Here is a 57,671-nt window from a genome sequence, read left to right as displayed (position 1 = left end):
ATCGCGCCCGTTGCCGGCCCGATTCTCGGCGGCTGGATCTCGGACAACTACTCGTGGCCGTGGATCTTCTACGTCAACATCCCGGTCGGCATCGCCGCCGCCGCCGCGACGTGGGCGATCTACCGCAACCGGGAGTCGGCCGTGCGCCGCGCGCCGATCGACGGCGTAGGCCTCGCGCTGCTGGTCGTCTGGGTCGGGTCGCTGCAGATCATGCTCGACAAGGGCAAGGATCTCGACTGGTTCGCGTCGACGACCATCATCGTGCTCGCGCTGACCGCCGTCATTGCGTTCGCGTTCTTCGTCATCTGGGAGCTGACCGCAGAGCACCCGGTTGTCGACCTGTCGCTGTTCCGCATGCGGAACTTCACCGGTGGCACGGTTGCGCTGTCGATCGGCTACGGCCTGTACTTCGGCAACCTCGTGCTGTTGCCGCTGTGGCTGCAGACGCAGATCGGCTACACCGCGACCGACGCCGGTCTCGTGATGGCGCCGGTCGGCCTGTTCGCGATCCTGCTGTCTCCGCTCACCGGGAAGTATCTGCCGCGCACCGATCCGCGCTTCATCTCGACGGCGTCGTTCCTGACGTTTGCGCTGTGCTTCTGGATGCGGTCGCGCTACACGACGGGCGTCGACGAATGGTCGCTGACGCTGCCGACGCTCGTGCAGGGCATCGCGATGGCCGGCTTCTTCATCCCGCTGGTGTCGATCACGCTGTCCGGCCTGCCCGGCCACCGCATCCCTGCGGCATCGGGCCTGTCGAACTTCGTGCGGATCATGTGCGGCGGTATCGGCACGTCGATCTTCCAGACGGCCTGGGACCATCGCAACAACTTCCATCACGCGCAACTGGTCGAGCAGGCGAACGTCTACAACCCGACGTTCAACCAGGCCGTCATGCAGATGGGCAACCTCGGGCTGACGCAGGACCAGGCGCACGGGCTGATCAACAACATGGCTACACAGCAGGCCGCGCAGCTCGGCGTGAACGACCTGTTCTACATCTCGGCGGCGATTTTCGTGCTGCTGATCGGGCTGATCTGGATCACGAAGCCCGAGCGCTCGGGTGGCGGCGATGCAGGTGCTGCGGCATCGGCTGCACACTGAACACGCAGCCTGAACGCAAACAAAAAGCCCGCCTTTCGGCGGGCTTAATAGGATGGTCAGCCCGATCCTCACTCAGTGGACTACGCTGAGTGAGGATTTTGTCCTTCTGGAGGGCCATCATGGACACGGTATCGCTGATCGGAATCGATCTCGGCAAGCACTGCTTCCACCTGCATGGACAGGATGCGTCAGGCAGGATGGTGTTCCGTAAAAAGCTCACGCGTAGCCAGATGTTCACGCTGCTGGGCAATTTTCCGCGTTGCATTGTGGTCATGGAGGCCTGCGCCGGTGCTCACTGGATCGCACGTCGACTTCAAGCGCTGGGCCATGAGGCCAAGCTGATTTCTCCGCAATTCGTCAAACCGTTCCGGCAAGGCAACAAGAACGATTTCGCGGACGCCCAGGCGATCTGCGAAGCAGCCGCTCGTTCGAGCATGCGTTTCGTGAGCCCGCACAACGAAGCCCAGCAAATCGTTTCAGCCTTGCACCGTGTGCGCGAGCGGCTGGTGCGTGACCGCACCGGCACGATCAATCAGATTCATGCGTTTCTGTTGGAGTTCGGTATCAGCTTGCCGCGCGGCATGGCAGTGATCCGGCGACTGCCTGCCGTGCTCGAGGCAGAATCGTTGCCGCCGAGGCTGGTGGTCGTGCTCGAACGTTTGCAGGCGCACTTCAAGTATCTGGACGAGCAGATCCACCAGCTCGAACGTGAGTTGCTTACCCAGCTACACGAGGATGAACGCAGTGAACGACTGCTCGAGATTCCTGGCATTGGCCCGATGACCGCCAGCGTGTTGATGTCTGAGTTGGGCGATGCCCAGCAATATGGCTCAGCAAGGCAGTTTGCAGCTTCGGTTGGTCTGGTGCCGCGGCAGTACAGCACCGGCGGCAAACCAACGCTACTGGGCATCAGCAAGCGTGGCGACAAGGAACTGCGACGATTGCTGGTGCAATGTGCGCGGGCCATCATGCAGCGCATCGAGCACCGCACGGATGCATTGGGCGTCTGGATTCGCAGCCTGTTGGCGCGGCGACACTCGAACGTGGTGGCCTGTGCCCTGGCCAACAAACTGGCGAGGATCGCCTGGGCCATCCTCGCCAAAGGGACACACTACCGGAGCATCGAGGCTGTTCCCTCAGTCTGACGCTTCCTATCGCTTACGGCTTCAGTTTCAGTAGTCACCTCTGGTTTTGCGACGCGAGATACGTGAAGGCATAAACGACTCAACGGCCGGGCAAGTAACCTGACACAAAAAACAGCACCTCAATGCTGTGGGCTTTTTGAGGTTTGCCCGGCGCGGCTCCCATCATGGGGCGGGATCTTTCCCATCCGCGACCCCGGATAGATTCGAGCAAGTCCACTTTAGGTCAACACTGCCTCGCTTGCAAAAATCGGGCTGACCATAGATTTTTATTCGAACGGGGCGTTCGCGCGGCTGCGTCAGGCCGCCGTGACGACGAGCCGATCCGGCGCGAGTACGCCGTTCGCCTTGCGCGCCACACCGAGCAGCCGGGTAGCGTCATAGACGCGCACACGCTCGCCTTCGGCCGCATCGATCGGATCGAGCGCCGACAGCGGCAGACGCTGGCCGTGCAGGAACCGCTTCGCGCTGGTTTCATCGAGACGAACCAGCGGAAACGTCGACAGCAACGCGTCGACCGGCTGGAGCCACGCATCGCGCGACGCTTCGTCCGCATCGGACAGCGCATCGAGCGTCACCGCATGCTCGAGCGTCAGCGCACCGACGCCCGTGCGGCGCAGCATCGTCAGATGCGCACCGCACCCGAGTGCCTCGCCGATATCCTCCGCCAGCGTACGCACGTACGTGCCCTTGCTGCAGGTCACGCGAAACGTCACGTCGGGCAGGTCGCACGCGAGCAGCTCGAGTGCGAGAATCGTCACGTTGCGACCCTCGCGCTCGACGGTTTGCCCCGCGCGCGCATATTCGTACAGCGGCTTGCCGTCGCGCTTGAGCGCCGAATACATCGGCGGCACCTGCACGATCTCGCCGGTGAAGCGCACGAGCGCGGCCTCCACCGCCGCGCGATCGCATTCGACCGGCCGCGTGTCGATCACTTCGCCTTCCGCGTCGCCGGTAGCCGTACGCTGGCCGAGACGCATCGTTGCTTCGTAGGTCTTGTCCGCTTCGAGCAGATCCTGCGAGAACTTCGTCGCCTCGCCGAAGCACAGCGGCAGCAGGCCCGAAGCCAGCGGATCGAGCGTGCCGGTGTGACCGGCTTTCTTCGCGAGCAGCAGGCGCTTCGCGCGAATCAGCGCGTCGTTGCTCGACAGGCCGACGGGCTTGTCGAGCAGGAGGACGCCATCCAGCACGCGCCGGGGCACGCGCGGACGTTGGGATGCAGTCGTCATAGGTCGAGCTCAGTCGTCCTTGGCGGCCGCGTCGGCCTCGTCGTCATCCTTCGCGCGCGTCGAGTTCGCCTCCTTGATCAGGCGCGACATTTCCACGGCCTTCTCGATCGTCTGGTCGTAGTGGAAATGCAGCGTCGGCACCGTATGGATGTGCAGGCGCTTGAACAACAGGTTGTGCAAGTGACCCGACGCATGGTTCAGCGCTTCCTGCGTCTTGTCCGGATCGCCGGTCAACGCGGTGAAGTAGACCTTCGCATGTGCGTAATCCGGCGTGAGCTCCACGCTCTGGATGGTCACGATGCCGATGCGCGGGTCTTTGACCTCGCGCATGATGAGTTCGGACAGATCGCGCTGAATCTGGTCAGCGATCTGCACGTTGCGATTGGGGGAAGTACGTTTCCTGGACATGATCGATCCGTGATCCGTTTATCAGGATAAAGCGGCGGCCAGTGTTGGCACGCCACCATGAAAATGGGCGGGACAGGCCCAAGCCTGCCCCGCCCATGAGCCGATGCGCGAGGGTTACAGCGTACGCGCGACTTCGGTCACTTCGAAGACTTCGAACTGGTCGCCTTCGACGATATCGTTGAAATTCTTCACCGACATACCGCACTCGAAGCCTTGCTTCACTTCCTTCACGTCGTCCTTGAAGCGCTTCAGCGATTCGAGTTCGCCCGTGAAGATCACGACGTTGTTGCGCAGCACGCGCACCGACGACGAGCGCTTGACGACACCGTCCGTCACCATACAGCCGGCGACTGCACCGATCTTCGGTACCTTGAAGACCTGGCGCACCTCGACCATGCCGGTGATGACTTCGCGCTTCTCCGGCGCCAGCATGCCCGACATCGCCGCCTTCACCTCATCCACTGCGTCATAGATGATGTTGTAGTAACGGATGTCGATGCCATTCGATTCGGCCAGCTTGCGCGCCTGTGCATCCGCACGCGTGTTGAAGCCGATGATGACAGCCTTCGATGCCGTTGCGAGGTTGACGTCGTTTTCGCTGATGCCGCCCACCGCGCTGTGCACGATCTGCACGCGCACTTCGTCGGTCGACAGCTTGAGCAGCGATTGAACGAGTGCTTCCTGCGAGCCCTGCACGTCCGCCTTGATGATGAGCGGCAGGTTCTGCACTTCGCCTTCGCCCATCTGCTCGAGCATGCTTTCCAGCTTCGCGGCCTGCTGCTTCGCAAGCTTGACGTCGCGGAACTTGCCCTGGCGGAACAGTGCGATTTCTCGCGCCTTGCGCTCGTCCGGCAGCACGATCACTTCTTCGCCCGCGCCCGGCACTTCCGACAGACCCTGGATTTCGACCGGGATCGACGGGCCAGCTTCCTTCGTCGGCTTGCCGTTCTCGTCGAGCATCGCGCGCACGCGGCCGTAGGCCGTACCCGCCAGCACGACGTCGCCTCGGTTCAGCGTACCGGACTGCACCAGGATCGTCGCGACCGGGCCCTTGCCCTTGTCGAGCTTCGCTTCGATCACGATGCCCTTGGCCGGCGCCTCGACCGGTGCCTTCAGTTCCAGCACTTCGGCTTGCAGCAGCACGTTCTCGAGCAGATCGTCGATACCCGCGCCCGTCTTCGCCGAAACCGGCACGAACGGCGAATCGCCGCCGTACTCTTCCGGCACGACGCCTTCCGCGACCAGTTCCTGCTTGACGCGATCGAGATTCGCGTCCGGCTTGTCGATCTTGTTGATCGCGACGACGATCGGCACGCCGCCTGCCTTCGCGTGCGCGATGGCTTCCTTCGTCTGCGGCATCACACCGTCGTCGGCTGCCACCACCAGCACCACGATGTCGGTCGCCTTCGCGCCGCGTGCACGCATTGCCGTGAACGCTTCGTGACCCGGCGTATCGAGGAACGTGATGACGCCGCGCGGCGTTTCGACATGGTATGCGCCGATGTGCTGCGTAATGCCGCCCGCTTCGCCAGCGGCAACCTTCGCGCGGCGGATGTGGTCGAGCAGCGAGGTCTTGCCGTGGTCGACGTGACCCATGACCGTGACGACCGGCGGACGCGGCAGTTGCTCCGCATCGGTACCCGTTTCGCCTTCGACGAGCAGCGCTTCCGGATCGTCCAGCTTCGCGGCAACCGCGCGGTGGCCCAGTTCCTCGACGATGATCATCGCCGTTTCCTGGTCCAGCACCTGGTTGATCGTGACCATCTGGCCCATCTTCATCATCACCTTGATGACTTCGGAGGCCTTCACCGACATCTTGTGCGCGAGATCGGCAACCGACACGGTTTCCGGCACGTGCACTTCACGGACGATCGGCTCGGTCGGCGCCTGGAACGTGGAGCTGTCCTGGTGACGGCCGCGACCCTTCGGGCCGCCGCGCCAGCCGCGGTCGACGCCGCCGCTCGAATCGCCGCGCGTCTTGATGCCGCGACGCTTCGATGCGTCGTCCTGCCAGCCGCCCTTGCCTGCGCCCGGCTTCTTGTTGCGGTCGCCCGCGCCTGCCGGCGCAGTCGTAGCCGGCGCTGCAGCACCGGCCGGCTTCTTCACGGCCGGACGCGCCTGCGCACCTTCCGGCTTCGCCGGCTTGTGCAGCGTACCCTTCGCTTCGGCCGGCTTCGGCGGCTCGACCGGCTTCGGCGGCTCGACTGCCTTGACCACGGCCTTGCGCGGCGTGTTCATCATTTCGCGAATCGCACGCGCTTCGGCTTCTGCCGCCGCGCGACGCTTGCTGATCTCTTCCTGCTCGGCGCGCGCCTTGTCCGCCGCCTCGCGGGCAGCATCTTCAGCCTTCTTCGCCGCTTCACGCTGAGCCGCACGTTCGGCGGCTGCGCGTGCTTCGTCCTGCGCGGACTGCGTGCTCGCTGCCTCCTGCTGCTCGGCTGCGGCAGCCTGCTGTGCGGCTGCCTGCTGCTGTGCCGCCGCAGCTTCGGCCGCAGCACGCTTCGCCGCTGCCTCTTCCTCGGCGCGACGACGCTCGGCTTCGGCCGCTTCCTCGCGGGCGCGGCGCTCTGCTTCCTCGCGCTCGAGACGTTCCTGACGCTCGCGAAGCTCCTGCGCCTGCTTCTCGAGCAGCTCGGCCTCGCGGCGCGCTTCTTCTTCGCGACGCTTCAGATCCGCATCGTCGTCCGCTTCGGCGACCTGCGCCTGACCCTGTTCCGCACCCTCGCTCACGTCGTCGCGCTTGACGAACGTACGCTTCTTGCGGACCTCGACCTGAATGGTGCGAGCCTTGCCCGTCGCGTCAGATTGCTTGATCTCCGACGTATGCTTGCGGGTCAGCGTGATCTTGCGCTTGTCGCCGTCGGTTGCGCCGTGCGACTTGCGCAAATGATCGAGCAGACGCGCCTTGTTCGTTTCGGACAGCGCATCGTCTTCACTCGCTTTCTGGACGCCCGCCGCCTGCAGCTGTTCGAGCAGCACACCAGCAGGCATTTTCAGTTCCGCGGCAAATTGGGCTACGTTGTTACTCGCCATTCATTCCTCTTAGTGCAAGGACCGATTCCTTGCGGTTAGCATCGGGTCAGGCCATACGGCCGCCATCAAATCAGTGCGCCATGGTCATTTCTCACTGGAACCAGTGTTCACGTGCTTTCATGATCAACGCCTTAGCGGCATCCTCTTCCATCCCGGTCATGTCGACCAGTTCATCTACAGCCAGCTCGGCGAGATCGTCGCGCGTCTGCACGCCGTGTTCGGCCAGCTTCGCGAGCAGCTCCGGCGTGATGCCGTCGAGGCTCTTGAGATCCAGCGCTGCGTTCTCGACCTTTTCTTCGTTCGCGATGGCCATCGTCAACAGCGCGTCGCGTGCGCGGTTGCGCAGTTCGTGCACGGTGTCCTCGTCGAACGCCTCGATTTCGAGCATTTCGTTGAGCGGCACGTACGCGATCTCTTCCAGGCTCGTGAAGCCTTCGTCGATCAGGATGTCGGCAACTTCTTCGTCGACGTCGAGACGCGCCATGAACAGTGCACGCAGCCGGTCGCGCTCTTCACCCTGCTTCAGGGCGGATTCGTCCGGCGTCATGATGTTGATCTGCCAGCCGGTCAGTTCGCCTGCAAGACGAACGTTCTGACCGCTGCGGCCAATCGCGACAGCCAGCTCGTTCTCGTCGACGACGACGTCCATCGAGTGCTTTTCTTCATCGACGACAATCGACTGGACAGCTGCCGGCGCGAGCGCGCCGATCACGAACTGGGCGGGATCCTCCGACCATAGCACGATGTCGATGTTTTCGCCACCGAGCTCGTTGCGTACGGCCTGCACGCGGGAACCGCGGATGCCGACGCAGGTGCCGATCGGATCGATCCGCTTGTCGTATGCGATGACGCCGATCTTCGCGCGCACGCCCGGGTCGCGGGCAGCCGCCTTGATCTCGAGCAGGCCCTGCTCGATTTCCGGCACTTCCATCTCGAACAGCTTCATCAGGAATTCGGGCGCCGTACGCGACAGCTCGATCTGCGGGCCGCGCGCGGTGCGGTCGACCTTAGCGATGTAGGCGCGCACGCGGTCGCCCACGCGCAGGTTTTCCTTCGGGATCAGCTGATCGCGGCGCAGCAGCGCCTCGACACGGCCCGATTCGACGATGAAGTTGCCCTTGTCGAGGCGCTTCACCGTACCCGTCATGATCTTTTCACCACGCTCGAGGTAGTCGTTCAGGATCTGTTCGCGCTCGGCGTCGCGCACCTTCTGCAGGATCACCTGCTTGGCGGCCTGCGCGCCGATGCGACCGAACTCGATCGACGGAACGGGTTCCTCGACATACTCGCCGACTTCGACGTCGGGCTTCTGCTCACGTGCTTCGAACAGCAGGATCTCGCGATCCGGCTCCTGCAGGCCTGCCTCGTCGGGCACGACGAGCCAGCGACGGAAGGTTTCGTGCTCGCCGCTTTCGCGATCGATATGGACGCGGATTTCGGCGCCTTCGTCGAACAGCTTCTTGGAAGCGGACGCGAGCGCAGCCTCGAGGGCGCCCAGCACCACATCCTTGTCGACGTTTTTCTCGCGCGCCAGCGCATCCACCAGCATCAACACTTCGCGACTCATTATTTGCGGCTCCTAAAGTCAACTTGCGGAATCAGGCGGGCTTTGTCGATATCGGCCAGCGTGAAATCCAGCATGGCTGCCTCGCCCTTCTTCCCCTCAAATTCCAAACCGATCGTTTCGCCATTCGGCGCGTGCAGAATGCCCCGGTACGTCTTGCGCCCGTCCAGCGGCTTTTTCAAGGTCACGGAAACTTCGCTGCCGGCGAAGCGCTCGAAGTCGGCCAGCTTCTTCAACGGGCGGTCGAGCCCCGGGGACGAGACTTCGAGCCGTTCGTAATCGATATTTTCGACCGTCAAGACGTGCTGGAGCTGACGCGTAACCTTTTCGCAGTCTTCGAGCGAGATGCCGGCAGGCTGATCGATGTAGATGCAAAGCATGCCGCGCCCGGTGCGCTCGAGTTCCACCAGCTCGTAGCCGAGCCCGGTGACCGTGGTTTCTATCAGTTCCGTCAGTTGCACAGTGTCCTCTCAGGTGTTCGCGCCCGCCGCTCGCGATTACACCCGCGGGCGCGCGCCTTAGCCGGCGCAGGAAGCGCTACCCGAGATGCCTAACCGTTTCAGCAAAAAAAAATGGGCGGAACGCCCATCTTCTTACTGGTGGTCGCACCTGAGCCGCACATTGAATCCGTACGCCCAGCGACTCCGCGATTATAGCGATTTTTGGCGCAAACGCCAAGCCAGCCGGTAAAAGCAGCGCGTCGGCTGCCTTTACGGGCCCAAAAATGCGAAATCGGGCTGCATGATCAACCGGCGCCATCATGGCATGCCGGTGATCCGTTATGCCGGCGGCCATCCCGCACCGCGTGACATATATACAGTCAAAGGCACCAAACGCAATGCCTCGCGCCGACAAGACCGGCCGGATGCCGATCCGGCCGGCACACCGGCGGCCTTGCGCCGCATGCCCGAATGCTCAGCGGCTGCGCGTGCGGCTGCGCTGCGGACGCTGACCGCCACGCGGGCCGCCGCCGTTGCCGGCACCCTCGGCGCGATTGCCGTTCGGGTTGCGGTTACCGCCCTTGCTGCCGCCACGCTTGGGGCCCGCGCCGTCGCGCTTGGGGCCCGCGCCATACGACGCGCGGTTGCCGTCGACATCGCGACCACCACCGGCGCGGTTGCCGTCACGGCCGCCACCCGCTCGGTTGCCATCGCGGCCACCGCCCGTGCGGTTGCCGTAGCCCGACGGCGCAACCGGCAGGCTGCCGTAGCCGCTCAGGCCCGGCAGACCCGGCCCGCCGCGCCGACCACCGCCGCGACGCGGCTGGTCGAGTTGCCCGTGCGTCGTCAACACGGGCTCGCGATTGATGAAGCCCATCGACGTCTGCATCGGATCGGGCTGGCGACGCTCGGCCGGAGCGGCACTGCCGCGCTTGCCCTTCTCCTCGGACGGCGCCTTCAGGCCGACAGTCGCCATCAGCTTGCGCACCTGCGCGTCGTCGAGCTCTTCCCAACGGCCGCGCTTCAGGCCGCGCGGCAGCGGAATCGGGCCGTGACGCGTACGGATCAGCCGGCTCACCATCAGGCCGACCGCCTCGAACATCCGGCGCACTTCGCGGTTGCGGCCTTCGGCCAGCGCGACGTGATACCAGTGGTTCGTGCCTTCACCGCCGCCATCACGGATGCGCAGGAAATTCGCCGGACCGTCGTCGAGCTCGACGCCGTGCAGCAGCTTCTGCCGCATGCCTTCAGCCAGTTCGCCGACGACGCGCACCGCATACTCGCGCTCGACGCTGTAACGCGGATGCATGAAGCGGTTTGCGAGGTCGCCGGAGGTCGTCAGCATCAGCAGACCTTCGGTATTGAAGTCGAGGCGGCCCACCGCGAGCCATTTCGCCGTCTTCATCGGCGGCAGGCGGTCGAACACCGACGGCCGGCCTTCCGGATCCGCGTGGCTGACGATCTCGCCCGTCGGCTTGTGGTACAGCAGCACGCGCGGCGGCTTGTTCGGCAGCTTGCGCTTGACCGGCTTGCCATTGATCCGCACCTGGTCGGTCGGCATGATGCGCTGGCCAATGTGCGCGGGCTCGCCGTTCACCGACACGCGGCCGGCGACGATCAGCTCTTCCATTTCGCGGCGCGAGCCCATGCCCGCTTCCGCCAGCACCTTGTGAAGCTTCGGTGCGTCGTCGTCCGGCGACAGCACGCGCTTGTTCGCCGGCTGGCTACGGCCGCGACGCAGCATCGGCGCACGCACGCCGCTACCGCCCGCGGAGTTGTCCGCGTCGAATGCCGGCGACGTCACGTAGGCGAACAGCTCATCCTGGGACGCATCGCCCTCCACCTTTGCCGTGCCGCCTTCAGCCTTCGGTGCGCTGCCGCGACGACCCTGGCCGCCCTGAGCCTTGGCTGCGCCTTCGCGCTTGGCCGCCGGCTTGCGAGCACCCTTGGCCGCACCTTCCTTGCGCGGCGCACGCGTCGGCTGCTGCACTTCGGCGGCCTCGGCCGGCTGCGCGTCGGCGCCTTCGCCGCCCTGCGGCTCGCCTTCGCCGCCCTGCGGCTCGCCTTCGGCGCCCTTCGACTTGGCTGCCGCGCGACGCCGCGCGATCAGGCTGCGCGGGCCTCGCCGCAGACCGCGGCGGGGACGCTCGTCGCCGCCCTCGGCCGAAGCGCCCTGCTCCGGTGCATCGTCGGCACGCGCTGCCTGCACGGCAGGCGCGGACGATTCAATATCGTGGATATCTGTCAAAACAACCTCAAAATGTCAGGTCTCGCGCCCGGCGCGGGCGCGGCAAGAAGTTGGCCGCGATCAGGCGCGACGCTGTTCAGGTTCTGCTTCGTCGTCCGGCAGCGCATCGGCACCGATGGGTGCACTGGCGCTTCGTACGGCATCGGCGAGACTGTCGGACGTGTCGTCCAGCATCTCGTCGTCCGCAGGACGGGAACGGGGGGCGCCGGCCTGGCCAGCCTCGCCGGGCATGTCGCCGGCCGCTTCCGCTCCGTCTCCGGCAACCGCATCGGCAGCCGGCTTGCGATCTTCCTCGTTCCAATCCGCATGCAGCGGCTCGGGCTGCACACCGGCTGGCACTGCTTCGGCGCCAGCCTGTTCCATTTGTTCCGTTTGCCCGCGAACAACATCGAGCGTATCGCGACTCGCGATTTCGTGCGTCGACGCGACATCCGCCGCGGGATCATCCGGCAATCCGGCCGATTGACCGGCGGACGCCTCATCCGTTTGCGGGAGGTCGCCCATTGCGCCATCGGCAAGCGGCGTACCCTCGTCGAAATCCATCGCCTGCTGCGCCAGCAGCGCGGCCTCGATGTTCGCAGCCGGCTCTTCGAGCGCGGGCAGATCATCGAGCGCTTTCAGGCCGAGATCGTCAAGGAACTGCTTGGTTGTCGCATACAGCGCCGGGCGCCCCGGCACGTCGCGATGACCGATCACTTCGATCCAGCCGCGATCCTCGAGTTGCTTCACGACCTGCGTATTGACCGTCACGCCGCGAATCTCTTCGATGTCGCCGCGTGTGACAGGTTGCCGGTACGCGATGATCGCGAGCGTTTCGAGCACCGCACGCGAATATTTCGGCGGCTTCTCGGGATGCAGGCGATCCAGATAGTGACGCATCGCCGGCTTGCTCTGAAAGCGCCATCCGGTTGCCAGCGCCACCAGTTCGACGCCGCGGCCGGACCAATCCTGTTTCAGATCTTCGAGCAACGTGCGGACCGTGTCAGCCGACACGCCGTCGGCAAAGAGCTTGCGCAAATCGCCGAGTTTCAGCGGTTCCTGCGCGCAGATCAAAGCAGTCTCGAGGACGATCTTCGCCTCTTGGGTATTCATGCAGCTAGGCCAGACCCTGTGGTCAAACGAACCGGATCAACAAACAGACGAAAGGAACGGAAGACGCGCTCGCCCGATTCTGATCGGTCATATTGATGGGAGCACGAACCGGGGGCGGCGAACCAACTTCAGGCCAGGCCCAAACCGGACGGAACAGCACGGCTCAACGACGGAACCGCGTGACTGAACGCCATATTACGCAAAATTGCCCGGTGCGTAAAGATGAGCCGAACGGGATGGCGCCAGCACGCCGTGCCCGCTCCGGCCCCGCTTCAACGGCCGGCCGCAAAGCGCGCGAGGAACCGCCGCAACCGCTCGACACCCGCATCGAGGCGCGCCGGATCGCACGCGTAGCACCAGCGCACGAAACCTTCCCCCTCCGGGCCGAATGCACTCCCGGGCGCGAGTCCGAGCCCCGCTTCGCGCACCAGCGTCTTGCAGAACGCAAGGCTGTCTGACGCGCCCGGCAGGCGCAGAAACAGGTACATCGCGCCCGGCGGAGGCGGCACCTCGACACCCGGCAGGGTGCGCAGCGCGGCGACCAGGTGATCGCGCGCATCGCGCAGCGCCGCGACGAACGACCGCACGAACGGCTCGCCATCGCGCAGCGCGACCTCACCCGCGGCCTGCACGAAGCCCGGCGCGCACGACGTGTTGTATTCGACGAGCTTCGACAGGTCAGCCATTACCGCTGCCGGCGCGACAAGCCACCCCAGACGCCAGCCCGTCATCGCCCATGCCTTGGAAAACGAATTCACGACGACGACCCGCTCGTCGCGCGATGCGATGTCGAGGAACGATGGCGCGCCGTGCGCGTCGTCGGCGTCGAACGCGAGCCGCTCGTACACCTCGTCGGCAACCAGCCAGATGCCGTGGCGGCGGCAATGGGCGAGCACGGCTTGCTGGTCGTCGCGCGACATCGTCCAGCCGGTCGGATTGTTCGGCGAGTTGATGAGCAGCATCCGCGTACCGCGCGTCAGCGCCGCAAGCAGCCGCCCGACATCGAGCTGCCAGCCCGCATCGCCGTAGCCGAGCGGGACGCATTCGACCTGCGCCCCAAGGATCTTCGGAATCTCGACGAGATTCGGCCACAGCGGCGTGACCGCGACGACGCGCTCGCCCGGACCGACCAGCATCTGCGCGACCAGCATCAGCGCGCTCACGCCCGAACTCGTCACGGCCACGGTGTCGGCCGCCGTCGCACCGTGCCGGGCGCTGACGTAGGACGCGATCGCGTCGCGCAGCGGCGCGGTGCCGAGGTTGTGCGTGTAGAAGGTTGCGCCATCGCGCAGTGCCGCCGCCGCGGCGTCGCGGATGAAATCCGGCGTCACGCGATCGGATTCGCCGAACCAGAACGGCAACATGTCCGGCACGCCAAAGCCGGCGTTTGCCACTTCGCGGATCAGCGACGGACGCAACGCGTGCACTGCATCGCGGGCCGCCGGCGAGCCCGCCACCGGGAGAGAATCTGCGGGATGCACCATCGAGAGCCACCTTCGAGGAACACGATCCGCGTAGTGTACCGGCCCGCAAGCAGGGCCGGCGCAGGTCGATCCGCGTCAGTCGAGGTCCTCTGCCCTCGCCGGCATCTGCCGCACGAGTTCCCAGATCGCCTGCGCAGCGGGCGACAACGACCGGTCGCGGCGGCGCACGAGTTCGACCGTGCGCTCGGTGCGCGGCATGAGAGGCCGCGCGACGAGCGTCGAGCCGGCAGGTAGCGGCAGCGACAGCCACGGCTGCACACTCACACCGACACCGGCCTCGACGAGCCCGAACACGGTTGCCGAGTGCCCGAGCTCCTGCATGACCGTCGCATTGACACGATGGGCGGCCAGCGCGGCATCGATCAGCGGCCGGCTTCCCGATGCATGATCGAGGAGGACGAGGCGCTCGCCGTCCAGCGCCGTCCAGGGCACCTCGGCACGCGCCGCAAGCGGATGGTCGGCGCGCGCGACCAGGCAGAACGAATCGGTCATCAAGGATTCGCAGACGAGGTCGGCCACCGTGAGCGGACCGATCACGACGCCGAAATCGACCTCGCTCGACTTCACCTTGCGCAACACGTCGCTCTGCACGTCATCGCGCAAACCCAGCGTCACGAACGGAAACTGGCGCTCGCACGACGCAACCACGCGCGGCATCAGCCGGCACGCGATCGTCGGACTGGCCGCAACGATCACGCGCCCACGGCGCTGCTCGCCGATCTCGCGAATCTCGCGCAGCGTGTCGTCGAGATCGTCGAGCAGACGGGACACGCTCGCGATCAGGTTTGCACCGACATCGGTCAGCTGCACGTCGCGCGTCGTGCGGTCGATCAGCTTCAATCCGAGCTCGGCCTCGAGTTCGCGCACGCAGCGACTGACCGCGGACTGCGTGAGCCCGATCTCGTCGCCCGCGCGACTGAAGCTCTTGAGCCGCGCTACCTCGATGAAGACGCGAAGCTGGCGCAGCGTAACGTTCATTTCCTGACCTCATCAATCGTCGATATCGATGCACGATTTTAATGCGCGAATCCGGCTCCGATGTGCGAATCAGGCACCTCCTCCACATGTTTCGCTGCGGTGCAATACATCCGCGAACGCACGTGGTGCGGGCGAACTGCACAAGATTGGTGATTGTCCCGATTTGCTGGCGGGTTATTTTGGCGTCTTATACGCCCCTAGCTGACTTAGCCGTTAGCTCGCTGCCAAGCGGCTCTCAAGGGGATTACCTCCGACATGGCACGCTTCGTGCATTACCTGACGCACAGGGCGCAGGTTTCGTCGGACGGAAGAGCAGAAACGCCGCTGCCGGCCAACCGGACGCCCCCACCCGGCACTCGACGATCGAGTGCTTGAAGAGTGCGCGGCGCAGGGCAGCGCACCGGAGTTAGCTTCGCTGAGGTGAGGACATGATGCTGTTCGACGATTTGAGAGATAACGAGTGGGCGCTGGTCGAGGGTCTGTTTTGCTCGGAACCCGCACGGAGTGAGCGGCGCGGCCGCCCCCGCGTGGAAGCCCGCTCGGTAGTGAACGCCGTGCTGTGGGTGCTGTCGACGGGTGAGGGCTGGTCGAAGCTGCCGGGCCGCTATCCGTCCCCGCCGACTTGCCGCCGTCGCTTCGACGAATGGCAGGCGGACGGCACGCTCGCCGAAATCGTGAAGCGACTCGGCACGAGCGGCCGGCAGATCTCCTTGCGCGGGCGCATCGGCGCAAGCGCTGCGAAGCCGCCCGCACCGCCGAGCCGCGACCGGCTGCGCGGCGCCTTCTGGACCAATCCGGAATCCTGGCGCGCACCTGTCAAGATGGCGTAATGAATGCTCGATCGGGCGGCTTCGGCCGCCCGGTTTCTTTCAGCGGCGCGACCTGATCGCGACGCCCGCGTTGCCGTCGATTACCGCTGTCGTGCCGCGATACATCTATTTACCAATATTTACAGCAAGCCTGCACTCCCACGCTTACCTTAGCGAATTATCAACAGGCCGCATCGACGGCTTGAAGGGAGCCCCCGCCATGAAACCAATGTCACTGCTCGTTGCATGCGGCATTGTCATTTCCGTGGCGCTGTCCGCTCCAGCCCACGCCGACGATCGCGTGAAGCCGCCTCATCGCCAGCAGGATCATCGGAACACCCTCCGCCAGCCGCCGTCCGCCAACCCGCCCAGCCGGCAAACCGTGCCGCGTGGCGACCTGCGTGGCGACATCGCCAGCAACGCGCGAGCGCGCATCGGCTCGCAGCCGACCGACGTACCGCGTCATCCGTAGTCCTGCCAATTTCGGGAGTTCGCCAAAGAAAATGCCCGCGGTCGGGAACTGCGCCGCACGCGACGAGTCACAACGTTGCCATGAGCACAGCGTGGCAACAGCAAAAGTATCCGGTACGCCCGTATCCTCGCGATACGGGCTTTTTTTTGGGCATCGCCAGCCGCACGGCGATGCGCATGACGGATGAGCAGCCGCTACAGGCGGCTTTCGAGAATCGCCACGGCACTCGCTTCGCTCAATGCGTAGTCGGCCATGCGGCGGTCGGTCCAGGAAAGTAATTTTTCGTCGCGCTCGAGGCGCGAGAATTCGGCTCGGCCGCTTTCGGTCAGCACGGCAATGTCGACCGGCGCATGGAAGCCTGGTGCGGGGGCAACGGTTTTCTGCCTGACCGTGTCCATCAGCCCGAGCGAACGGAGATACTCGAACACGCCCGGGCGGCGCGCCCACGGTACCTGGCGGTACTGCACTCGTCTCAATGCGTCGAGCACCGCTTCGTTGGAATACGTGGCCATCTCGATTCTTTCTTAAAGTGCAGCGACAATGCGAAGCAGCGTGTCGGGCGGCGTCACCGCCCGCCTGTACCGCCACCGATTCTGGACGCCGACGTTCGGCGTCGCGTCAGGGCCGGATCGTCAGCCGTCCATAAAAAGACACCATACCCCAATCAAATTGATTCTGTTCGATTCATTTGTACTTCTCTTCATCTGTTTCATGCTCTTCCGCAAGCGGCGACGAATCATCTCGATCGCCGCCGTTGCGCTGTTCTGGCTGCTCGCGACAGGCTGGCTCGCCGCGCCGCTGATCGCCTGGACCGAGGCGGGCGTCACACCCGTCGAGCACCCGGACATGCATGGACGGACCACACTGATTCTCATCGGCGCCGGTACGAAGCGCACCGATTCCGGGCTGCGGCCGCCACCTGACGGAACCGCTCGCATCCACAAGGTCGCAGCGCTCTACCGCACCTGCCGGCAGCAAGCCGAGCACTGCACCGTGGTGATGTCGGGCGGCGACCCGCAGCATCACGGCGAATCCGAGGCTGCCGTATACGGGCGCCAACTCGTCGCCGAAGGTGTCGCGCCCGCAGACCTCGTTCTGGAACCGGATAGCCGCACAACCTACGAAAACGCGAAATTCACTGCATCTATACTACGCCCACAGTATGACGACGCACGCATTCTCGTCACTTCGTCATATCAGATGCGCCGCGCGTTGCTCGATTTCCAGCGGTTCGGGATCGATCCGCAGCCCGTTTATGCGAATCGCCGGCGCGCGCAAACAGGTTGGCTGCCGCGCTGGCGCAATGTAGTCAATGCCGAGCAGGCATTGCACGAACTGGTCGGCATCGCGCAGTTCCATGTCTATCGATGGCTCGGGTGGTTCTGACGGCTCCGGGGAAACCGGAGCGGAAATGCCTGCGGCGACGACGATGGCAGGCGCGTGACGAGGTGTGCGAAGTGTTGCGCGACTTCAACGGGGCCTTGCGTAGCGCCACGATCCGGTGCACATTGATCCGTCACTTTTGTTACACTCGACACGCACTCGATTGCAGTCGCCAGACAAAACGGCAACACTCGGGTTCATCACCACTTAGCGGAGGTAAAGCAATGAAGAAGACGTCCCTGGCTATCCTGGTAGCGATGTCGGCGCTGACTGGCGCAGCGTATGCGCAAGAGAGCACGGAAATCAAGACGATTACCGATCCGGCCAAGATCTCCGAGATCGAGCAACGCGCACAGGCGCTGCAGCAGCAGCAAGCGGCTGAAGCCGCTCAGCCGGCGGTGCAGGAAGAGCATCACCACGGCAAGAAGGCTGCTCACCACAAGGCAGCTGCGAAGAAGGCCGGCAAGAAGGCTGCCAAGGCTGCAGACGCTGCCAGCCAGTAAGTTCGGCGGCACCGCACAAGCGAAAAGCCGAATCCGGGCAACCGGGTTCGGCTTTTTTGGTTGCGGTGCCCGCGCGCTGTGCTAAAGTCGCGCACCGAAATTTTCCACCCGTGCGCACCCCGGTGCGGAGGACAGCATGAGCAACATTCAACTCGACATCGAGTGGACCGAAGCCGCCACTCGCCAGATCAAGCAACTGATGCCCCGCGGCTCGGCTGACGCGTTCCTCGCGCTGCCGCCGATCGAGTGCCTGCCGATGGAGGGCGACGTGCTTTTCCTCGGCCCGCAAGGCAAGCAGCAGCCGTTCATCGTCGCCGAGCGCCAGTACCATCACGACGGCGACGCCGACTGGACGATCATCCTGATCCTCGACGTACCCAACACGTCGCACTGACGCACCCCGCGACCGGACGTGTCCGGTCGCCCCACCCCGCTCAGACGAGCTTCGACAGCACGCGGATTTCGGAACGCTCGATCCAGTCCGCGGCCGCTTCCCGGTAAGCGAGAATGTGCGCGGAACGCGCATGAGCAGCCAGCGCCTCCTCGCTTTCCCAGCGCTCGACGAATACGAATCGCGCCGGTTCCTTCAGGTCCCGATGCAGGTCGTACTGCAATGCTCCCGCTTCGTTGCGGGTCGGTTCGACGATCCCTTCGAGCTGGGCCCGCAACTTCTCCTCGGCGCCCGGCTTTGCCACGATCAGCGCCACGACTGCAATTTCCGCCATTCCCGCCTCCCCCTCATCCGGAAAAGTCCGAGAATACGCGAATCGCGCATTGGCTGCGCCGGCACGGTATCGCACGACGGCCCCAAAAAAATAGCCCGCGCTTCAGAGAAGCGCGGGCGAAACCGTCGCCCTACGAGGATAGGCGACGGGGCCATCGAGATCCGCACGCTGGCGCGGATCGTCATCAGTTGCGCCGACGCTTGTCGCGTCGACATTCGAAGACATCGATACCGTTGATCGAGCGCTCGCGGCGCACCTCCGATATCTGACGTCACCCTCCCTGTTCAACAATTCCAACATATAAAGCAGGTTGCGTGCCAACCGCCACGAATCAACTAGCCCATTGATTTATAAAGACAAATTTTTGACCACCGACGATGCGACACGGGTTTTTCCGCCGTAACGCGCGGATGTTACGTAACGTCACGAAGAGTGACTGAACGTCCAGCACACGTGTGCGCCGGCGAGTGGCCAAGAAAAATCTATGGTCAGCCCGATTTTTGCAAGCGAGGCAGTGTTGACCTAAAGTGGACTTGCTCGAATCTATCCGGGGTCGCGGATGGGAAAGATCCCGCCCCATGATGGGAGCCGCGCCGGGCAAACCTCAAAAAGCCCACAGCATTGAGGTGCTGTTTTTTGTGTCAGGTTACTTGCCCGGCCGTTGAGTCGTTTATGCCTTCACGTATCTCGCGTCGCAAAACCAGAGGTGACTACTGAAACTGAAGCCGTAAGCGATAGGAAGCGTCAGACTGAGGGAACAGCCTCGATGCTCCGGTAGTGTGTCCCTTTGGCGAGGATGGCCCAGGCGATCCTCGCCAGTTTGTTGGCCAGGGCACAGGCCACCACGTTCGAGTGTCGCCGCGCCAACAGGCTGCGAATCCAGACGCCCAATGCATCCGTGCGGTGCTCGATGCGCTGCATGATGGCCCGCGCACATTGCACCAGCAATCGTCGCAGTTCCTTGTCGCCACGCTTGCTGATGCCCAGTAGCGTTGGTTTGCCGCCGGTGCTGTACTGCCGCGGCACCAGACCAACCGAAGCTGCAAACTGCCTTGCTGAGCCATATTGCTGGGCATCGCCCAACTCAGACATCAACACGCTGGCGGTCATCGGGCCAATGCCAGGAATCTCGAGCAGTCGTTCACTGCGTTCATCCTCGTGTAGCTGGGTAAGCAACTCACGTTCGAGCTGGTGGATCTGCTCGTCCAGATACTTGAAGTGCGCCTGCAAACGTTCGAGCACGACCACCAGCCTCGGCGGCAACGATTCTGCCTCGAGCACGGCAGGCAGTCGCCGGATCACTGCCATGCCGCGCGGCAAGCTGATACCGAACTCCAACAGAAACGCATGAATCTGATTGATCGTGCCGGTGCGGTCACGCACCAGCCGCTCGCGCACACGGTGCAAGGCTGAAACGATTTGCTGGGCTTCGTTGTGCGGGCTCACGAAACGCATGCTCGAACGAGCGGCTGCTTCGCAGATCGCACGGGCGTCCGCGAAATCGTTCTTGTTGCCTTGCCGGAACGGTTTGACGAATTGCGGAGAAATCAGCTTGGCCTCATGGCCCAGCGCTTGAAGTCGACGTGCGATCCAGTGAGCACCGGCGCAGGCCTCCATGACCACAATGCAACGCGGAAAATTGCCCAGCAGCGTGAACATCTGGCTACGCGTGAGCTTTTTACGGAACACCATCCTGCCTGACGCATCCTGTCCATGCAGGTGGAAGCAGTGCTTGCCGAGATCGATTCCGATCAGCGATACCGTGTCCATGATGGCCCTCCAGAAGGACAAAATCCTCACTCAGCGTAGTCCACTGAGTGAGGATCGGGCTGACCATCCTATTAAGCCCGCCATGTGGCGGGCTTTTCATCGATGCGGAGAAACGTCGAAATCAGCGGAGCTGATTCACGAGCAACCCCATGATCTGGCGAGCCGGCGACGACGTGTCGATCGCACCCGAATCGTCGACTACCGCCACGCGCGTCTGGTCGGCCGTGAGTGCCTTCACGTTGACACGGTACTGCTTCGCCTGCTTTTCCTTCTTGCCATGGAACAACTGGCTCCAGAAGCCCTGCTCGGCCGAAGTCAGATCCTTCGGATCGACATAACGCACGAAATACAGGCCCTTCGAGCGATCACGATCGTCCACCGTGAAGTTCGCACGATCTAGCGCGAGACCGACGTGCAGCCATGACCGGTCGTACGGCTCGCCGAGCGTGACTTCCGACGGGACGGCAGCATCGGCCGCATCGTTGCCTTGCGCCGACGTGCGGGAGACGTTTTGCGCGGCAATCGCTGCAGCAGCCTTCGACGATGCGTCGTCGGCCTTCTTGTCCTTGGCCGCCGGCACCGTGTTGTCCTTGATGTTCGCGATCGGCGGCTCGCCGTTCTTCGCGCGCTGCTCGTTCTGTGCGAGCACGGCCATCAATCGCTTCAGGTATTCGGTCTCGAGCGCCGGATCGTTCGGCTTCGCTTCCCACTTGCTCGAATCGTTGTTCGAGCCCGTGATCGCTTCGCGCATCCCCTTCTGGCTGATGAACACGTAAGTGCCGCCATTCGGCGCCGAATCGAGACGCGTACGGTACTTGTTGCGCTCGGCCGTCACGTACGAGTTGCCCATCGCCTTCGAGATCACGCTACGGATCAGGCCGTCGTTGATCTGCGGATGGGTTTCGTTCCAGTCGGTTTCCATCACGCCCTTGTCGCGCTGGTCGACGACGAGCAGGAAGCCCTGTTCCTGCCAGAAGCGGCGAACCTGCGGCCAGACGTCGGCGGGCTGCTTGCCGTCGATCACGAGCCAGCTCTCGGTGCCGTCGCGCTGGATATGCATGCCGGCGACAGCCGGAGCAACGGTGTCCAGCGCAGGCGCTGCCTGCTGGACCTGCTGAAGCGCGGACAGGGAAGTCGCGCCGCCCTGGGGCGGCAGCGAGCGCTGATCGGCCGTCTCGTCGAGCATGTTGGGCGGCACTGCGAGCGACGCTTCCTTCGATTTCGAATCGCTCTTGTAGTCCACTTTCGTGGGCGACGACGTACCGCAACCGGCGACGAGCGCGCCGGTTGCGAGCACTGCAGCGAACCGCATGGTAAGACGAAGATCAGTCATGTTCGGGGAATCCTCTTCCGCTAAATCACGGCGCTTTCCGTGGATCAACCTTGCATTTTACCGGGGCCGCGCCGCGATGTGCAAAAAAGCGACCGGCAAGAAAAAACCCGCGTCAGCTTGAACTGACGCGGGTTCTTTGTCTGGTCGGGGCGAGAGGATTTGAACCTCCGACCACCTGCACCCCATGCAGGTACGCTACCAGGCTGCGCTACGCCCCGAAAGAAAAAAATTATAACAGACAGTTTTCCGATTTAGAACGGGTCGCATGCATTTTGGGAACATTCTTGTGAAATTTTTTGGCGTGAGGACGCCGAGGCGAGCAACGACGGGGCGATTTGCGCACCGATTACACGCCCGCACCTCGCATTCACCGCTTGCGCGCAACACAGATGACCGTCAGCCCGGCGACGCGGTTGAAACGGAATATCGGTAACTCGATCCGGCAGATAGACTTGAGCAGGCCGTTAACGAGCGGATGGTGACGACGCAATTGCGACGCCGGCTCGCTCGGCTGCCGGCGCACCCGCTCGCCGAGCCGCAGCGCTGCCGCAAGCGGAAACGTGAGACCGAAATAATAGGCGCCGTGTTCGACCTCGAGCCCCGAGCGACGCACCACGTCCTCGAGACTGCCGAGCGTATATCGGCGCTTGTGCTCGAGAAAATCGTCATGACCGCTCCAGAGAAACTGGAACGCGGGAACCGTGATCAGAAAGCGGCTGCCCGAAGGCGCGCCCTTTACGTACTGCGTGAGCAGACCGACATCGTCGTCGACATGCTCGAGCACGTCCATCAGCAACACGAGATCGGCATCGAATCGGTCAACGGATCGCCGAAAGTGGATGGGCTTGCCGGACGCCTCGCCGTCGGTATCGTCGGCGTAGCTCGTATCGACACACCACGCCTCCGTCGCCTGCGTACGCTCCAGCAAATGCTTCGAGAAGAAGCCTGAGCCGGCACCGACATCGAGTATCCGGTTCGCGCCCGGCGCCCCCAGGAACCGACGGATCGCACTCGCCTTCGACGCGTAGTACCAGTGATCGCCCACGCCCGCACCCAATACGTCGACTTCCTTGAGATCCATGACGTTTCCCCGTGATGGCTACTGTGCTTTGGTCGATACAGCCACTGATGCCGATCTTACCTCGCTGTTGCCGCCGATCCCACCTGTCGACAACGCACATTCGACACCGCTGCTCCACATTGCGACCTAATCGAAAAGGACGATGGCCGGTTCGCCGTAAATCGCTACCGTGCGGTTACCCGGTGCGAGATCGATGCGCACGGGCGGACCGTCCGACTGCATGTCGATCGATCCGGCTGCCCCGGGCTCTGCGGCATCGCGTAATACGGGGGGCGGCTTCGGAGACCACCGCAGTCGCGACCTCTTGTAACCGTCTCCGACACAGGGCATTGAATGCATCAGAAAAACGAAATTACCCGTCGACATTTTCTCCGGCTGGGCACCGGTACGATAGGCATGGCGCTGGGAAGCGCATCGCTTCTGTCGGCATGCGGAGGCGACTCGATTTCGGTCGCGCCGGTCACGACACCACGGTTGCGTTCCGCATCGAATTTTCGCGACACGGCCGGGCCGGACGGAACCGGCTACGTGACAACGAGCGGCGCGAAGATGAAAAAAGGCGTGATCTATCGTTCATCCGCGCTCGCGCTGTCGGCCGCGGACATCGCCATCGTCGGCACGCTCGGCATCAGGCAGGTCCGCGACCTGCGCACGCCCGCCGAGATCAAGACGCAACCGGATGTGCCGCTGGCCGGCGCCGCCTGGCAAAACCTCAACGTGCTCGGGGCTGCCGGCATCGATCCGATCCCGACCACCGGCGCCACCGCGACGGCATTCATGTCGAGCATGTACCGCGCGTTCGTCACGTCGGACACCGCGCATGCCAGCTACCACGCGCTCTTCACCGGCTTCGCTGGCTCAGGCGAAAACCTGGTGTTCCACTGCACGGCAGGCAAGGATCGCACGGGCTGGGCAACCGCGATCCTGCACACGATCCTGGGCGCGTCCGAACAGACGATACTCGCAGACTATCTGCTGACGAACGTCTATAGTGCATCGGAAATCGCAGCGTCGGTCGTCCAGGCCAAAAAAGCCGGCGGGCAAAATGCGGCAGACATGATGGCCGTGCTTCAAGGCGCGCACACCGACTATCTGCAGGCAGCGTTCGACCAGGTCACCGCCTCATACGGCTCGATGGCGTCGTATATCTCGAACGGGTTGCAGCTCGACCAGGCGACGCTGGACGCAATCCGGCAGCACATGCTGGTTTGATCAAGGGCTGCTGCGACGGGGCCTGTTCGCCCCATCGCCTCGACCGCCGCGGCCGCTACCCGTCGCATCCGGCGAAACCCGCATCGGCCAACGCTGCAGCGGATTTTCCCGCTTGCTGAAACATTCGCCGACGACGGGCCGCGCAAACCAAACGACCGTTTGATTCAGCCGCCCAACCACCCCGAATCCATTGTCCCGAAGCCCGCCGGACCGCCGCACCCCGGCGCCCGTTGTTTGGTAACGCCGCTCTAGGGCGCTATGCCACACTGCACGGCATCGACGCTCGCGCCGTGCAGTGGTGCGCGCCGCCGTCGATCACGACAAGACATGGAGACAGACGATGCGGAATGCGGTCCGGCGCGGCCATCGCTCGCCTTTGGCAATTTTCGACTGGATTTCCGGCCCGCCACGCGCGGGCCGCCCCATCTCGCCCACGAGGTCCCGCGTGTTCGGCTGCGGCGTGCTGGCGCTCGCGCTGCTGTGCGCCGGTTGCGCGGAATCATCCGCGCAGCGTGACGGCAACACGTCGGTCGCGTCGACGAAGATCGAACGCACCAAGGCCGAACGTCTCGCCCGCGAGCAGCAGATCGCACGCACCGTGCCGTCGCTCGCATCGATCAACCTCACGCAACCGCGCCCGTTCACGCTGCGCGACTCGGGCCAGAACGGCGCGATGACGTTCTTGCGTGACGTCGATTTCCGCATCGTCAACAACCTCGGCTTCTTCATCCATCAGTTGTCGGCCACGCTGGTACCGACGCAAGCCGGCGCGCCGATCGTGTTCGACGATCCGACCAGTTTCCAGATCGACGTGCACGAAGGTACGGTCACGCTCGACGACGCGAAGCTCACCGCCCTCTTCAACACGTACATCTTCGGCTACCGCAACGCGCCGCTGCGCAGGCTCGCCGTTTCGGCCGGCGACGGCGTGATTCACCTGCAAGGCGAGATGCAACGTGACGGCTGGGTGCCGTTCTCGCTGACCGGTACGCTCGCGATCCGTGACGGCAGCCAGCTCGTGTTCCATCCGACGGGCGTGCGCGTATCGGGCATCAACGCGCAGCCGGTGATGCGCGCGGCCAACGTGAAGATGGCCGACCTGCTGAAAGTCCAGACGCCGATCGCGCAGCTCGCCGGCGACGATCTCGTGATGTCGGTCGACAAGCTGATGCCGCCGCCGCGCCTGAAGCTCACGATCACCGCGCTGCGCGTGACGCCCGCCGGCCTCGACCTGAAGCTCGACGACGGCACGCATGCCGGCTTCGCAATGCCCGCGAACGCACCGCAACAAGCGATGTACATTCGCGGCGGCGACGTGAAGTTCATGCGCTCGATGCCGATGAATGCGGACATCCTGATCGGCCCGGTCGATTCCACGAAGCGTGACCAGACTTTCGTGTTCGACCTGTATCACTATCGCGACCAGGTGTCGGCCGGCTACTTCAATTTCGACGAAAGCGGCGCGATGGCGATCCGGATGCCTTCGTATGCGGGCCCGGCCAGCGGCGCGTTGCTCGGCAACGCGGCCGCGCGCCTGAACGACAGCTTCCTCGCCGCGCAACAGAATGCGCTGCGCGACATCCGCCAGCACTGGGAAGCCTACGCACTCGCGGCGAACCCCGCCCACCCCGGCATGCAGAAGGTCGCGATGCGGCGCACGTCGACCACGCCGTTCAACGAACGGCACGTGTCGAACCGCAACCCGACGATCCATCTGCGCAACGTCGACTTCAACCTGTCCGGGGATATCGGCTTTCACGTCGAGGACCTCGACGTGGAACTCGTATCGAAGCGGCCCGGCGAACCCGTCGATCTCGACGATCCGAACCAGTACGACATCCGCATTCTCGGTGGCACCGTCGTCGAGTCGTGGAAGGCGATGTCCGCGCTCTTCAACGACTATCTGCTCGACTACTCACCCCGCTCGCTCAACGACCTGCAACTGAGCGCGGACGGCACGAACCTGCGCGTCCTGGGCGGCATCAAGCTGTGGAACCACGTGCCGGGCGTCTGGCTGCCGACCGACATGAAGGGCACGCTGTCCGTGCTCGACGACCGGCATCTCGCGTTCAAACCGTCGCAGGTGTCGGTGCTCGGCATCCCGCAGGCGAAACTGCTGCGTTCGCTCGGCATCGAGCTCGCTTCGCTGACACCGTTGCAGCGCCGCGGCGCGGAACTGCGTGGCGACACGCTCGTGCTCGACCAGTACACCGTGTTCCCGCCACCCGTGCTGAACGGCAAGCTCGGACAGGCAACGGTCGAGCGCGACGGGCTGCGCCTCACGTTCAGGCGCGTGGCAGGCGCGCCCGCGCCGCAGCGGCCGCAGATCGATGCACCGAGCTACATGTGGATGGAAGGCGGCGACATGAAGATGTTCAACGTGCTCGAACTGAACGTGCGCGCGCTGATCCGGAATTCGGCCGAGGCCGGCCCGATGCGTTTCGACCTGTACGACTACCGCAACCAGGTCGCGCAAGGCTCGGTGCGGATGCTGCCGGACGGCACGCTGGTCGTCGACATGGGGCAGAAGAATCCGCTCGCGTCGCGCTGAAACGCGCGCGACACGCATGAAAAAAGCCCGGTGGCACGCCGCCAACCGGGCTTTTCATTTCATCCTTCGCGCTTCGCGCTCAGTCGTGCTTCAGTCCGTCGATCACGTCGAGCAGCGCCTGTCGCAATGCAATGACGTCGACGGTCGAGCCCGCCCTGCCTGGCACGCGCGCATCGGTGGCCTGCATCTCCGGCTCGACGGGTGCCGCCGCGGCCCGCTCGCCGGCCGGCGAATCGAGCCGGTTGCGCGCGCCGTTGATCGTGAATCCCTGCTCGTACAGCAACTCGCGAATCCGCCGGATCAGCAGCACTTCGTGGTGCTGGTAATACCGGCGATTGCCACGCCGCTTCACCGGCCGCAGTTGAGTAAATTCCTGTTCCCAATAACGCAGCACATGCGGCTTGACCCCGCAAAGTTCGCTGACTTCACCGATCGTGAAGTAGCGCTTCGCGGGAATCGGAGGCAAGACGACTTTCTCAACCGTAGTGGTCATCGTCGGTTAACCGTCGGTAAAGGGTGCGCGGCGGCCGCGCGGGTGCGTCAGCGGGGGGCTTACTCCGCGCCGTTTTCGACCAGCGCCTTCAGCTTCTGGCTCGCGTGGAAGGTTACCACCCGGCGGGCCGCGATCGGAATCGCCTCGCCCGTCTTCGGATTGCGGCCCGGACGCTGCGGCTTGTCGCGCAACTGGAAATTGCCGAACCCCGACAGCTTGACGCTCTCGCCGTTTTCGAGCGCGTCACGGATCACCTCGAAAAACGCCTCGACCATGTCCTTCGCTTCACGCTTGTTCAGCCCGACGCTGTCGAACAGCAGCTCCGCCAGCTCCGCCTTCGTCAGCGTGGGCGTCTCGGTGGACGCCGGCGCCGAAGCGTCGCGGTTCATGGCGCTGCGTTGCGCCGTCAGGAGGGCTTCGAATTCACTCGAGGTCATGTCGTTCATATCTGCCATACAGCGCGTTAAATCAAAACTTACGATCGGAACAGGCCGCCCGCGAGCGGGCGGACCTCTTCCTTAGCCGCGCAGGCGCGCACCGGTACGAGCCATCCGCTCGACCAGCGTCTGGATAGCCTGATCGACGACCTCGTCCTGTAGCGTGCCAGCCGCGTCCTGCAGCGTCACGCGGAAGGCAAGGCTCTTCTCGTACGCGGCAAGACCACCGGAAGTATTTGATTTTGCACGAAATTCGTCGAAGAGTACAACCTTCTGAACGAATCGGCAGGCCTCTTCGGCAAGCGCCTTCTTCATTTCGTCGAAAAGTGCCTGAACCTCGACCGCCTGATCGACGACAACGGCGATATCGCGACGAACCGGCGGGAATTTCGATACGTCGGTCGGCGTGGGCAACGCACGTGCAATCAGCGCGTCCGCGTCGACCTCGAACATCACCGGCGCGTGCGGCAGTTCGTACTTCTGCATCAGGCGCGGGTGCAGTTCGCCGATCCAGCCGACCGCACGGCCATCGACTTCAATGCGCGCGCTGCGGCCCGGATGAAGGGCCGGATGCTCTGCCTTCACGAAGCGTGCGGTCGCGGGTGCGAGCAGTGCCTCGAGATCACCCTTCACGTCGAAGAAATCGACCGCGCGGGTCGCCGTGCCCCATTGCTCGTCGAGGGCCGGACCGTAGGCAAGCGCACCGACGCGCTTCGGCTGCACGTAGCCCTCGACCGTCAGCTCGCCGGCCTTCGCCGCCGTATCGGTGAGGAACACGCGGCCAGCCTCGAACACGCGCACGCGATCCGCGCGGCGGTTCAGGTTGTGGCGCAGCACGGAAATCAGGCTGCCGAACAGCGTCGTGCGCATCACCGACAGCTGGCTCGCGATCGGGTTCAGCAGGCGGATCGGGTGGTCGTTGCCCGCGAAATCCTGCTCCCACTCCGCATCGACGAAGCTGAAGTTGACGGTTTCCGCGTAGTCGCGCGCGGCCAGCGCGTGACGAATGTCGTGGATCGAGCGACGCGTCTCGTTGGTCGCGCGCATTTCGCTCGTCGCGACCGGCGGACGCGCCGGGATCTTTTCAAAGCCGTAGATGCGCGCCACTTCCTCGATCAGGTCTTCCTCGATCTCGATGTCGAAGCGATGCGACGGCGGCGTGACGAGGAACGCGTCGTCTTCACGTTCGAACGGCAGGCCGAGGCGCGTGAAGATGCTGGCGATCTCGTCGGCACCGATCTGCACGCCGATGATGCGGTTCGCGCGCGATACGCGCATCTTCACCGGCGCGCGCTGCGGCAGGTTCACCGCCTGATCGTCGACCGGGCCGGCCTTGCCGCCGCAGATCTCGAGAATCAGTTGCGTGATGCGCTCGACGTGCTCGACGGTCGTCGCGTAGTCGACGCCGCGCTCGAAGCGATGGGCCGCATCGGTCGAGAAGTTGTACTTGCGCGCGCGGCCGCGGATGCTGTCCGGCCACCAGAACGCGGCTTCCAGGTAGATATTGGTCGTATCGAGCGTGACGGCCGTGCTGTCACCGCCCATGATGCCGGCCAGGCTTTCGACCTGCCGGTCGTCCGAAATCACGCCGACCGTTTCGTCGAGTTCGACCGTGCTGCCGTTGAGCAGCTTCAGCGATTCGCCGCGCTTGCCCCAGCGCACTTCGATGCCGCCGTGGATCTTGTCGAGATCGAACACGTGCGACGGGCGGCCAAGCTCGAACATCACGTAGTTCGAGATGTCGACGAGCGCCGATACGCTGCGCTGGCCGGAACGCTCGAGGCGCTCGACCATCCACTGCGGGGTCTTCGCACGCGCGTTCACACCGCGGATCACACGCCCCGAGAAGCGGCCGCACAGATCGGGCGCGGCAATGCGCACCGGCAGCGTTTCGTCGAGCTCGACGCGCACCGGGCGGATGTCGACCGGCGTCAGCGGTGCGCCGGTGATCGCAGCCGTCTCGCGGGCGATGCCGAACACGGACAGGCAGTCGGCCTTGTTCGGCGTCAGCTTGATTTCGAAGATCGTGTCGTCGAGGTTCAGCGTCTCGCGGATGTCCTGGCCGACCGGCGTGTCTTCCGGCAGCACCAGCAGGCCGCTGTGATCCTCGGACAGCTTCAGCTCGCGCGCCGAGCACAGCATCCCCTGGCTCTCCACGCCGCGCAGCTTCGACAGCTTGATCGCGAACGGCTTGCCGCCCTCTTCCGCCGGCGGCAGTTCCGCGCCGACCAGCGCGACCGGTACCTTGATGCCGGGCGCGACGTTCGGTGCGCCGCAGACGATATTCAGCGTCGCGCCGGTGCCGGCGTCGACCTGGCAGACATTGAGCTTGTCCGCATCCGGATGCTTGACGACTTCGAGCACGCGACCGACGACGATCTTCGACGTCGGCGGCGCAGCCTTGCTCAGCGATTCGACTTCGAGCCCCGCCATCGTCAGCGCGTGCGACAGTTCGTCGGTCGTCAGCTGCGGGTCGACAAAGGTTCTCAACCAGGATTCAGGGAATTGCATGGATGTCTACGTTCGAAACAGGTTAGATCGACGCCCGGGCCCCTCGGAAACGTCCGTCGGGGCGTGCACGGGCACAGGTCGGCGCGGCGCGCGGCGTTACGCGAACTGGCGCAGGAAACGCAGGTCGTTCTCGAAGAACAGCCGGAGATCCTGGACGCCGTAGCGCAGCATCGTCAGGCGCTCGAGGCCGCTGCCGAACGCAAAGCCGATGTAGCGCTCGGGATCGAGGCCCATGTTGCGAATCACGGTCGGATGCACCTGCCCCGAACCGGAGATCTCGAGCCACTTGCCGGCGTTCTTGCCTTGCTCGAACATCATGTCGATCTCGGCCGACGGTTCCGTGAACGGGAAATACGACGGACGGAAGCGCACGAGGATGTCGTCGCGCTCGAAGAATTTTTTCAGGAAGTCGGTATAGACGCCCTTGAGGTCGGCGAAGCTGATGTTTTCGTCGATCCACAGCCCCTCGACCTGATTGAACATCGGCGAGTGGGTCGCATCGCTGTCGACGCGATACGTGCGGCCCGGCGCGATCACCTTGATCGGCGGACGGTTCATGCGCGCGTAACGCACCTGCATCGGGCTCGTGTGCGTGCGCAGCAGCAGCTGGCGGCCGTCGGCATCCTTGCCTTCGACGTAGAAGGTGTCCTGCATCGAACGCGCCGGGTGGTTCTCAGGGCTGTTCAGCGACGTGAAGTTGTACCAGTCGGTCTCGATTTCGGGGCCGTCGGCCACATCGAAGCCGATCGAGCCGAAAATCTGTTCGACACGCTCCCACGTGCGCATCACGGGGTGCAGGCTGCCTGCACCGGCGCCGCGGCCCGGCAACGTCACGTCGATCGCTTCGGCAGTGAGTCGCTGATTCAGCAGCGCGTCGGCCAGTGCCTGGCGACGGGCGGTCAGCGCGGCTTCAACCTGCTGCTTCGCGACGTTGATGCGTGCGCCTTCGGTCTTGCGTGCTTCGGGATCGAGCTTGCCGAGGCCCTTCAGCAACTCGGTCAGCGCACCCGACTTGCCGAGAAATCGTGCTTTCTCGTTTTCGAGCGTGGTGATGTCGGCAGCCTGTTCGAAGGACTGCTGCGCGTCGGCGACAATCTGGTCCAGATCCATAGATCCCATCATTTCCAACGTCATTCGGTCTTGGCGAGCGAAATCGCCCACCAAACAAAAAAGGGGCTCGGAAGAGCCCCGTTTTCGCTGCAGCGGCCGAGACTACCGGAACCTCGCTGCAACTAACCACGCAGTGCTAATTTCGCAATTAGGCTGCAACGGCGGCTTTCACCTGCTTGACGATCGCAGCAAAAGCAGCCTTGTCGAACACCGCCATGTCGGCCAGCACCTTACGGTCGAGTTCGATCGACGCCTTCTTCAGGCCGTTGATGAACACGCTGTAGGTCATATCGTGCTGGCGAACTGCCGCGTTGATACGCGTGATCCACAGTGCGCGGAACACACGCTTCTTGTTGCGGCGATCGCGGTACGCGTACTGACCAGCGCGCATCACCGCCTGCTTGGCGATGCGGTAGACGTTATTGCGACGGCCGCGATAACCCTTGGCCAGGTTGATGATCTTCTTGTGGCGGGCCCGTGCGGTTACCCCACGTTTGACTCGAGGCATGTTTCTCTCCTTAGAGTATCAGTTAGGGGTTACGCGAACGGCAGCATCGCGCGGACGGAGTTCAGATCGGAATCATGAACTGCCGTTGCGCCGCGCAGGTGACGCTTGTTCTTCGTGGTTTTCTTGGTCAGGATGTGACGCTTGAAGGCTTGACCGCGCTTGACGGTACCGCCCGGACGCACCACGAAGCGCTTTGCAGCACTCTTCTTGGTCTTCATCTTAGGCATGACGAACAACTCCAGTTTATTAGATGGCGATGGGTGTGCGGTTGGCTTGCGCCCTTGACCCGCCCTTCGAAACCCAGTCCACTTGTGTACGGCGGACCGCTTGCGCAGCCGCCGTCATTGTTGGCACGCCGCCCTGACCGGGCAACGCGCCGAACCACTGCGAACCTGCGCGCGACGCGCGCGGGCTCGTTACTTCTTTTTCTTCGGCGAGAGCACCATGATCATCTGGCGCCCTTCCATCTTCGGCATCTGCTCGACCTGGCCGACTTCCTCGAGATCCGTGCGCAGACGCTCAAGCATCCGCATACCGATTTCCTGGTGAGCCATTTCACGGCCGCGGAAACGCAACGTGATCTTCGTCTTGTCGCCTTCTTCGAGGAAGCGCACGAGATTGCGGAGCTTGACGTTGTAATCCCCGTCATCGGTACCCGGCCGGAACTTGACTTCCTTGACCTGGATGACCTTCTGCTTCAGCTTCGCTTCGTGCTGCTTCTTCGATTCCTGGTACTTGAACTTGCCGTAATCCATCAGACGGCAAACCGGGGGAACCGCTTGCGGCGCGATTTCCACCAGGTCAACATCCAGTTCTTCCGATTTACGGAAAGCATCAGCGAGTTTTACGATACCGAGCGGTTCGTTCTCGATCCCGACCAGACGCACTTCCGGCGCAGTGATTTCACCGTTGATGCGGTGCGACGACTTATCAGTAGCGATGTTACGTTTCCTCTAAAAATTAAAAAAACGAGCCGCGCTGCCAGGGCGGTTACTTGAACGAGCGCAGGTCTTCCTGCAGACGCTCAACGAAGGCTTCGACCGGCATCACGCCAAGATCGACGCCGCCACGGGCACGCACGGCTACCGTTTGCGCATCACGCTCCTTGTCCCCCACGACGAGGAGATAAGGCACCTTTTCCAGCGTGTGCTCGCGTATTTTATAGCTAATCTTCTCATTGCGCAAATCTGCCACCACCCTAACCCCTTGTTTTTGCAACGATTGGGCCAGCGATTGCGCATATTCGGCCTGACTTTCGGCGATATTGAGCACAACTGCCTGGAACGGCGCGAGCCAGGCCGGCATCGCACCAGCATGGTGCTCGATCAAAATGCCGAGGAAACGCTCCATCGAACCGACGATCGCCCGGTGCAGCATCACCGGACGGCGACGGCTGCTGTCATCCGCGACGTACTCGGCGCCGAGGCGCTCCGGCAGGACCATATCCAGCTGCAGCGTGCCGCACTGCCACGAACGGCCGAGCGCATCCTTGATGTGGTACTCGATCTTCGGACCGTAGAACGCACCTTCACCCGGCAGCTCTTCCCACGTGAGGCCGCAGGCCGTCAGCGCGTCGCGCAGGCCCTGCTCGGCGCGATCCCACGTCTCGTCCGTACCCGCACGCTGGTCGGGGCGCAGCGACAGCTTGATGTCGATGTGATCGAAACCGAAGTCCTTGTACACGCTCATCGCCAGCGTGTTGAACGCGATCGATTCCGAGATGAACTGGTCTTCCGTACAGAAGATGTGCGCATCGTCCTGCACGAAGCCGCGCACACGCATCAGGCCGTGCAGCGCGCCCGACGCCTCGTTGCGGTGGCACGAACCGAATTCCGCGTAACGCAGCGGCAGGTCGCGATACGAGCGCAGGCCGTGCTTGAACACCTGGACGTGGCCCGGGCAGTTCATCGGCTTGATCGCGTAGTCGCGCTTCTCCGACTCCGTCGTGAACATGTTCTCGCGGTAGTTCTGCCAGTGACCCGACGCTTCCCACAGCGAGCGGTCCATGATCATCGGCGTCTTGATCTCGAGGTAGCCGGCTTCGTTCACGCGGCGGCGCATGTACTGCTCGACCTGCTGCCACAGCGCCCAGCCCTTCGGATGCCAGAACACCATGCCCGGCGACTCTTCCTGCATGTGGAACAGGTCGAGCTGCTTGCCGAGCTTGCGGTGGTCGCGCTTTTCCGCTTCCTCGAGCATGTGCAGGTACTGGTCCTGGTCTTCCTTCTTCGTCCAGGCCGTGCCGTAGATGCGCTGCAGCTGCTCGTTCTTCGAATCGCCGCGCCAGTATGCGCCCGCGACCTTCATCAGCTTGAAAACCTTCAGCTTGCCGGTGGACGGCACGTGCGGGCCGCGGCACAGATCGGTAAAGCCGCCGTGCGAATACAGCTTGATTTCGTCGCTTTGCGGAATCGATTCGATGATCTCGGCCTTGTACTTCTCGCCGATGCTGCGGAAGTAGCCCGCCGCTTCGTCACGCGACACGACACGGCGCGTCACGGGCTCATCCTTCTTCACGAGCTCCTGCATGCGCTTTTCGATCTTCTCCAGATCTTCGGGCGTAAACGGCCGGTTGTACGAGAAGTCGTAATAGAAACCGTTGTCGATCACCGGGCCGATCGTCACCTGCGCGTCCGGGTACAGTTCCTTCACCGCGTACGCGAGCAAGTGCGCCGTCGAGTGACGGATGATGTCGAGGCCATCGGCATCCTTGTCGGTCACGATCGCGAGCGACGCATCGCGGTCGATCACGGTCGACGTATCGACGAGCTCGCCATCGAGCTTGCCACCAAGCGCAGCCTTCGCAAGGCCGGGACCGATCGAGGCAGCAACCTCGGCAACTGTCACCGGATGCTCGTATTGTCGAACTGAGCCGTCAGGCAAGCGTATCGAAACCATAGCAATCTCCGTGATGCCGACAGTGGGCGGCAGACCAGGTGCGCGACGTAAAAATCACGCGGGAAAATTTCGCGACAAAAAAAATGCGGCCCCGCTTTCGAGGGGCCGCATTCGATACTTCACTCAAACTGAAAGGGCGAAAGGGTTCCTCGACTAGCGTCGCTCCGAAAAAGTTTCGGTCAACGTTCGCGGTGTCATAACCGTATTCGCCTTGTTCGCGTTGAGTTATTTGCTGCATCGAACACCCGGAGGCCGGGCATTCTCAATTCGTTGGTAGGCTCGATTGGACTCGAACCAACGACCCCCACCATGTCAAGGTGGTGCTCTAACCAGCTGAGCTACGAGCCTAGTGAAGCTAAGATTATATGGAGACGTTACCCGCTTGGCAAGGATTTTTATGCGGTCGCAGCAAAATAACGGTGTTCGAACCCCACATCACGCCTTCCGCCCCGCCCGCACGACGCCCTGCACCTCACCAAGCAACGTGCACGCGCGCTGCACCTGCGCCGAGTTCGACACCTCGACCGTGAACTGCATGAATGCCGCATTGCGGCGGCTCTGCGTCTTCACGCCGACCACGTTCATCTTCTCGCGCGCGAACACTTCGGAGATGTCACGCAGCAATCCTTGCCGGTCGCTCGCTTCGATCATCAGGTCGACCGGATAGACGGACGCACCGCGCCCACCGAGCACGTCGGCCGACCAGGTCGTCTGCAGCACGCGCTCCGGCGCACGCTCGACCATCCGGCGGAACGTCGGGCAATCGGTGCGGTGGATCGACATCCCCTTGCCGCGCGTGACGAATCCACTGATCGGATCGGGCGGCGCCGGACGGCAGCAGCGTGCGAGCTGGGTCAGCAGCGCGTCGACACCCACGACCAGCACACCGGTCGACGCGCCATGCGCCACGCTCGCGCCACTGCTGCGCTTCTCGAAATCGGCAGGCGCCTCGGGCACCGGTTCGGGCGGCGGCGCATCGGACAGCGCGTGCTCGACATTGCGCAGGCTGAACTCTTCCTTGCCGACGACCGAGAACAGCTCCTCCGGCGACTTGAAGCCGAGCTTCGCAGCGAGATTGTCCAGGCTGACCGACGTCTTGCCTTCGCGTTGCAGCGTCTTTTCGACGAGCGCGCGGCCATGCGCGACGTTTTCTTCCTGCTCGATCGAGTTGAACCACGCCCGCACCTTCTGACGGGCGCGCGGGCTCTTCATATAGCCGAGCTGCAGGTTCAACCAGTCGCGCGACGGCCCGCCCTCCTTCACCGCGACGATCTCGACCGTCTGGCCGTTTGCGAGCGGCGTATTGAGCGGCACCATCGCGCCGTCGACGCGTGCGCCACGGCAGCGATGCCCAAGCTCGCTGTGCAGGTGGTACGCGAAATCGACCGGCGTCGCGCCCTGCGGCAACGCGATCACGCGCGCCTGCGGCGTCAGCACGTAGATGTGATCGTCGTCGAGCGACGTCTCGCGCAATTGCGCCCACGCCTTGTCGCCCGACTTTTCCGCGCCGTCCTCGACGTCGTCCTTCCACGCGAGCAACTGGCGCAGCCATGCAATCTTCTCGTCGTACTTGTCGCTTGCCGAGAACTGGCCGCCGTAGCCGCGCGCGCCGGCTTCCTTGTAGCGCCAGTGGGCGGCGACGCCGTACTCGGCGAAACGGTGCATCTCCTGCGTGCGGATCTGCACTTCGAACGCGCGGCCGTCGTCGCCGATCACGACCGTGTGCAGCGACTTGTAGCCGTTCGGCTTCGGCCGCGAGATGTAGTCGTCGAATTCCTTCGGCACCGGCTGCCACAGGTGATGCACGATGCCGAGCACCGCGTAGCAATCCTTGATGTCCGGCACGATCACGCGAAACGCGCGCACGTCGTACAGCTCGGAGAAGTCGAGTTCCTTGCCGCGCATCTTGCGCCAGATGCTGTAGATATGCTTCGGCCGGCCGCTCACGTCGGCCTGGATGTGCGCGTCCGCCAGCTCCTGCTGCAACCGGTCGATCGCCTGCGTGACGTACGCTTCGCGCTCGATGCGTTTCTCGTCGAGCAGCTTCGCGATCCGCTTGTAGGTGACGGGGTCTTCGAAGCGGAACGCGAGATCCTCGAGTTCCCACTTCAGTTGCCAAATACCCAACCGGTTCGCGAGCGGCGCATAGATCTCGAGCGTCTCGCGCGCGACGTCGGGCGGCGGGTCGATCTTCGCGGCCGCGTAGTAGCGCAGCGACTGCAAGCGCGACGCGAGCCGGATCAGCACCACGCGGATGTCTTGCGCGAACGCAAGCAGCATCTTGCGCAGCGCCTCGATCTGCGTGCGCCGCTCTTCGGCCGCATCGCGCCCGGCATCGGCCCCCGCGTTCTGCGCGGCACGCAGGCTGACGGTGCCGAGCCGCAACAGCTTGCGCACGTCGGACACGAGCCGCGCCACTTCGTCGCCGAAACGCTCGGTGAGCTCGCGCTCGGGGTCGCTCAGGTGCGGCGTCAGCACGAACAGCGCGGCCGCCTGCATCGCGGACGGATCGACGTTCAGCGTGCGCATGATCGACGCCGTGCCCGCCGAGTGATCGGCGAGCAGTTCGCCCGACGACAGGCGCACGTCGCCAGCCCGCTCGCGCACGAACGCGAGCACGTCGTCGAACGACGGCCCCGCGACGGGAGAAGCGGAAACGGGTTCGGTCATTGCACGGCCTGCCGGAATGCGATCATCGTCGGGTTACGTTCAGCTCCGCTGCGCAGCGACGACCACGATCTCGACGAGCAGCGCCGGATCCGCGAGCTTCGCCTCGACGGTGGCACGCGGCGGCGTGTTGCCCTGCGCGACCCATGCGTCCCACTCCGCATTCATGCCTTCGAAGTTCGCGAGATCCGAGATGTAGATCTGCACCGACAGCAGATGCGCCTTGTCGCTGTTCGCTTCGGCCAGCAGGCGATCGATGTGGCCGAGCACTTCGCGCGTCTGGCCGCGGATGTCCTGCGTGGTGTCTTCGGCGATCTGGCCGGCCAGATACACGGTACCGTTATGGATCGCGGTTTCGGAGAGACGGGCCCCGACGTGATGACGAATGACTGCCATGGAATGTTCCGGTCGTGAGTAGAGGGAGATTCGGGCGGCGGCACGGCCCGCGTGCCGCCGAACCACATATTATGACGCGTTTATGCGTCGCCTTCGACGAAAAACCGCCGCGCGAGCGCGATCTGGTCGGCGCTGACGAACGCCGGCGCGTGGCCCGCGCCCGGAATCTCGACCTGCGTCACATGCCGGCCGCGGCGGACCATTTCGGCCGCCGTCTCGCGCGACAGCAAGTCGGATGTCTCGCCGCGTACGACGAGCACCGATGCGTCCGTCGTCTCGATCGCTCGCCACAGCGCGGCCTCGCCGAGCGCGGCCAGTTCGGGCGTCGTCGCCTTGAACGGCTCGGCGATACGCGGGTCGTAGCGCATCGTCCAGCCACCTTCGGGCAGTTCGTGCAGCAACGGCCCGTTGATCTCGCGCCACTCGTCGGCGCTCAGTGCACCGAACGGCAGCGACAGCGACGTCAGATAGTCGATCCCCTCCTGTTCGGTCGCAAAGCGCGGCTGCACGCCGAGGTATTCGCCGATGCGCGTCAGCGAATCGGGCTCGATGCGCGGGCCGACGTCGTTGACGATCATCCGGCGCAGCGGCGAACCGGGCAGCCCGGCAAGCGCCATGCCGATCAGGCCGCCCATCGACGTGCCGAACCAGTCGACCGATTCGACGTCGAGCCGTGCAATCAGCGTCACCATGTCGGCCACGTACTGCGGAATCGCATAGAGCCGCGGATCGGCCAGCCGGTCGGACCGGCCACGCCCGGCGACATCGGGACAGACCACGCGATACGTGTCGGACAGCGCGGCGGCAAGCCGGTCGAAATCGCGCCCTGAGCGGGTCAGCCCGTGCACGCAGACCAGCACGCGCGAATTCGCGGGATTCCCCCATTCGGTATAGGCGACGTGGTGAAGGCCGGCCGCGCTGGCGCACTGCACGCGCCGCGCGCGGGGAATCGGGGAATTCACGGAAGAAGTGGGCATCGGAGGCATCCTGTCGAACGGTGCGGTGCGACGCGATGACGTGCGCCGGCCCGGCCCGAACGGTGGGCGGGGACGCAATCGATTGTAAACCCGTTCCGGATCACGAGTCGGTTCGTCGCGCCCGCAGGCGCCCGATTCGCGCGCGGCACCGGTGAGTCGGGAGCCCGCGGGCGCGACCGGGGAGACAGAAACCGGCGGACGGCAACAGACTGCGCCTCTCACCGCTCGCCTGCCTCGCCCACGCCGTCGCGAGCGGCGCTGCCGCCCAAAGGCCGCGCGTCCGACCCCGACGACTCGGCACCGCAGCGTCGGCCAGCGTGTAACGGCAGCCGCGCAGCGTCGCAGCGATCGCCCGCGCGATCTCGTTCCCCGACGCCCCGCAACAACGGAACCTTGCGAGAGCCGCGTCGAAGATCCGATCGCGCTTCGGCACGACGGTGTCGTACGACGCGGGCCCCGACAAACCGGTTGTCGGCCGGCTCGGGCAGCACCAGGACGCCACCGCGCCGGGGCGATGCCGACGCGACGCACACGCTCTCACGCGCTGAAGCGCGCCACCTCGTCGTTCGGATCGAACAAGTGACAGGAAAAAGATGGCGCGGCTGCCGGCACGACGTCGCAAACACAACTTCCTTGCGCTGGTTTGTCATGGCCAGAACGTCCTGGCGACTTCATCTTCACTTCTGCACGACCGCGCCGATGCTCGCGCCCACCACGCACAGCGTGCCGGCAATCTGCAGCGCCCCCATCGGCTGGGCCAGCACGACGAAGCCGATCGCCGCCGCGATCGCGGGCTCGGCGCTCATCAGGATACCGAATGCCGACGCGCTCATCCGCCGCAGCGCAATCAGTTCGAGCACGTAGGGAAACAGCGGGACCAGCACCGCCAGATACGCGGCATCGATCAGTTGCAGGGCCGGCAGATGGCCGCCGCTTTGCGCGAACCCGAACGGCGTGGTCACGAGCGCGGCCACGATCAGCGATGTCGCGAGCCCCTGCAACCCGTCGAACAGCGTGCCGACGCGTTTCATCAACAGGATGTACGCGGCCCAGCCGAGCGCTGAGCCGACCGGAAAGATCAGCGCGGCCGGCGTCGCCACCCACATGCCGTCCTGGCGCGCCAACAGCAGCACGCCCGTCAGCGCGAGCACCGGCCATGCCAGCATCGCCGGCTTGCGCACGCCGAACGTGGCGACCGCCAGCGGCCCGAGGAAGTTGATCGCAACGGCCAGCCCGAGCGGCACACGCCTGACCGCCGCGAAAAAGCACAGCGTCATCGCGGCCATCGCACCGCCGAGCGCGATCGCCGCGATCCAGCGCTGCCGGGAATACGTATGGAGCGGCGGCCGCACGACGATCGCCAGCACGAGTGCGGCGAAGCAAAGCCGCAACCAGGTCGTGCTGAGCGTGCCGTACTCGATCGTCGCCGGGCGCGACAGCGCGGCGCCGAGTTGCACGCTGCACATCGACGCAACGGCAAGCAACGGCGCGAGCGCATGCGCAAACGACGGGGCCGCGCGCTCGGCGCCTTTCGGTCGTGCAGTACTCATTTCGTCGCTCATTCGAGGGCTCCAGATCGATGACACGACGATGCTAACCGCGCTCGCGCGCTTGATATAAGCTGCTAATTTTTATGCCCGCATCAGGAAAATTGATGACTCGCGATCTCGACACCACGCTGCTGCGCACGTTCGTGACAGTGGTCGAAACAGGCAGCGTCAGCGATGCGGCAACAGCACTCCATCGCACGCAGGCGGCCGTCAGCATGGCGCTGCGCCGACTCGAGGACGAAGTCGGACAGCGCCTGCTCGAACGCTCGCCGCGCGGCGTAAAGCCGACGGCTGCCGGCAGCGTACTGCTGCCCTATGCGCACCGGTTGCTCGACGTCGGGCTCGCCGCGCGTGCCGCGCTCAACGCCGGCGACATCTCGGGCACCGTCCGGCTCGGCATCCTCGAGGACATCGCCGTGGGCCATCTGCCGCATGCGTTACGGCAGTTCGCAGCCTCGTTTCCGCGCGTCGCGCTCGAGATCGTCGTCGATACGAGCCCCGCGCTGTCGCAGCGGCTCGCAACCCACACGCTCGACTTCGTCATCGGCGACCCCGCACTGATCCGGGCCGAACCGCTCGCCACCTGGCGGCATCCACTTCGCTGGGCCGCCGCGCGTGCTCAGGACGCACTGCCGCGCGACGAACCGTTGCCGATCGTCGCATTCGGCGGCGCGTGCCCGTGGCAGGAGAAGCTGTTCACGGCGCTGCGTGAAGCCGGGCTCGCGTGGCGCGTCGTCTGCACGAGCACGAGCCTGTCGGCCATCCAGTCGGCGGTCGAAGCCGGCCTCGGCGTCGCGGTGCTGCTCGACCGGAACGTGCGCGGCGACACGATGCGTGTGCTCGACCCTCAGGCCGCCGGGCTACCCACGCCGCCTGCCGCGGACTTCGGCCTGTTCAGCCATGCGGATGCCGGCGACCGCACGTCCGCGGCCGCAACGCTGCAACGCTTCCTGTTTCATGCGTTGCAACTCGATTCGCCCGACGCTGATGACGACACGCCGGCAACCGGGCGCAGCGTCGCGTCGTTGCAGGCTACCGTCTGACGCGTCCGCCGCAACCTCCGGAGAACTGCTGCTGCAGCCCGGAAACGAAAACGCCCCGCATGCCTGCCGGCATGCGGGGCGAATCGCTTCGAGCCGAAAGACTCAGCCCACCGCGCTCACGTCGAGCGGTGCGCCCGTCTTCGCCTTGATTTCGTCGACGCTCACGCCATCGGCGAGTTCGAGGACCTTCAGGCCGTTCGGCGTCACCTCGATCACGCCGAGATCGGTGATGATCAGGTCGACCACGCCGACACCCGTCAACGGCAGGTTGCACTCCTCGAGGATCTTGTGCTGGTCGCCCTTCGCGACATGCTCCATCAACACGACCACGCGCTTCACGCCGGCGACGAGATCCATTGCGCCGCCCATCCCCTTGATCATCTTGCCGGGGATCATCCAGTTCGCGAGGTCGCCCTGCTTGCTGACCTGCATCGCGCCGAGGATCGCGAGGTTGATGTGGCCGCCGCGGATCATCGCGAACGAATCGGCCGACGAGAAGATCGACGAGCCCGGCAGCGTCGTGACGGTCTGCTTGCCGGCGTTGATGAGATCGGCGTCGACTTCGTCTTCGGTCGGCGACGGGCCGATGCCGAGCAGGCCGTTCTCCGACTGCAGCCACACCTCGACGCCTTCCGGCACGTGGTTCGCTACGAGCGTCGGCAGGCCGATGCCGAGGTTCACGTAGAAGCCGTCCTGCAGTTCCTTCGCCGCGCGCGCGGCCATCTGGTCACGATTCCAGGCCATGTCAGTCTCCTTTCGCGCGTACGACGCGTTGTTCGATGCGTTTTTCGGGCGTCGCGTTCAGCACGATGCGCTGCACGAAAATCCCCGGCGTGTGGATGTGGTCCGGATCGAGTTCGCCGTTCTCGACGATCTCCTCGACTTCGGCGACGGTGATCTTGCCGGCCATCGCGCACATCGGGTTGAAGTTGCGCGCGGTGCGGCGAAAGACCAGGTTGCCGGACTTGTCGGCCTTCCAGGCCTTCACGAGCGCGACGTCGGCCGTCAGCGACGGCTCGAGCACGTAGTGGCGATCGCCGAACTGGCGCGTTTCCTTGCCTTCCGCGATCACGGTGCCATAGCCGGTATTCGTGAAGAACGCCGGGATGCCCGCGCCGCCCGCACGTAGCTTTTCGGCGAGCGTGCCCTGCGGCGTGAATTCGAGCTCGAGTTCGCCGGCCAGGTACTGGCGCTCGAACTCCTTGTTCTCGCCGACGTACGACGAGATCATCTTCTTGATCTGGCGCGTTTCCAGCAGCAGGCCGAGGCCGAAACCGTCGACGCCCGCGTTGTTGCTGATGCAGGTGATGCCCTTGACGGCCGAATCGCGCAACGCCGCGATCAGTGCCTCCGGAATCCCGCACAGGCCGAAGCCGCCCACCGCGAAGGTCTGTCCGTCGCGGACGATCCCTTCCAGCGCGGCAGCCGCGCTTGGATAGACTTTGTTCATCAGTTGTCCCTTCCTCTATGGAAACCAGCGAAACCGGTTCACGCGGGCAATGTCCCACAGACAGTTGAAGGTTGGGACGGCGGGTGCGGCATAGATTATGCGACCTTGCGATCATGGTCAATGTTGGATTTCGAGGGCGAACGCTTCAGGGCGGCGGCGAGCACCCAGAGCTCGCTCACGCCGAGGATTTTCCGGAAGTGCTTCTCGGCTTCCAGGAACCCCGCTGCTGCCCAGCGCACCGCCATGTCGGCATCGCGATAGCGCTTCACACGCCCCGCGACGCGACGTACCGCGCCGTTGGGGTTCTCGATGAGGTTGGTCGTCGACAGCCCGCGCATGAGCGCCGGCGTCAGGCCCAGCTCGTTGACCGTGAACGTTTCCTCCAGCCCTTCGAGCAGCGCCGCCGAGGCATCCGGGTGCTCGGCCTTGAGCCACGCTGCGTGCGTCTCGAGCTTGGCCATGCCGTCCTTGGCCGGCAGCTTGTAGGCCGCTTTCATGATCGCTGCGGTTTGCGAGATGCATTCTTTGGGCAGGCGATCGAGGACATTGCGCAGCTTGTGCGTTCGACAGCGCTGCACGTGGGCACGCTCGCCGAAGAGTTCGTCGATCGCCGAACGCAGCGCCTTGGAACCGTCGATCACGAACAGATATTCCAGCTCCGTGGACAAGCCGCGATCGATCAACCCGCGCAACAGATCCTGACGACCTGGGCGTTCTCGCTCGAACCGCTCACGAGCCCCATCAGATGTTTCTTGCCGGCGCTGTCCACGCCGATGGCCGCGATAACGTGCCGCGTGCCGACGATGATGCCGTCCAGGTAGATCGCCAGGAAGTCGTGATCGTCGAAGCGCCGGCCCATCAGCTCGGTGAGCGCCCTCTGGCTGGCCTGGATGAACTCGCGCGAGACGCTGCTCTTGGAGATGCCCACCGTGCCGGCCATCTCGGGCAGCACCTTGGCATATTTGCGCGTGGACACGCCCGTGACCATGATGTCGTGCACGCGCTCGGCGAGCCGCGGATTCTGGTTCAACTGCTCGTAGGCGGGGATCGGCACTTCGCCGCCGCCTCGCCGCCGCAGGCGTGGCCGCTCGACGTTCAATTTGCGCTCGTCCATCACGATCTGGCCGCGTTGCGAGCCGTGCCAACGGACTTCGCCGCCTTTGCGGCCAGGGTGCTTCTCGCCGGCGACTTCCGTCGCCGAGATCACCAGCAACTGCTCGACCAGGCCGCGGCCAGCGTCGTACATCAGCTCGTCAATGCTCGCGCGGGTGTTCTGGATCAGATCGAGTATTGGCAGCAGGAGCTGACTGTTCTCGGCGAAACAGGCCCGCAGCCGGTCTTCGTTCTGCTTGGCGACGATGTTCAACGGCGCGCTGGCCTTCGGGGCCTTCTTCTTGCCAGGCTTCATGTGGCGGTTCTCCTTGGTTCCCTGTTCGGGAGGTTGGTCCTGGAAACCCGATTCTCTCGGATTCCACTGGCGAACCGCCGCCTTCAACCTTCAACTACGCCTGGGACATTGCCTTCACGCGCCCACGTGGCCCGCAAGCCCGCCGCATCATTCTATGCATGCACGGCGATGCCTGCGTCGAGGCGCGCTGTTTTTATGTCGCGGCCAACCGCCACGAGATGCCTGAAAGGGTACGATGCGGCGCGGATGCGGCACAATACGCAAAAATACATAAGCGTTTGCCTCCGCTTGCCCGCGCCATGCCCGCTCTCGATTACCAGACTGCCTTCCACCTCGCGCCGCTCGGCCTCGTCCTGTCGCGCGACCGCGTGATCGAGGACTGCAACGACGCGCTCGCGTCGATCTTCCGCTGCGCGCGGGCCGACCTGATCGGGAAATCGTACGAGGTGCTGTACCCGTCGACGGACGAATTCCAGCGCATCGGCGAACGGATCGCGCGCGTGATGGCTGCGAACGGCATCTACTCGGATGACAGAATCATGAAGCGGGCGGACGGCGAGCTGTTCTGGTGCCACGTCACCGGCCGCGCACTCGACCGCACCGCGCCGCTGGCGGCGGGCGTGTGGACCTTCGAGGATTTGAGTGCGACGCGCCGGGTCGCCGTGGAACTGACCCCACGCGAGCGCGAGATCGCCGCGCAGCTCGCGACCGGCAAGACCAGCAAGCAGATCGGGCGGGTGCTCGACATCAGCTCGCGCACGGTCGACATCTACCGCGCACGGCTGATGCGCAAGTACGGGACCAACAATACGCCGGAACTGCTGCAGCGCCTGCTCGGGCAGTGACTGACGGCGGCCGATTCGGGAAACGACGGGCATGGCGTACCCCGGCGAGCCGGTGCCGGCCTCGCCGTATCGGCGCTCAGCCGATCTTCGCCGCGAGCGCGCGCTCGATCGTGTCGCGCAGCAACTGGGGCAGCGGCACCGACTTGCCGAGCGCGTAGTCGACCCACACGCAGCGCGCTTTGCCGCGCGCATAGAGGTGCTGCGGATCGTCGGCGCGCGTCAGCTCGAAACCGGTGTCGAAGCTGCTGCGGCCAGGTTTTGCAACAGACATCCTCGCGATCACGTCACCCGGATAGTGCAGCTGCTTGAGAAACTCCATCGACGCGGTGACGATGACGGGCCCCTGCCCCTCGCCGTTGCCGCCGGCGATGCCGAGTTCCTCGAACCACGAGATCCGCGCCTGCTCCATGTAGCGGAAATAGACCGTGTTGTTCACATGGCCGAACGCGTCCATGTCGCCCCAGCGGATCGGCATCGACATCTCAAAAACGGGTGAATAATCGCTCATTGCAGTCTTCTTTGTTGCTGAATGTCATCCGCTCAGGCGAGGCCAAAGCCGTCGTCGGCGGAGATAATCGAGCCATTGATGAACTGCGACTCGTCGGCCGCGAGCAGCAACAACAGCCCGTCGAGATCCTGCGGCTTGCCGACGCGCCGGCGCGGCAGCATCGACTGCAGCTTCTGGCCCTGCTCGGTTTCCCACAGGTAATGATTGATTTCGGTATCGATATAGCCCGGACAGATCGCGTTGACGTTGATCCCGTGGCGCCCCCATTCGAGCGCCATCGCGCGCGTCATCTGCACGACCGCGGCCTTGCTCATCGCGTACAGCCCGATCTGCGGAAACACGCGCAGGCCGGCCACCGACGCAATGTTGATGATCCGGCACGGCGGCTTGCCGTTGCCGCTTCCGTTCGCGCGCATGATCATCCGCTTCGCGACTTCCTGCGCGACGAAAAATGCGCCGCGCGTATTGGTGTCGAATACGAACTCGAAATCCGCCGGCGTCACGTCGACGAGCTTCTGCATCGTCGACACGCCCGAATTGTTCACGAGGATATCGATCGTGCCGGCTTCCGTCTCCGCGTGCGCGACCGCCGCCTTGATGCTCTGGACGTCGGTGACGTCGAGCGACACGACGTGCGCGGCGCCGCCCGCCGCCTCGATCTCGGCACGCAGCTCCTTCAGGCGCTCGACGCGACGGCTCGCGAGCACGACCTTCGCACCGGCCTGCGACAGCACCTGCGCAAAGCGCTGCCCGAGGCCGCTCGACGCGCCCGTGACCAGCGCAACCTTGCCTTCCAGATTGATCGACCGACCCATTTGCACTTCCCCTTTCGATGTCGTTTCGCCGCCACGGGCAGCACGGCCCGAGCGGCATTACCCTAGCACGAAAATAGAACGATCGTGCTAATCTAGCCGCATGCTGTTGCGGCAAGCGTTTCGTTTCGCAGACAATACGCTCCCGAATAAAAGCATTCTAACGGTTAGAGGAACGCCAATGACCCCCGCAAGCCTCATCGAGCAATACGGCCCGCGCGAATCGATGGAATACGACGTCGTGATCGTCGGCGGCGGCCCCGCCGGGCTGTCGGCGGCGATCCGGCTCAAGCAGCTGGCCGCCGAAAAAGGCACCGAGATCGGCGTGTGCGTGCTCGAGAAGGGTTCCGAGATCGGCGCGCACATCCTGTCGGGCGCGGTGATGGACCCGCGCGCGATCAACGAACTGTTCCCCGACTGGAAGGAACGCGGCGCGCCGCTCGACGTCGAGGTGACGGAAGACCGCTTCCTGTTCCTGTCGGAAAAGAGCGCGGTCACCACGCCCAACTGGGCGCTGCCCGCCAACTTCCAGAACCACGGCAACTACGTCATTTCGCTGGGCAACGTCACGCGCTGGCTTGGACAGCAGGCCGAGGCATTGGGCGTCGAGATCTTCCCCGGATTCCCGGCTGCCGAGATTCTCTATAACGACGACGGCTCGGTGAAGGGTGTCGCGACCGGCAACATGGGCGTGGGCAAGGACGGCGAGCCGACCGAGAACTTCCAGCTCGGCATGGAGCTGCACGCGAAGTACACGCTGTTCGCCGAAGGCTGCCGCGGCCACCTCGGCCGCCAGCTGATCTCGAAGTTCAAGCTCGACGCGAACGCCGATCCGCAGGCGTACGGGATCGGCATCAAGGAGCTGTGGGAGATCGATCCGGCCAAGCACAAGCCGGGCCTCGTGATCCACACGGCCGGCTGGCCGCTGAAGTCGGATACGTACGGCGGCTCGTTCCTGTATCACATGGACAACAACCAGGTCGTGGTCGGCTTCGTGGTGGGCCTCGGCTACACGAACCCGTACCTGTCGCCGTTCGAGGAATTCCAGCGCTACAAGACGCATCCGTCGATCCGCGCATTCCTCGAAGGTGGCAAGCGCGTGTCGTACGGCGCGCGCGCGATCACGGCCGGCGGGCTGCTGTCGCTGCCGAAGACGGTGTTCCCGGGCGGCGCGCTGATCGGCGATGACGCGGGCTTCCTGAACGCATCGCGGATCAAGGGCAGCCACGCGGCGATCAAGACCGGCATGCTGGCGGCCGACGCCGCATTCGACGCGGTGCAGGCCGGCCGCCAGTCGGACGAGCTCAACGCGTACCCGGATGCCTTCAAGCAGTCGTGGCTGTACACGGAGCTGTACCGCGCGCGCAACTTCAAGCAGTGGATGGCCAAGGGCCTGTATCTCGGCACGCTGATGGTCGGGCTCGAGCAGAAGGTGATGGGCGGCAACGTGCCGTGGACGCTGCACCACAAGCATGCGGACCACGAGATGCTGAAGCCGGCGTCGCAATGCCAGCCGATCGAGTATCCGAAGCCGGACGGCAAGCTGACGTTCGACCGTCTGTCGTCGGTGTTCATCTCGAACACGAACCACGAGGAGAACCAGCCGGCGCACCTGACGCTGAAGGACGCGAGCGTGCCGGTGAACGTGAACCTGCGCACGTACGCGGGGCCGGAGGGGCGCTTCTGCCCGGCGGCGGTGTATGAATTCGTGAAGAACGACGACGGCAGCGACCGCCTGGTGATCAACGCGCAGAACTGCGTGCACTGCAAGACCTGCGACATCAAGGACCCGACGCAGAACATCGTGTGGGTCACGCCGGAAGGCGGCGGCGGGCCGAACTACCCGAACATGTAATGGCCGGAGCGCGCCGCCACGAGCGGCGCGTGTTTCGGCTGCCGCAAACGAAACGGGGCGCTGCTTGAAGCAGCGCCCCGTTTTGCATGCTCCGCGCAACAGCCGGACGAGACGCGCAGCGCCCCGCCCGCTTGCGTCAGGTCGCGCTGCCCGCGATCTTCGGCGTCGACGTCTCGACGTCCCCGCACTGTGCGCGATGGCGCAGCGCATGATCGATCAGCACCAGCGCGAGCATCGACTCGGCAATCGGCGTCGCGCGAATGCCGACGCACGGATCGTGGCGGCCGAACGTTTCCACCGTCGCTTCCTCGCCGGCCTTCGTGATCGAGCGGCGCGGCGTGCGGATGCTCGACGTCGGCTTGATCGCGATCGACACGGTGATGTCCTGCCCCGTCGAAATCCCGCCGAGCACGCCGCCCGCATGGTTGCCGACGAAGCCGGCCGGCGTCAGCTCATCGCCGTGCACCGAGCCGCGCTGCGCGACGCTGTCGAAGCCCGCGCCAATCTCGACGCCCTTCACCGCGTTGATGCTCATCATCGCCTTGGCGATGTCCGCATCGAGACGGTCGAACACCGGCTCGCCCCAGCCGACCGGCACGCCCGACGCGACGACGTCGATGCGCGCGCCGATCGAATCGCCATCCTTGCGCAGCGCATCCATGTACGCCTCGAGCTCCGGCACGACCGCCGCATTCGGCGAGAAGAACGGATTCTCGTGCACGTGCGACCAGTCGACGAACGGCACGTCGATCTCGCCGAGGCCGCTCATGTAGCCGCGCACCTCGACGCCGAAGCGCTCGCGTAGCCACTTCTTCGCGACCGCACCCGCGCCGACGATCGGCGCGGTCAGGCGTGCGGACGAGCGGCCGCCGCCACGGTAGTCGCGGATGCCGTATTTCTGCCAGTAGGTGTAGTCGGCGTGGCCGGGACGGAAGGTTTCGACGATGTTGCCGTAGTCCTTGCTGCGCTGGTCGGTGTTGCGGATCAGCAGCGCGATCGGCGTACCGGTCGTCACGCCTTCGAACACGCCCGACAGGATCTCGACCTCGTCGGCCTCCTGACGTTGCGTCACGTGACGCGACGTGCCGGGCTTGCGGCGATCGAGCTCGACCTGGATGTCGGCTTCGGTCAGCCCCATTCCCGGCGGGCAGCCGTCGATCACGCAGCCGATCGCGGGACCGTGCGATTCGCCGAAGGTCGTGACAGTGAAAAGCGTGCCGAGGGTATTGCCGGACATGATGGAACCGCCCAAAGAGAAATGGACAAACCGATGCGCCGCCTAGGCCGCAGGCAGGCCGATCGTTTGCCGGTCGAGAAAAAGAGGTAAGCCGCTATTATGCCAGCCGTCCCGGACACGCGGGCCGTGTGAACCGTTCGGACCACACCGGCCGGCCACGGGAACGGCTCGCGGCGACGATTGCGGACCCGCGCCGTTCCGGTCGAACGGGGGCCGGTTCACGGCGGTCATTGCGGCCCGGGGCGATGCCGCCGGGCCCGCCCCGCCTACTTTCGCGCGCCGCGCAATTCGGTCACTGCGGCCTGCAGCGCCTCGGGCGTCGCAACCGACGCCGGGATCGGCTCGCCGACCGCCAGCGTCAGGCGGCTCATCACGCCGCGCTTGATGGGCCGCGGCATCCGCGCATCGGAATGCCGCGAAAAATAGCTGCCCCACAGCCCGCGCAGCGCCATCGGGATCACCGGTGCCGGCGTGCGCCCCAGGATCTCCGTGATGCCGTGGTGGAACGTGTTGATGTCGCCCGTCTTCGTCAGCTTGCCTTCCGGGAAGATGCACACGAGCTCGCCTTCCTTCAGCGCGGCCTCGCATGCGTCGTATGCACGCGCGAGCATCGCAGGATCCTCGTGGCGCGGCGCGATCGGGATCGCCTTCGCATGCCGGAACACCCAGCTCGCGAAGCGCGTCTTGAAGATCCGGTGGTCCATCACGAAACGGATCGGGCGCGGGCTCGCGGCGGCCAGCACGAGCGCATCGACGTAGCTGACGTGGTTGCACACGAGCACGGCCGCCCCTTCCGCCGGAATCCGCTCCGCGTGCACGAGGCGAATCCGGTAGAACGTGTGCACGAGCACCCATGCGGCGAAGCGCAGCAGGAACTCGGGCACGAGCAGATAGATATACGCGGCGACGATCACGTTCAGCAGCGCGGTGACGAGGAACAGCCCCGGGATGTCGACGCCGGCCTTGGTCAGCCCCATCGCCATCACCGCCGACAGGATCATGAACAGCGCGTTCAGGATGTTGTTCGCGGCGATGATCCGCGCGCGGTGCGTCGGCGCGCTGCGGCTCTGGATCAGTGCGTACAGCGGCACGCTGTAGAAGCCGCCGAACATCGCGAGCAGGAACAGGTCCGCCAGGATGCGCCAGTGGCGCGCACCGGCCAGGAACTCGCCGACCGACAGCAGATGGCCGGGCGAAGGCAGTGCATGACTCGCAAAATACAGCTCGATCGCAAATACGCTGATGCCGATCGAGCCAAGCGGCACGAGGCCGATCTCGACGCGCCGCTGCGACAGCCGTTCGCACAACAGCGAGCCGAGGCCGATGCCGACCGAGAACGTCGCGAGCAGGATCGTGACGACATCGGGGCTTGCGGACAGCACGTCCTTCGCGAAATTGAAAAACGAAGTGAGGAACGTCGCGCCGACGAACCACAGCCACGAGATGCCGAGCAGGCTCAGGAACACGGTGCGGTTCTGCCGGGCGAGCCCGAGGTTGCGCCAGGTCTCGCTGACCGGATTCCAGTTGATCACGAGATCGGGCTGCGGCGCCGGCGTGGACGGCACGCGCTGCGCGACGAACCGCCCCGCAAGCGCGATGACGACGACGCTCACCGCGAGCACGCGCTCGCCGCTGCCCTCGATGCCCGCGGCCGCGCCGCCGATGATCGTGCCGATCAGGATCGCGATGAACGTGCCCATCTCGACGAGACCGTTGCCGCCGACCAGCTCGTGCTCGCCGAGATGCTGCGGCAGGTACGAATACTTGACGGGCCCGAACAGCGTCGAGTGCATCCCCATCATGAACGTGCACAGATACAGCAGCGGCGCGCTGTGCGTGACGAAGCCGGCCGCGCCGACCAGCATCAGCACGATCTCGAAGGTCTTCACGAAACGCGTGAGGGTCGCCTTGTCGTACTTGTCAGCGATCTGGCCGGACGTTGCCGAGAACAGCACGAACGGCAGGATGAAGATCGCGGAAATCAGGAAGGCCGCCGTCTTCGCATCGACGCCGGAGAACCGCGCGGTGTGATAGGTGACGAGCGACGTGAAGCCGATCTTGAAGACGTTGTCGTTCAGCGCGCCAAGGAACTGCGTCGTGAAGAACGGCGCGAAACGGCGCTCGCGCAGCAGGTCGAACTGCGACGCGTGCGCGCGCCGTTCGTCACGCCGCCTGGAAGCGGCTTGCGTTTGATCGCTCATGCGGAATACGCGCGCGCCGTCTGGGCAGCGCTGCGCGGGCCTCGTGTGGTCATTGAAAAAACGGCGGCGCAGGACAAGCCTGCGCCGCCGCGTGCCGGGTGGCGGCGCCCGCGCGTGACGGCGACGGGCGCGGCGGGATTCACGACTTGTGCGCTTCGGTTTCCGATTCCGGCCAGTCGCGGATGTATGCCTTCAGCATCCGGTTCTCGAAGCTCTGCGCCTCGACGACCGTCTTCGCGACGTCGTAGAACGAAATGACGCCCATCAGCACCTTCTTGTCGAGCACCGGCATGTAGCGCGCATGGCGCTCGAGCATCATCCGGCGCACTTCGTTGACGTCCGTTTCCGGCGTGCACGTGAGCGGCTCGTCCATCACCTTGCGCACCTGCACGTCGCCGATCGCGCCGCCGTTCACGTGCAGACGCAGGATGATCTCACGGAACGTCAGCATCCCGACGAGATCGCCGTACTCCATCACGACGAGCGAACCGATGTCGTGTTCGGCCATCGTATCGACCGCTTCGCGCAGCGGCTTATCGGGCGTCACCGTAAACAGCGTGTTGCCCTTCACTTTCAGAATATCGCTGACGCGCATCGTAGTCCCCTCATGCTTGAATGCAAAACCTCTTTCGATCCTATCGGAAAGCCTGTCAAAAGGAAAGCTCGGGCCCGCGCAGCGGGCCGCCCCCCGCTTGCGGAAGCGAACTGCCGGCAGCACAATGACCCCATGAACAGCGGCCAGAGGAGACGTCCATGGCGCATACGCATTCGGAGCAATTCGCCAGCTTCGCCGATTTCTACCCGTATTACCTGAATGAACACCAGAACCGGACGTCCCGGCGGCTGCACTTCATCGGCTCGCTCGGCGTGATCGGCTGCGTCGCGATGGCGATCGCCACCGGCGACTGGCTGTGGCTGCCGGCAGCGATCGTCTGCGGCTACGGGTTCGCGTGGGTCGGACACTTCTTCTTCGAGAAGAACCGCCCGGCCACGTTCCGGCACCCGATCTACAGCCTGATGGGCGACTGGGTGATGTTCAAGGATATCTGTACGGGCAAGATCCCCTTATAACGCGGCCGAGCGCCCCGCTCACGCGGGCCGCGGCGGACGTGCATGCGGATCGGACACGCCGCCTGGCGCCTGCCCCGGGACGCCCGCCGGCTGTGCGCCGCCCAGCCGGTGCGCGGCGATCAGCGTCGCGAGCGACACGTCGAAGCGGTCGCTCGACAGCGCCGCAAGCAGCGCAGCGCTGTCGACATGGCTGCGGCGCCGCTGCAGCTGGTAGGTGAGTTCCGTGCGGTCGATCACCAGTACGTCGAACAACTGCGCAAGCGTCAGTTGCTCCGGGTTCGCGAGCAGAATGTAGCGCGGCGTGGTCTCTCCGCCACCGTCCAGCCGCGCAATCCATTCCCGCTCCTCCATCGTCGTCAGCAGGCGCTGCGCGGTTTCCATGTCGCAGCGCAGCATGGTCGCGAGCCGCATCCCCGTGTAGCCGCGCTTGCCGGCCGTGCGCGCTTCGGCCAGCCGCGCGAGCATTTCCAGCGCGTCGAGCAGGTCGCTGCCCGGATAGTGGATGCGGTGGAACTGGCCGACGCGAATCGCCGGCAGCGCGGAAGCCACCATCGCGCCGAGCAGCGCGATGAACCAGCTCAGGTACACCCATAACAGGAACACCGGCAGCGCCGCGAACGCACCATAGACGGCCGTATAGGTCGGAATGCGACGGACGTAGTAGCCGAAGCCGCGCTTCGCGAGCTCGAACGCGACGGCTGCGAACAGCCCGCCGATCACCGCGTCGCGCCACGCAACCGTGCAGTTCGGCAGGTACACGTACAGCAGCGTGAACGCAAGCACCGTCAACGGCAGCGATACGAGCGCGAGCAGCCACTCGACGATCGACGTGGACGGTGCGGCGCCGGTAAATGCCAGCGACTGCGTGAACAGGTACGACGAGATCGACAGGCTCACGCCGAACAGCAGCGGGCCGAGCGTAATCAGCGCCCAGTACGCGAGCACGCGCTGCGCGAACGGCCGCGGCTTGCGCACCCGCCAGATCAGGTTGAAGGCCGATTCGATCGTCATCATCGTCATCACCGACGTGACGACGAGCACGATCAGGCCGGCCGTCGTCAGCCCCTTCGCCTTCGACGCGAACTGGTTCAGGTACTTGAAGATCTGGACGTTGAACTGCGCGGGCATCAGGTGATCCGCGAGGAACCCCTGCAGCGAGATCTGGAACGACGCGAACATCGGGAACGCGGTGAACAGCGCGAACGCGACCGTCACGAGCGGCACGAGCGCCAGCATCGTCGTGAACGTCAGGCTGCCCGCCACTTGCGGGATGCGATCCTCGGCGCTGCGCCGGGCCGCGAACTGCGCGAGGCGCTTGATGGTGTCGAGATCGACGCTCAACTTCGGCAAACGGCTTCTCCTTCTTGATGCCGCGCGCCCGACGGCGCGCCGCCGCCGCGCTGCGCGACGGCTTCAGCCCCTATAATAGCCGCTCGATTCCAGCTGGGGCCGACTGCACCGGGCACGCGCGCGGCCGCACGCGGCTCCGTCGCCCATGAAAGACATCCTCGTCCTCTATTACAGCCGTCACGGCGCCACGCGCGATCTCGCGCTCGCAATCGCGAACGGCATCGACAGCGTGCCGGGCATGCAGGCCCGCATTCGCACCGTGCCGCCCGTATCGGCCGTCTGCGAAGCCACCGCCCCCGACATCCCCGCCGACGGCCCGCCGTACGCGGAACTGCGCGATCTCGAGGAATGCGCGGGCCTCGCGCTCGGCTCGCCGACCCGCTTCGGCAACATGGCCGCCTCGCTCAAGTATTTCCTCGACGGCACCACACCGCAATGGCTGTCGGGCGCGCTGACCGGCAAGCCGGCCTGCGTGTTCACGTCGACGGGCAGCCTGCACGGCGGCCAGGAATCGACGTTGCTGTCGATGATGCTGCCGCTGCTTCATCACGGGATGATGATCGTCGGGATCCCGTACACGGAATCCGCACTCAGCACGACGCGCACCGGCGGCACGCCGTACGGCGCATCGCACGTCGCGCAGCACGATCGCTCGGCAGCCGCCGGGCTGTCGGCGGACGAAAAGGCGCTCGCGGCCGCGCTCGGCGTGCGACTCGCGCGCGCGGCCGCCGCCCTCTCCAGCGCCCGGCGGCCGAGGCCGCATGAACGCCCCCGCCCGCCCCGCCGTCGCGGCCCGGCCGCGCTACGCGCTGGTCGCCACCGCGTGCCTCGTCGCGCTGATCGCGCTGTCGCTCGCGTGGGAGCTGTGGCTCGCGCCGCTGCGTCCGGGCGGCTCCGCGCTGATGCTCAAGGCCATCCCGCTCGCGCTCGCGCTGCCGGGCGTCTGGCGGCGTAACATCTATACGATGCAGTGGGCGAGCATGCTGATACTCGTCTATTTCGCCGAAGGCGTCGTGCGCGGCATGTCCGATCGCGGGCTGTCCGCGACGCTCGGCTGGTGCGAGACCGCGCTCGCCGTCGCCTTCTTCGTGGCGGCGCTGGCGTACGTCGCGCCGTTCAAGCGCGCGGCGAAAAAGTCGCGCGCCGCGTCCTGACCCTTAAGCGACAAGGTAATGATGTCCTCCGAAGCTTTCGTTTCCGCGTGCCGCGACGCGATCGGCGCCGACCACGTGCTGACCGACCCGCACGATACCGCGCCGTTCCTGACCGACTGGCGCCGCCGCTACAAGGGCGCCGCATGCGCGGTGCTGAAGCCCGCGAACACGGCCGAAGTCGCCGCGCTCGTCAGGCTGGCCAACGCACACGGCATCGCGCTCGTGCCGCAAGGCGGCAACACGGGCCGGCCGGCGGCGCCACGCCCGACGCGAGCGGCAGCCAGGCCGTGCTGAGCGTCGCGCGCCTGAACCGCGTGCGTGCGCTCGATGCGCACAACAACACGATCACCGTCGAAGCCGGCGTGATCCTCGCCGACGTGCAGGCGCGCGCCCGCGAAGGCGGCCGGCTGTTCGCGCTGAGCCTCGCGGCGGAAGGCAGCTGCACGATCGGCGGCAACCTGTCGACCAACGCCGGCGGCACCGCGGTGCTGCGCTACGGCAACGCGCGCGAGCTGTGTCTCGGGCTCGAGGTCGTGACGCCGCAAGGCGAGATCTGGGACGGGCTGCGCGGACTGCGCAAGGACAACACGGGCTACGACCTGCGCGACCTGTTCATCGGTGCGGAGGGCACGCTCGGCATCATCACGGCGGCCGTGATGAAGCTTCATCCGCTGCCGGCCGCGCAGGTCACCGCACTCGCCGCGCTCGAATCGCCGCACGCGGCGCTCGATTTCCTCGCGCTCGCGCAACGCGCGGCCGGGCCGCTGCTGACCGGCTTCGAGCTGATGTCGGACTTCTGCATGCAGCTCGTCGGCAAGCACTACCCGCAACTGCGCTACCCGTTCGCGCAGACGCATGCGCAGATGGTGTTGCTGGAGCTGTCCGACAATGAAAGCGAAGCGCATGCGCGCGCGCTGTTCGAGAAACTGATGGAAGAAGCATTCGAGGCCGGGCTCGTGGTCGACGCGGTGGTCGCGGAGAATCTCGCGCAGTCGCGCGCGTTCTGGGATCTGCGCGAGCATATCCCGCTCGCGCAAGCCGATGAAGGGCTCAACATCAAGCACGACATCGCGGTGCCGATTTCGTCGATCGCGCGCTTTATCGACGAGACCGACGCGGCGATCCAGCAAGCCGCGCCGGGCGCTCGGATGGTCACGTTCGGCCACCTCGGCGACGGCAATCTCCACTACAACGTGCAGATGCCCGAAGGCGGCGACCCGAAAGCGTTCCTGGCCGCGTTCCAGGCGCCGATCAACCGGATCGTCTACGACAACGTGCACCGCCACCACGGCACGATCAGCGCGGAGCACGGCATCGGCCAGTTGAAGATCGACGACGCGCAGCGTTACAAGTCGCCGGTCGAAACGGCGCTCATGCGCACGCTGAAGACCGCGCTCGACCCGCGCGGCCTGATGAATCCCGGCAAGGTCCTGCGCTGAAGCCGTCCACCCCGGAGCCCCGCCCGTGAAAGTCCGCGTCCTGTCCGACCTGCATCTCGAAAGCAACCTGCCCGACGCGATCCCGCATGCCGACGCGGACCTCGTCGTACTCGCCGGCGACATCCACAATCACGCGGAAGGCCTGCGCTGGGCCGCCGAAACGTTCGACCCGGCGGTGCCGGTGATCTACGTGCCGGGCAACCACGAGTACTACGACGGGGAATTCGGCGCGCTGGAGACGGCGATGCGCGATGCCGCGCAGGCGCTCAACAACGTGCATTACCTGAATAACGACGTCTATGTCGATCCCGGGCAGCGCTTCCGCGTGCTCGGCACGACGCTCTGGGCCGATTTTTCGCTGTTCGGCAATGACGAAGCCAGCCTGGCCGGCTCGATCGAGGCCGGGCTGCGCGTGATGCTCGATTTCAAGGGATTGATCCAGGTGACCTGGCCGCATGACGCGGCACTGCACGCGGCGCCGGGCACGCCGGAGCGGGATTTCTCGCCGGCGGACGCGATCGCGCTGCATCGACGCAGCCGCGCGTGGCTCGAAGCGCAGCTCGCCACACCGTTCGCGGGCCAGACGATCGTCGTGACCCACCATGCGCCGCACCGGCGCTCGCTGGCGGCGCGCTACGCGGAAGATCTTGCGTCGGCGGGATTCGTGACGGACATGGCGGAACTCGTGCAGCCGCCGGTCCATCTGTGGCTCCACGGCCACACGCATACGTCATTCGACTATGTGGCGGACGGCGGCACACGCGTGGTGTGCAACCCGCGCGGCTACATCCACCGGCGCACCGGCGAACTGGAAAATGCCGCGTTCGCGTGGGACAAGGTCGTCGAACTCGGCTGAACGCCGGCCCGCGGGGCCGCGTTGCGCGGCCCCTGTTCGACCCGGAGCGTGACCAGCCGGATCAGCGGCCGGGACGGCGTTGCTCGCGCACCCGCACCGGCACCGGCTTCATCTGCGCCTTCGCCTTCATCGCGCGCAGCAGGTCGCGGGTCGCCGCGGCGGCCGCGGCCGCGCCCAGCAGGACTCCAAGGCCGATCATCAGGTGCGTATCCATTGCTACTCCGGGGTTGCGTATCTCGTTAATTCCCACAGTATCAAACTGTCTGACACGCGTTCGTAAAAAAATGTTGCGTGAAGGACAAATCTCGTCAGATTGCGGTCAGCCGCGCTGTCA

Annotated in this window: 50 protein-coding genes, 2 tRNA genes and 4 pseudogenes (2 of these 56 only partly in view); 17 read left to right on the top strand and 39 right to left on the bottom strand. The window is 64.9% G+C overall.

Annotated elements, in window-relative coordinates:
• Both LXE91_RS12510 and LXE91_RS12505 read left to right on the top strand, forming a co-directional pair.
• A protein-coding gene (locus LXE91_RS12510; protein WP_039358996.1) for a DHA2 family efflux MFS transporter permease subunit crosses the window boundary here: on the top strand, window positions 1-1,104 show its 3' portion. The gene continues 456 nt to the left of window position 1, outside the view; the window shows 1,104 of its 1,560 coding nt (coding positions 457-1,560); its start codon lies beyond the left edge, outside the window; its stop codon occupies window positions 1,102-1,104.
• Between the two features lie 119 nt (window positions 1,105-1,223).
• Complete coding sequence (locus LXE91_RS12505; protein WP_046543588.1) at window positions 1,224-2,249, top strand: IS110 family RNA-guided transposase; 1,026 nt, start codon at window positions 1,224-1,226, stop codon at window positions 2,247-2,249.
• A 296-nt stretch (window positions 2,250-2,545) separates the two neighbouring features.
• On the opposite strand, the gene truB is transcribed toward LXE91_RS12505, so the two are convergent.
• The 9 genes from truB to LXE91_RS12460 all read right to left on the bottom strand — a co-directional run bounded on the left by truB (window position 2,546) and on the right by LXE91_RS12460 (window position 14,722).
• Window positions 2,546-3,475: a tRNA pseudouridine(55) synthase TruB gene (gene truB / locus LXE91_RS12500; protein WP_039339296.1), complete on the bottom strand. Its 930-nt coding sequence runs from the start codon at window positions 3,473-3,475 to the stop codon at window positions 2,546-2,548.
• Between the two features lie 9 nt (window positions 3,476-3,484).
• The gene (gene rbfA / locus LXE91_RS12495; protein WP_039339297.1) at window positions 3,485-3,883 is read right to left on the bottom strand and encodes a 30S ribosome-binding factor RbfA; all 399 of its coding nucleotides are present in this window, start codon (window positions 3,881-3,883) and stop codon (window positions 3,485-3,487) included.
• Between the two features lie 114 nt (window positions 3,884-3,997).
• Entirely contained in the window at window positions 3,998-6,916 is a 2,919-nt protein-coding gene (infB, locus tag LXE91_RS12490; protein WP_046543661.1) for a translation initiation factor IF-2, read from the bottom strand.
• Window positions 6,917-7,007: 91 nt separating this feature from the next.
• Complete coding sequence (nusA, locus tag LXE91_RS12485) at window positions 7,008-8,483, bottom strand: transcription termination factor NusA (protein ID WP_006476166.1); 1,476 nt, start codon at window positions 8,481-8,483, stop codon at window positions 7,008-7,010.
• Complete coding sequence (gene rimP / locus LXE91_RS12480) at window positions 8,483-8,941, bottom strand: ribosome maturation factor RimP (protein WP_006476167.1); 459 nt, start codon at window positions 8,939-8,941, stop codon at window positions 8,483-8,485. The genes nusA and rimP overlap by 1 nt, the downstream gene beginning before the upstream one ends.
• A gap of 454 nt (window positions 8,942-9,395) precedes the next feature.
• A complete protein-coding gene (gene rluB, locus LXE91_RS12475; RefSeq protein WP_039339301.1) occupies window positions 9,396-11,168 on the bottom strand; it encodes a 23S rRNA pseudouridine(2605) synthase RluB in 1,773 nt (590 codons plus the stop codon).
• Between the two features lie 60 nt (window positions 11,169-11,228).
• On the bottom strand, window positions 11,229-12,260 hold the full coding sequence (gene scpB, locus LXE91_RS12470) for an SMC-Scp complex subunit ScpB (RefSeq protein ID WP_039339302.1): 1,032 nt from the start codon (window positions 12,258-12,260) through the stop codon (window positions 11,229-11,231).
• Between the two features lie 272 nt (window positions 12,261-12,532).
• A complete protein-coding gene (locus LXE91_RS12465; RefSeq protein WP_039339303.1) occupies window positions 12,533-13,744 on the bottom strand; it encodes a pyridoxal phosphate-dependent aminotransferase in 1,212 nt (403 codons plus the stop codon).
• A 75-nt stretch (window positions 13,745-13,819) separates the two neighbouring features.
• A complete protein-coding gene (locus tag LXE91_RS12460) occupies window positions 13,820-14,722 on the bottom strand; it encodes a LysR family transcriptional regulator (RefSeq protein ID WP_039339305.1) in 903 nt (300 codons plus the stop codon).
• Window positions 14,723-15,153: 431 nt separating this feature from the next.
• Between LXE91_RS12460 and LXE91_RS12455 the strand changes: the two are divergent.
• Window positions 15,154-15,549: pseudogene (locus LXE91_RS12455) on the top strand (transposase); the annotation flags it as partial.
• A gap of 202 nt (window positions 15,550-15,751) precedes the next feature.
• Complete coding sequence (locus LXE91_RS12450; protein WP_039339307.1) at window positions 15,752-16,003, top strand: hypothetical protein; 252 nt, start codon at window positions 15,752-15,754, stop codon at window positions 16,001-16,003.
• Between the two features lie 194 nt (window positions 16,004-16,197).
• On the opposite strand, the gene LXE91_RS12445 is transcribed toward LXE91_RS12450, so the two are convergent.
• Entirely contained in the window at window positions 16,198-16,515 is a 318-nt protein-coding gene (locus tag LXE91_RS12445; RefSeq protein WP_011351791.1) for a hypothetical protein, read from the bottom strand.
• A gap of 157 nt (window positions 16,516-16,672) precedes the next feature.
• Here LXE91_RS12445 and LXE91_RS12440 point away from each other — a divergent pair, with 157 nt between their 5' ends.
• The 3 genes from LXE91_RS12440 (at window position 16,673) to LXE91_RS12430 (ending at window position 18,283) form a co-directional block, all read left to right on the top strand.
• Window positions 16,673-17,389 carry a YdcF family protein gene (locus LXE91_RS12440; RefSeq protein WP_039339309.1) on the top strand — a complete coding sequence of 239 codons (717 nt, stop codon included), beginning with the start codon at window positions 16,673-16,675 and terminating at the stop codon, window positions 17,387-17,389.
• Between the two features lie 221 nt (window positions 17,390-17,610).
• Window positions 17,611-17,889 (top strand): hypothetical protein, encoded by a 279-nt coding sequence (locus LXE91_RS12435; RefSeq protein ID WP_039339310.1) that lies wholly within the window; start codon window positions 17,611-17,613, stop codon window positions 17,887-17,889.
• A 136-nt stretch (window positions 17,890-18,025) separates the two neighbouring features.
• Window positions 18,026-18,283, top strand: a complete 258-nt coding sequence (locus LXE91_RS12430; protein ID WP_021162409.1) for a hypothetical protein — start codon at window positions 18,026-18,028, stop codon at window positions 18,281-18,283.
• 40 nt (window positions 18,284-18,323) lie between these two features.
• Here LXE91_RS12430 and LXE91_RS12425 read toward each other — a convergent pair whose 3' ends face one another.
• From LXE91_RS12425 to LXE91_RS12405, 5 genes are all read right to left on the bottom strand, one after another.
• Window positions 18,324-18,614 (bottom strand): putative quinol monooxygenase, encoded by a 291-nt coding sequence (locus LXE91_RS12425; RefSeq protein ID WP_039339313.1) that lies wholly within the window; start codon window positions 18,612-18,614, stop codon window positions 18,324-18,326.
• A 744-nt stretch (window positions 18,615-19,358) separates the two neighbouring features.
• The gene (locus tag LXE91_RS12420) at window positions 19,359-20,384 is read right to left on the bottom strand and encodes an IS110 family RNA-guided transposase (RefSeq protein ID WP_278068085.1); all 1,026 of its coding nucleotides are present in this window, start codon (window positions 20,382-20,384) and stop codon (window positions 19,359-19,361) included.
• A 121-nt stretch (window positions 20,385-20,505) separates the two neighbouring features.
• On the bottom strand, window positions 20,506-21,717 hold the full coding sequence (gene bamC, locus LXE91_RS12415; protein ID WP_039371451.1) for an outer membrane protein assembly factor BamC: 1,212 nt from the start codon (window positions 21,715-21,717) through the stop codon (window positions 20,506-20,508).
• 141 nt (window positions 21,718-21,858) lie between these two features.
• Window positions 21,859-21,935: transfer RNA gene (locus LXE91_RS12410), tRNA-Pro, on the bottom strand.
• A 149-nt stretch (window positions 21,936-22,084) separates the two neighbouring features.
• Window positions 22,085-22,798 carry a class I SAM-dependent methyltransferase gene (locus LXE91_RS12405; RefSeq protein WP_039371448.1) on the bottom strand — a complete coding sequence of 238 codons (714 nt, stop codon included), beginning with the start codon at window positions 22,796-22,798 and terminating at the stop codon, window positions 22,085-22,087.
• 474 nt (window positions 22,799-23,272) lie between these two features.
• On the opposite strand from LXE91_RS12405, the gene LXE91_RS12400 reads away from it, so the two are divergent.
• The gene (locus LXE91_RS12400; protein ID WP_260851880.1) at window positions 23,273-24,010 is read left to right on the top strand and encodes a tyrosine-protein phosphatase; all 738 of its coding nucleotides are present in this window, start codon (window positions 23,273-23,275) and stop codon (window positions 24,008-24,010) included.
• A 340-nt stretch (window positions 24,011-24,350) separates the two neighbouring features.
• A complete protein-coding gene (locus LXE91_RS12395; protein ID WP_278068084.1) occupies window positions 24,351-26,561 on the top strand; it encodes a hypothetical protein in 2,211 nt (736 codons plus the stop codon).
• Between the two features lie 79 nt (window positions 26,562-26,640).
• On the opposite strand, the gene LXE91_RS12390 is transcribed toward LXE91_RS12395, so the two are convergent.
• The 13 genes from LXE91_RS12390 to LXE91_RS12330 form a co-directional block, all read right to left on the bottom strand.
• Window positions 26,641-27,054 (bottom strand): MerR family transcriptional regulator, encoded by a 414-nt coding sequence (locus tag LXE91_RS12390; protein ID WP_039371439.1) that lies wholly within the window; start codon window positions 27,052-27,054, stop codon window positions 26,641-26,643.
• 59 nt (window positions 27,055-27,113) lie between these two features.
• A complete protein-coding gene (locus tag LXE91_RS12385; protein WP_006486093.1) occupies window positions 27,114-27,500 on the bottom strand; it encodes an integration host factor subunit alpha in 387 nt (128 codons plus the stop codon).
• Window positions 27,501-27,572: 72 nt separating this feature from the next.
• Entirely contained in the window at window positions 27,573-30,002 is a 2,430-nt protein-coding gene (gene pheT / locus LXE91_RS12380; RefSeq protein ID WP_039371435.1) for a phenylalanine--tRNA ligase subunit beta, read from the bottom strand.
• A 96-nt stretch (window positions 30,003-30,098) separates the two neighbouring features.
• Window positions 30,099-31,112: a phenylalanine--tRNA ligase subunit alpha gene (gene pheS, locus LXE91_RS12375; protein ID WP_006486107.1), complete on the bottom strand. Its 1,014-nt coding sequence runs from the start codon at window positions 31,110-31,112 to the stop codon at window positions 30,099-30,101.
• A 148-nt stretch (window positions 31,113-31,260) separates the two neighbouring features.
• Window positions 31,261-31,620 (bottom strand): 50S ribosomal protein L20, encoded by a 360-nt coding sequence (rplT, locus tag LXE91_RS12370; protein ID WP_004192938.1) that lies wholly within the window; start codon window positions 31,618-31,620, stop codon window positions 31,261-31,263.
• Between the two features lie 29 nt (window positions 31,621-31,649).
• Window positions 31,650-31,847, bottom strand: coding sequence for a 50S ribosomal protein L35 (rpmI, locus tag LXE91_RS12365; protein WP_004191477.1), 198 nt, complete (start codon window positions 31,845-31,847; stop codon window positions 31,650-31,652).
• 189 nt (window positions 31,848-32,036) lie between these two features.
• A complete protein-coding gene (infC, locus tag LXE91_RS12360; RefSeq protein ID WP_071734130.1) occupies window positions 32,037-32,561 on the bottom strand; it encodes a translation initiation factor IF-3 in 525 nt (174 codons plus the stop codon).
• 49 nt (window positions 32,562-32,610) lie between these two features.
• The gene (gene thrS, locus LXE91_RS12355) at window positions 32,611-34,518 is read right to left on the bottom strand and encodes a threonine--tRNA ligase (protein WP_039371425.1); all 1,908 of its coding nucleotides are present in this window, start codon (window positions 34,516-34,518) and stop codon (window positions 32,611-32,613) included.
• A 271-nt stretch (window positions 34,519-34,789) separates the two neighbouring features.
• Window positions 34,790-34,866 (bottom strand) — tRNA-Val (locus LXE91_RS12350).
• A gap of 87 nt (window positions 34,867-34,953) precedes the next feature.
• A complete protein-coding gene (locus LXE91_RS12345; protein ID WP_039371422.1) occupies window positions 34,954-37,188 on the bottom strand; it encodes a RelA/SpoT family protein in 2,235 nt (744 codons plus the stop codon).
• A gap of 39 nt (window positions 37,189-37,227) precedes the next feature.
• The gene (locus LXE91_RS12340; protein ID WP_027784253.1) at window positions 37,228-37,581 is read right to left on the bottom strand and encodes a RidA family protein; all 354 of its coding nucleotides are present in this window, start codon (window positions 37,579-37,581) and stop codon (window positions 37,228-37,230) included.
• An 80-nt stretch (window positions 37,582-37,661) separates the two neighbouring features.
• Window positions 37,662-38,558: an alpha/beta fold hydrolase gene (locus tag LXE91_RS12335; protein ID WP_039371417.1), complete on the bottom strand. Its 897-nt coding sequence runs from the start codon at window positions 38,556-38,558 to the stop codon at window positions 37,662-37,664.
• A 677-nt stretch (window positions 38,559-39,235) separates the two neighbouring features.
• Window positions 39,236-40,120, bottom strand: coding sequence for an EamA family transporter (locus LXE91_RS12330; RefSeq protein ID WP_039371413.1), 885 nt, complete (start codon window positions 40,118-40,120; stop codon window positions 39,236-39,238).
• 92 nt (window positions 40,121-40,212) lie between these two features.
• On the opposite strand from LXE91_RS12330, the gene LXE91_RS12325 reads away from it, so the two are divergent.
• A complete protein-coding gene (locus tag LXE91_RS12325) occupies window positions 40,213-41,151 on the top strand; it encodes a LysR family transcriptional regulator (protein WP_039371410.1) in 939 nt (312 codons plus the stop codon).
• A 102-nt stretch (window positions 41,152-41,253) separates the two neighbouring features.
• Here LXE91_RS12325 and LXE91_RS12320 read toward each other — a convergent pair whose 3' ends face one another.
• The 3 genes and pseudogenes from LXE91_RS12320 to LXE91_RS12310 all read right to left on the bottom strand — a co-directional run bounded on the left by LXE91_RS12320 (window position 41,254) and on the right by LXE91_RS12310 (window position 44,009).
• Window positions 41,254-41,895, bottom strand: a complete 642-nt coding sequence (locus LXE91_RS12320) for a CoA transferase subunit B (RefSeq protein ID WP_039371406.1) — start codon at window positions 41,893-41,895, stop codon at window positions 41,254-41,256.
• A 1-nt stretch (window position 41,896) separates the two neighbouring features.
• Window positions 41,897-42,601: a CoA transferase subunit A gene (locus tag LXE91_RS12315; protein ID WP_039371404.1), complete on the bottom strand. Its 705-nt coding sequence runs from the start codon at window positions 42,599-42,601 to the stop codon at window positions 41,897-41,899.
• Window positions 42,602-42,696: 95 nt separating this feature from the next.
• Window positions 42,697-44,009 (bottom strand): annotated as a pseudogene (locus tag LXE91_RS12310) (IS256-like element IS931 family transposase).
• A 299-nt stretch (window positions 44,010-44,308) separates the two neighbouring features.
• On the opposite strand from LXE91_RS12310, the gene LXE91_RS12305 reads away from it, so the two are divergent.
• Window positions 44,309-44,854 (top strand): LuxR C-terminal-related transcriptional regulator, encoded by a 546-nt coding sequence (locus LXE91_RS12305; RefSeq protein WP_039371401.1) that lies wholly within the window; start codon window positions 44,309-44,311, stop codon window positions 44,852-44,854.
• Between the two features lie 76 nt (window positions 44,855-44,930).
• Here the strand turns inward: LXE91_RS12305 and LXE91_RS12300 are convergent, their stop codons facing one another.
• Both LXE91_RS12300 and LXE91_RS12295 read right to left on the bottom strand, forming a co-directional pair.
• Window positions 44,931-45,362 (bottom strand): acyl-CoA thioesterase, encoded by a 432-nt coding sequence (locus tag LXE91_RS12300; RefSeq protein WP_039371398.1) that lies wholly within the window; start codon window positions 45,360-45,362, stop codon window positions 44,931-44,933.
• 32 nt (window positions 45,363-45,394) lie between these two features.
• Entirely contained in the window at window positions 45,395-46,177 is a 783-nt protein-coding gene (locus LXE91_RS12295; RefSeq protein ID WP_011351770.1) for an SDR family oxidoreductase, read from the bottom strand.
• Between the two features lie 178 nt (window positions 46,178-46,355).
• On the opposite strand from LXE91_RS12295, the gene LXE91_RS12290 reads away from it, so the two are divergent.
• Window positions 46,356-48,029, top strand: coding sequence for an electron transfer flavoprotein-ubiquinone oxidoreductase (locus LXE91_RS12290; RefSeq protein WP_046543660.1), 1,674 nt, complete (start codon window positions 46,356-46,358; stop codon window positions 48,027-48,029).
• Window positions 48,030-48,165: 136 nt separating this feature from the next.
• Here LXE91_RS12290 and aroC read toward each other — a convergent pair whose 3' ends face one another.
• The 3 genes from aroC to LXE91_RS12275 form a co-directional block, all read right to left on the bottom strand.
• Complete coding sequence (aroC, locus tag LXE91_RS12285) at window positions 48,166-49,266, bottom strand: chorismate synthase (RefSeq protein ID WP_039347836.1); 1,101 nt, start codon at window positions 49,264-49,266, stop codon at window positions 48,166-48,168.
• 266 nt (window positions 49,267-49,532) lie between these two features.
• Entirely contained in the window at window positions 49,533-51,467 is a 1,935-nt protein-coding gene (locus LXE91_RS12280; RefSeq protein ID WP_039347306.1) for an MFS transporter, read from the bottom strand.
• A 139-nt stretch (window positions 51,468-51,606) separates the two neighbouring features.
• Entirely contained in the window at window positions 51,607-52,062 is a 456-nt protein-coding gene (locus LXE91_RS12275; RefSeq protein WP_039347309.1) for a CBS domain-containing protein, read from the bottom strand.
• Between the two features lie 158 nt (window positions 52,063-52,220).
• Here LXE91_RS12275 and LXE91_RS12270 point away from each other — a divergent pair, with 158 nt between their 5' ends.
• Entirely contained in the window at window positions 52,221-52,538 is a 318-nt protein-coding gene (locus LXE91_RS12270; protein ID WP_039347312.1) for an Mpo1-like protein, read from the top strand.
• 18 nt (window positions 52,539-52,556) lie between these two features.
• Here LXE91_RS12270 and LXE91_RS12265 read toward each other — a convergent pair whose 3' ends face one another.
• Window positions 52,557-53,888, bottom strand: coding sequence for a YihY family inner membrane protein (locus LXE91_RS12265; protein ID WP_039347315.1), 1,332 nt, complete (start codon window positions 53,886-53,888; stop codon window positions 52,557-52,559).
• A 145-nt stretch (window positions 53,889-54,033) separates the two neighbouring features.
• Here LXE91_RS12265 and wrbA point away from each other — a divergent pair.
• The 4 genes and pseudogenes from wrbA to LXE91_RS12245 all read left to right on the top strand — a co-directional run.
• Window positions 54,034-54,627, top strand: a pseudogene (gene wrbA, locus LXE91_RS12260) (NAD(P)H:quinone oxidoreductase); the annotation flags it as partial.
• A gap of 22 nt (window positions 54,628-54,649) precedes the next feature.
• Entirely contained in the window at window positions 54,650-55,042 is a 393-nt protein-coding gene (locus LXE91_RS12255) for a DUF2069 domain-containing protein (protein WP_039347320.1), read from the top strand.
• 18 nt (window positions 55,043-55,060) lie between these two features.
• Window positions 55,061-56,481, top strand: a pseudogene (locus tag LXE91_RS12250) (FAD-binding oxidoreductase).
• Window positions 56,482-56,506: 25 nt separating this feature from the next.
• Window positions 56,507-57,337: a metallophosphoesterase gene (locus tag LXE91_RS12245; RefSeq protein WP_039347326.1), complete on the top strand. Its 831-nt coding sequence runs from the start codon at window positions 56,507-56,509 to the stop codon at window positions 57,335-57,337.
• Between the two features lie 61 nt (window positions 57,338-57,398).
• Here LXE91_RS12245 and LXE91_RS12240 read toward each other — a convergent pair whose 3' ends face one another.
• Both LXE91_RS12240 and LXE91_RS12235 read right to left on the bottom strand, forming a co-directional pair.
• On the bottom strand, window positions 57,399-57,551 hold the full coding sequence (locus LXE91_RS12240; protein WP_163008969.1) for a hypothetical protein: 153 nt from the start codon (window positions 57,549-57,551) through the stop codon (window positions 57,399-57,401).
• A 117-nt stretch (window positions 57,552-57,668) separates the two neighbouring features.
• Window positions 57,669-57,671, bottom strand: partial view of a LysR family transcriptional regulator gene (locus LXE91_RS12235; RefSeq protein WP_039347327.1) — the 3' end only. Its footprint extends 939 nt past the window's final position; the window shows 3 of its 942 coding nt (coding positions 940-942); the start codon falls outside the window, past its right edge; it ends in the stop codon at window positions 57,669-57,671.

Source organism: Burkholderia contaminans (genome assembly GCF_029633825.1).
Taxonomy (GTDB): Bacteria; Pseudomonadota; Gammaproteobacteria; order Burkholderiales; family Burkholderiaceae; genus Burkholderia; species Burkholderia contaminans.
The sequence above is the reverse complement of the archived record's forward strand: the minus strand, read 5'-3'. Positions and strand labels throughout refer to the sequence as shown.

Coding starts and splice junctions, on each gene's coding strand:
- truB (WP_039339296.1), bottom strand. CDS start 3,475: ATGACGACTGCATCCCAACGTCCGCGCGTGCCCCGGCGCGTGCTGGAT.
- LXE91_RS12255 (WP_039347320.1), top strand. CDS start 54,650: ATGAACGCCCCCGCCCGCCCCGCCGTCGCGGCCCGGCCGCGCTACGCG.
- LXE91_RS12240 (WP_163008969.1), bottom strand. CDS start 57,551: ATGGATACGCACCTGATGATCGGCCTTGGAGTCCTGCTGGGCGCGGCC.
- LXE91_RS12325 (WP_039371410.1), top strand. CDS start 40,213: ATGACTCGCGATCTCGACACCACGCTGCTGCGCACGTTCGTGACAGTG.
- nusA (WP_006476166.1), bottom strand. CDS start 8,483: ATGAGTCGCGAAGTGTTGATGCTGGTGGATGCGCTGGCGCGCGAGAAA.
- rbfA (WP_039339297.1), bottom strand. CDS start 3,883: ATGTCCAGGAAACGTACTTCCCCCAATCGCAACGTGCAGATCGCTGAC.
- LXE91_RS12505 (WP_046543588.1), top strand. CDS start 1,224: ATGGACACGGTATCGCTGATCGGAATCGATCTCGGCAAGCACTGCTTC.
- infB (WP_046543661.1), bottom strand. CDS start 6,916: ATGGCGAGTAACAACGTAGCCCAATTTGCCGCGGAACTGAAAATGCCT.
- LXE91_RS12420 (WP_278068085.1), bottom strand. CDS start 20,384: ATGGACACGGTATCGCTGATCGGAATCGATCTCGGCAAGCACTGCTTC.
- LXE91_RS12290 (WP_046543660.1), top strand. CDS start 46,356: ATGACCCCCGCAAGCCTCATCGAGCAATACGGCCCGCGCGAATCGATG.
- LXE91_RS12330 (WP_039371413.1), bottom strand. CDS start 40,120: ATGAGCGACGAAATGAGTACTGCACGACCGAAAGGCGCCGAGCGCGCG.
- LXE91_RS12465 (WP_039339303.1), bottom strand. CDS start 13,744: ATGGTGCATCCCGCAGATTCTCTCCCGGTGGCGGGCTCGCCGGCGGCC.
- LXE91_RS12270 (WP_039347312.1), top strand. CDS start 52,221: ATGGCGCATACGCATTCGGAGCAATTCGCCAGCTTCGCCGATTTCTAC.
- aroC (WP_039347836.1), bottom strand. CDS start 49,266: ATGTCCGGCAATACCCTCGGCACGCTTTTCACTGTCACGACCTTCGGC.
- bamC (WP_039371451.1), bottom strand. CDS start 21,717: ATGACTGATCTTCGTCTTACCATGCGGTTCGCTGCAGTGCTCGCAACC.
- rplT (WP_004192938.1), bottom strand. CDS start 31,620: ATGCCTCGAGTCAAACGTGGGGTAACCGCACGGGCCCGCCACAAGAAG.
- LXE91_RS12295 (WP_011351770.1), bottom strand. CDS start 46,177: ATGGGTCGGTCGATCAATCTGGAAGGCAAGGTTGCGCTGGTCACGGGC.
- LXE91_RS12320 (WP_039371406.1), bottom strand. CDS start 41,895: ATGGCCTGGAATCGTGACCAGATGGCCGCGCGCGCGGCGAAGGAACTG.
- pheS (WP_006486107.1), bottom strand. CDS start 31,112: ATGGATCTGGACCAGATTGTCGCCGACGCGCAGCAGTCCTTCGAACAG.
- pheT (WP_039371435.1), bottom strand. CDS start 30,002: ATGCAATTCCCTGAATCCTGGTTGAGAACCTTTGTCGACCCGCAGCTG.
- LXE91_RS12395 (WP_278068084.1), top strand. CDS start 24,351: ATGCGGAATGCGGTCCGGCGCGGCCATCGCTCGCCTTTGGCAATTTTC.
- LXE91_RS12430 (WP_021162409.1), top strand. CDS start 18,026: ATGAGCAACATTCAACTCGACATCGAGTGGACCGAAGCCGCCACTCGC.
- rpmI (WP_004191477.1), bottom strand. CDS start 31,847: ATGCCTAAGATGAAGACCAAGAAGAGTGCTGCAAAGCGCTTCGTGGTG.
- LXE91_RS12335 (WP_039371417.1), bottom strand. CDS start 38,558: ATGCCCACTTCTTCCGTGAATTCCCCGATTCCCCGCGCGCGGCGCGTG.
- LXE91_RS12305 (WP_039371401.1), top strand. CDS start 44,309: ATGCCCGCTCTCGATTACCAGACTGCCTTCCACCTCGCGCCGCTCGGC.
- LXE91_RS12445 (WP_011351791.1), bottom strand. CDS start 16,515: ATGGCCACGTATTCCAACGAAGCGGTGCTCGACGCATTGAGACGAGTG.
- scpB (WP_039339302.1), bottom strand. CDS start 12,260: ATGAATACCCAAGAGGCGAAGATCGTCCTCGAGACTGCTTTGATCTGC.
- LXE91_RS12390 (WP_039371439.1), bottom strand. CDS start 27,054: ATGACCACTACGGTTGAGAAAGTCGTCTTGCCTCCGATTCCCGCGAAG.
- LXE91_RS12425 (WP_039339313.1), bottom strand. CDS start 18,614: ATGGCGGAAATTGCAGTCGTGGCGCTGATCGTGGCAAAGCCGGGCGCC.
- LXE91_RS12385 (WP_006486093.1), bottom strand. CDS start 27,500: ATGAACGACATGACCTCGAGTGAATTCGAAGCCCTCCTGACGGCGCAA.
- LXE91_RS12345 (WP_039371422.1), bottom strand. CDS start 37,188: ATGACCGAACCCGTTTCCGCTTCTCCCGTCGCGGGGCCGTCGTTCGAC.
- LXE91_RS12315 (WP_039371404.1), bottom strand. CDS start 42,601: ATGAACAAAGTCTATCCAAGCGCGGCTGCCGCGCTGGAAGGGATCGTC.
- LXE91_RS12300 (WP_039371398.1), bottom strand. CDS start 45,362: ATGAGCGATTATTCACCCGTTTTTGAGATGTCGATGCCGATCCGCTGG.
- LXE91_RS12340 (WP_027784253.1), bottom strand. CDS start 37,581: ATGGCAGTCATTCGTCATCACGTCGGGGCCCGTCTCTCCGAAACCGCG.
- LXE91_RS12460 (WP_039339305.1), bottom strand. CDS start 14,722: ATGAACGTTACGCTGCGCCAGCTTCGCGTCTTCATCGAGGTAGCGCGG.
- LXE91_RS12275 (WP_039347309.1), bottom strand. CDS start 52,062: ATGCGCGTCAGCGATATTCTGAAAGTGAAGGGCAACACGCTGTTTACG.
- LXE91_RS12280 (WP_039347306.1), bottom strand. CDS start 51,467: ATGAGCGATCAAACGCAAGCCGCTTCCAGGCGGCGTGACGAACGGCGC.
- LXE91_RS12435 (WP_039339310.1), top strand. CDS start 17,611: ATGAAGAAGACGTCCCTGGCTATCCTGGTAGCGATGTCGGCGCTGACT.
- LXE91_RS12405 (WP_039371448.1), bottom strand. CDS start 22,798: ATGGATCTCAAGGAAGTCGACGTATTGGGTGCGGGCGTGGGCGATCAC.
- thrS (WP_039371425.1), bottom strand. CDS start 34,518: ATGGTTTCGATACGCTTGCCTGACGGCTCAGTTCGACAATACGAGCAT.
- LXE91_RS12450 (WP_039339307.1), top strand. CDS start 15,752: ATGAAACCAATGTCACTGCTCGTTGCATGCGGCATTGTCATTTCCGTG.